The sequence below is a fragment of the Myxococcales bacterium genome, from assembly GCA_016706225.1.
Classification (GTDB): domain Bacteria; phylum Myxococcota_A; class Polyangia; order Polyangiales; family Polyangiaceae; genus JADJKB01.
This window is the reverse complement of the sequence record JADJKB010000014.1, coordinates 114409-172079: the sequence shown is the minus strand read 5'-3', so window position 1 is coordinate 172079 and position 57671 is coordinate 114409. Positions and strand designations below refer to the sequence as shown.

44 protein-coding genes (2 of these 44 only partly in view) are annotated in these 57671 nt (G+C 68.1%); 15 read left to right on the top strand and 29 right to left on the bottom strand.

Annotated elements, in window-relative coordinates; genetic code table 11:
- Positions 1-413 carry the beginning of a radical SAM protein gene (locus IPI67_23025; GenBank protein MBK7583057.1) on the bottom strand. It extends 487 nt beyond the left edge of the window, so only the first 413 of its 900 coding nucleotides appear in the window; its start codon is at positions 411-413; its stop codon lies beyond the left edge, outside the window.
- 31 nt (positions 414-444) lie between these two features.
- Between IPI67_23025 and hxsB the strand changes: the two genes are divergently transcribed.
- The gene (gene hxsB / locus IPI67_23020) at positions 445-2238 is read left to right on the top strand and encodes a His-Xaa-Ser system radical SAM maturase HxsB (protein MBK7583056.1); all 1794 of its coding nucleotides are present in this window, start codon (positions 445-447) and stop codon (positions 2236-2238) included.
- Between the two features lie 151 nt (positions 2239-2389).
- Here the strand turns inward: hxsB and IPI67_23015 are convergent, their stop codons facing one another.
- The 15 genes from IPI67_23015 to mraZ form a co-directional block, all read right to left on the bottom strand.
- The gene (locus IPI67_23015; GenBank protein ID MBK7583055.1) at positions 2390-3049 is read right to left on the bottom strand and encodes a transposase; all 660 of its coding nucleotides are present in this window, start codon (positions 3047-3049) and stop codon (positions 2390-2392) included.
- A 91-nt stretch (positions 3050-3140) separates the two neighbouring features.
- Positions 3141-4445, bottom strand: coding sequence for a cell division protein FtsZ (gene ftsZ, locus IPI67_23010; protein MBK7583054.1), 1305 nt, complete (start codon positions 4443-4445; stop codon positions 3141-3143).
- 139 nt (positions 4446-4584) lie between these two features.
- Positions 4585-5850 carry a cell division protein FtsA gene (gene ftsA / locus IPI67_23005; protein MBK7583053.1) on the bottom strand — a complete coding sequence of 422 codons (1266 nt, stop codon included), beginning with the start codon at positions 5848-5850 and terminating at the stop codon, positions 4585-4587.
- A gap of 139 nt (positions 5851-5989) precedes the next feature.
- Entirely contained in the window at positions 5990-6907 is a 918-nt protein-coding gene (locus tag IPI67_23000) for an FtsQ-type POTRA domain-containing protein (GenBank protein MBK7583052.1), read from the bottom strand.
- Positions 6904-8301, bottom strand: a complete 1398-nt coding sequence (locus tag IPI67_22995; GenBank protein ID MBK7583051.1) for a UDP-N-acetylmuramate--L-alanine ligase — start codon at positions 8299-8301, stop codon at positions 6904-6906. The genes IPI67_23000 and IPI67_22995 overlap by 4 nt, the downstream gene beginning before the upstream one ends.
- Positions 8294-9508 carry an undecaprenyldiphospho-muramoylpentapeptide beta-N-acetylglucosaminyltransferase gene (murG, locus tag IPI67_22990; GenBank protein ID MBK7583050.1) on the bottom strand — a complete coding sequence of 405 codons (1215 nt, stop codon included), beginning with the start codon at positions 9506-9508 and terminating at the stop codon, positions 8294-8296. Before murG ends, IPI67_22995 begins: the two co-directional genes overlap by 8 nt.
- Before the next feature lie 13 nt (positions 9509-9521).
- On the bottom strand, positions 9522-10781 hold the full coding sequence (gene ftsW / locus IPI67_22985) for a putative lipid II flippase FtsW (GenBank protein ID MBK7583049.1): 1260 nt from the start codon (positions 10779-10781) through the stop codon (positions 9522-9524).
- Positions 10778-12088, bottom strand: coding sequence for a UDP-N-acetylmuramoyl-L-alanine--D-glutamate ligase (murD, locus tag IPI67_22980; GenBank protein MBK7583048.1), 1311 nt, complete (start codon positions 12086-12088; stop codon positions 10778-10780). The genes ftsW and murD overlap by 4 nt, the downstream gene beginning before the upstream one ends.
- Positions 12089-12113: 25 nt before the next feature.
- Entirely contained in the window at positions 12114-13244 is a 1131-nt protein-coding gene (locus IPI67_22975) for a phospho-N-acetylmuramoyl-pentapeptide-transferase (GenBank protein MBK7583047.1), read from the bottom strand.
- The gene (murF, locus tag IPI67_22970) at positions 13241-14680 is read right to left on the bottom strand and encodes a UDP-N-acetylmuramoyl-tripeptide--D-alanyl-D-alanine ligase (GenBank protein ID MBK7583046.1); all 1440 of its coding nucleotides are present in this window, start codon (positions 14678-14680) and stop codon (positions 13241-13243) included. Before murF ends, IPI67_22975 begins: the two co-directional genes overlap by 4 nt.
- On the bottom strand, positions 14680-16200 hold the full coding sequence (locus tag IPI67_22965; GenBank protein MBK7583045.1) for a UDP-N-acetylmuramoyl-L-alanyl-D-glutamate--2,6-diaminopimelate ligase: 1521 nt from the start codon (positions 16198-16200) through the stop codon (positions 14680-14682). Before IPI67_22965 ends, murF begins: the two co-directional genes overlap by 1 nt.
- Positions 16197-18278, bottom strand: a complete 2082-nt coding sequence (locus IPI67_22960) for a PASTA domain-containing protein (GenBank protein MBK7583044.1) — start codon at positions 18276-18278, stop codon at positions 16197-16199. The genes IPI67_22965 and IPI67_22960 overlap by 4 nt, the downstream gene beginning before the upstream one ends.
- The gene (locus IPI67_22955; GenBank protein MBK7583043.1) at positions 18275-18727 is read right to left on the bottom strand and encodes a hypothetical protein; all 453 of its coding nucleotides are present in this window, start codon (positions 18725-18727) and stop codon (positions 18275-18277) included. The genes IPI67_22960 and IPI67_22955 overlap by 4 nt, the downstream gene beginning before the upstream one ends.
- Positions 18724-19641, bottom strand: a complete 918-nt coding sequence (gene rsmH / locus IPI67_22950; GenBank protein ID MBK7583042.1) for a 16S rRNA (cytosine(1402)-N(4))-methyltransferase RsmH — start codon at positions 19639-19641, stop codon at positions 18724-18726. The genes IPI67_22955 and rsmH overlap by 4 nt, the downstream gene beginning before the upstream one ends.
- 2 nt (positions 19642-19643) lie before the next feature.
- Complete coding sequence (mraZ, locus tag IPI67_22945) at positions 19644-20093, bottom strand: division/cell wall cluster transcriptional repressor MraZ (protein ID MBK7583041.1); 450 nt, start codon at positions 20091-20093, stop codon at positions 19644-19646.
- A gap of 352 nt (positions 20094-20445) precedes the next feature.
- Between mraZ and IPI67_22940 the strand changes: the two genes are divergently transcribed.
- The gene (locus IPI67_22940; protein MBK7583040.1) at positions 20446-20646 is read left to right on the top strand and encodes a hypothetical protein; all 201 of its coding nucleotides are present in this window, start codon (positions 20446-20448) and stop codon (positions 20644-20646) included.
- A gap of 11 nt (positions 20647-20657) precedes the next feature.
- Here IPI67_22940 and IPI67_22935 read toward each other — a convergent pair whose 3' ends face one another.
- From IPI67_22935 to IPI67_22915, 5 genes are all read right to left on the bottom strand, one after another.
- Positions 20658-21068, bottom strand: a complete 411-nt coding sequence (locus IPI67_22935; GenBank protein MBK7583039.1) for a cobalamin B12-binding domain-containing protein — start codon at positions 21066-21068, stop codon at positions 20658-20660.
- Positions 21065-23218, bottom strand: a complete 2154-nt coding sequence (locus IPI67_22930) for a hypothetical protein (GenBank protein ID MBK7583038.1) — start codon at positions 23216-23218, stop codon at positions 21065-21067. Before IPI67_22930 ends, IPI67_22935 begins: the two co-directional genes overlap by 4 nt.
- Positions 23219-23302: 84 nt before the next feature.
- Positions 23303-24031, bottom strand: coding sequence for a 16S rRNA (uracil(1498)-N(3))-methyltransferase (locus IPI67_22925; protein ID MBK7583037.1), 729 nt, complete (start codon positions 24029-24031; stop codon positions 23303-23305).
- Positions 24032-24064: 33 nt separating this feature from the next.
- Positions 24065-26614: a penicillin acylase family protein gene (locus IPI67_22920; protein ID MBK7583036.1), complete on the bottom strand. Its 2550-nt coding sequence runs from the start codon at positions 26612-26614 to the stop codon at positions 24065-24067.
- On the bottom strand, positions 26611-27666 hold the full coding sequence (locus IPI67_22915) for a hypothetical protein (protein ID MBK7583035.1): 1056 nt from the start codon (positions 27664-27666) through the stop codon (positions 26611-26613). Before IPI67_22915 ends, IPI67_22920 begins: the two co-directional genes overlap by 4 nt.
- 141 nt (positions 27667-27807) lie before the next feature.
- Between IPI67_22915 and IPI67_22910 the strand changes: the two genes are divergently transcribed.
- Positions 27808-29052, top strand: a complete 1245-nt coding sequence (locus IPI67_22910) for a hypothetical protein (GenBank protein MBK7583034.1) — start codon at positions 27808-27810, stop codon at positions 29050-29052.
- Between the two features lie 52 nt (positions 29053-29104).
- Here the strand turns inward: IPI67_22910 and IPI67_22905 are convergent, their stop codons facing one another.
- Complete coding sequence (locus IPI67_22905) at positions 29105-30319, bottom strand: hypothetical protein (protein ID MBK7583033.1); 1215 nt, start codon at positions 30317-30319, stop codon at positions 29105-29107.
- 84 nt (positions 30320-30403) lie between these two features.
- Positions 30404-31102 carry a metallophosphoesterase gene (locus IPI67_22900; GenBank protein MBK7583032.1) on the bottom strand — a complete coding sequence of 233 codons (699 nt, stop codon included), beginning with the start codon at positions 31100-31102 and terminating at the stop codon, positions 30404-30406.
- Positions 31103-31420: 318 nt separating this feature from the next.
- Between IPI67_22900 and IPI67_22895 the strand changes: the two genes are divergently transcribed.
- From IPI67_22895 to IPI67_22880, 4 genes are read left to right on the top strand one after another with little or no spacing between them, the layout of a single operon-like run.
- A complete protein-coding gene (locus IPI67_22895; protein ID MBK7583031.1) occupies positions 31421-32140 on the top strand; it encodes a hypothetical protein in 720 nt (239 codons plus the stop codon).
- A gap of 26 nt (positions 32141-32166) precedes the next feature.
- Positions 32167-34266: a BamA/TamA family outer membrane protein gene (locus IPI67_22890; protein MBK7583030.1), complete on the top strand. Its 2100-nt coding sequence runs from the start codon at positions 32167-32169 to the stop codon at positions 34264-34266.
- Positions 34266-38909 carry a translocation/assembly module TamB domain-containing protein gene (locus tag IPI67_22885; protein MBK7583029.1) on the top strand — a complete coding sequence of 1548 codons (4644 nt, stop codon included), beginning with the start codon at positions 34266-34268 and terminating at the stop codon, positions 38907-38909. The genes IPI67_22890 and IPI67_22885 overlap by 1 nt, the downstream gene beginning before the upstream one ends.
- A 23-nt stretch (positions 38910-38932) precedes the next feature.
- Positions 38933-42775: a protein kinase gene (locus IPI67_22880; GenBank protein MBK7583028.1), complete on the top strand. Its 3843-nt coding sequence runs from the start codon at positions 38933-38935 to the stop codon at positions 42773-42775.
- 51 nt (positions 42776-42826) lie between these two features.
- On the opposite strand, the gene IPI67_22875 is transcribed toward IPI67_22880, so the two are convergent.
- Positions 42827-43600 carry a class I SAM-dependent methyltransferase gene (locus tag IPI67_22875; GenBank protein ID MBK7583027.1) on the bottom strand — a complete coding sequence of 258 codons (774 nt, stop codon included), beginning with the start codon at positions 43598-43600 and terminating at the stop codon, positions 42827-42829.
- Positions 43601-43760: 160 nt separating this feature from the next.
- On the opposite strand from IPI67_22875, the gene IPI67_22870 reads away from it, so the two are divergent.
- Positions 43761-44603, top strand: coding sequence for a M23 family metallopeptidase (locus IPI67_22870; protein MBK7583026.1), 843 nt, complete (start codon positions 43761-43763; stop codon positions 44601-44603).
- A 57-nt stretch (positions 44604-44660) separates the two neighbouring features.
- On the opposite strand, the gene IPI67_22865 is transcribed toward IPI67_22870, so the two are convergent.
- The 5 genes from IPI67_22865 to uvrC form a co-directional block, all read right to left on the bottom strand.
- Positions 44661-45350, bottom strand: a complete 690-nt coding sequence (locus IPI67_22865; protein ID MBK7583025.1) for a response regulator transcription factor — start codon at positions 45348-45350, stop codon at positions 44661-44663.
- A gap of 121 nt (positions 45351-45471) precedes the next feature.
- Complete coding sequence (locus IPI67_22860; protein MBK7583024.1) at positions 45472-47898, bottom strand: hypothetical protein; 2427 nt, start codon at positions 47896-47898, stop codon at positions 45472-45474.
- A 467-nt stretch (positions 47899-48365) separates the two neighbouring features.
- Positions 48366-48791, bottom strand: coding sequence for a hypothetical protein (locus tag IPI67_22855; GenBank protein MBK7583023.1), 426 nt, complete (start codon positions 48789-48791; stop codon positions 48366-48368).
- 236 nt (positions 48792-49027) lie between these two features.
- Entirely contained in the window at positions 49028-49585 is a 558-nt protein-coding gene (locus IPI67_22850) for a dihydrofolate reductase family protein (protein MBK7583022.1), read from the bottom strand.
- A 133-nt stretch (positions 49586-49718) separates the two neighbouring features.
- Complete coding sequence (gene uvrC, locus IPI67_22845) at positions 49719-51644, bottom strand: excinuclease ABC subunit UvrC (GenBank protein ID MBK7583021.1); 1926 nt, start codon at positions 51642-51644, stop codon at positions 49719-49721.
- 38 nt (positions 51645-51682) lie between these two features.
- Here uvrC and IPI67_22840 point away from each other — a divergent pair, with 38 nt between their 5' ends.
- The 7 genes from IPI67_22840 to IPI67_22810 all read left to right on the top strand — a co-directional run.
- A complete protein-coding gene (locus tag IPI67_22840) occupies positions 51683-53398 on the top strand; it encodes a VanW family protein (GenBank protein MBK7583020.1) in 1716 nt (571 codons plus the stop codon).
- Between the two features lie 35 nt (positions 53399-53433).
- The gene (locus tag IPI67_22835) at positions 53434-53898 is read left to right on the top strand and encodes a hypothetical protein (protein MBK7583019.1); all 465 of its coding nucleotides are present in this window, start codon (positions 53434-53436) and stop codon (positions 53896-53898) included.
- A gap of 6 nt (positions 53899-53904) precedes the next feature.
- Positions 53905-54936: an alcohol dehydrogenase catalytic domain-containing protein gene (locus IPI67_22830; protein MBK7583018.1), complete on the top strand. Its 1032-nt coding sequence runs from the start codon at positions 53905-53907 to the stop codon at positions 54934-54936.
- 254 nt (positions 54937-55190) lie between these two features.
- Positions 55191-55754, top strand: coding sequence for a hypothetical protein (locus tag IPI67_22825; protein ID MBK7583017.1), 564 nt, complete (start codon positions 55191-55193; stop codon positions 55752-55754).
- Positions 55755-55834: 80 nt separating this feature from the next.
- Positions 55835-56344, top strand: coding sequence for a dual specificity protein phosphatase family protein (locus tag IPI67_22820; protein ID MBK7583016.1), 510 nt, complete (start codon positions 55835-55837; stop codon positions 56342-56344).
- A gap of 132 nt (positions 56345-56476) precedes the next feature.
- Entirely contained in the window at positions 56477-57160 is a 684-nt protein-coding gene (locus IPI67_22815; protein MBK7583015.1) for a TetR/AcrR family transcriptional regulator, read from the top strand.
- A 408-nt stretch (positions 57161-57568) separates the two neighbouring features.
- A protein-coding gene (locus tag IPI67_22810) for a DUF882 domain-containing protein (GenBank protein MBK7583014.1) crosses the window boundary here: on the top strand, positions 57569-57671 show its 5' end (the start). It continues 599 nt past the right edge of the window; 103 of the gene's 702 nt are visible here — the first part of the coding sequence; the start codon lies at positions 57569-57571; its stop codon lies off the right edge, out of view.

Sequence of the window (57671 nt, the reverse complement as noted above, 5' to 3'; positions counted from 1 at the left end):
GTAATTCCCGCGCAGGTCTCTTCGAAGCTACCGGGAGCGCGGGTCAGCTCGTCGTGGACCGCGGCGCTCGCGCCGTGTAGCGACGGGGCGATCTCCGTCACCCCCGCGTCGATCAGCGCATCGAGCACCCGGGTATAGGCGAGCATCCGGCCGTTGGTCTGGAGCTGAACGCTGGCAAAGCCGAGCTGCCGGGCCGCCTTCACCAGGGGAACGAGCTTCTTGTAGAGCGTCGGCTCGCCCCCGGTCAGCACGACCCCCGTGGCCTCGGGTCGCGCCGCCCGGAGCTCCGCCAGGAGCAGCTCCGCCGGCCTCGCCGCGCACTCCGTCCGCTTCTCGCCCTGGGCACAGAATAGACAACGGTTGTTGCAGGCGAAGCCGAGCTTCAGGTCCAGGCGTCGCTGGCTGGCTATCACGCACGGAGGTTAGCACGCTACGCTTCAGTCAATGCAGCTCCTCAAGCTGGGCGTGCGACCGAAGCGACCGGGCAAGCTGGTGCCCGTGCGACATCGCAAGATCGGTGACGCCGTCTTGCTTGCAACGCCGTTCGGTGACTGGGTGTTCGTGAGCGAGGCCGAGCGAGACCAGCTCTTTCGAGGCGAGCTCCAGGAAGGCTCCGAGCTGGAAGCGCGCCTGCGCGCGAAGAACTTCCTGGCCGACGACCTGGACACCGCGGCGCTCGCCGAGCGCATGAAGAGGAAGAAGTCGTTCCTGCGCTACGGTCCGAACCTGCACGTATTGGTGGTCACGCTGCGCTGCAACGAGACCTGCGTCTACTGCCACGCCAGCCGTGCACCGATGGACCGCGTGGACACCGACATGTCGCGCGAGACGGCTGAGAAGTGCATCGACCTGGCGCTCCGCTCGACCGCGCCCCGCATCACCCTCGAGTTCCAGGGGGGCGAGCCCCTGGCCAACTTCCCCATCGTGCAGCACGCCATCGAGTGCGCCCTGCAGAAGAACCGCGCCTACGGCAAGGAGCTCGAGTTCACCATGGTCTCGAACCTCTCGCTCATGACCGACGAGCGGCTCGACTATCTGGTCAAGCACAAGGTACAGATCTGCACCAGCATCGACGGCCCGCCCACGCTCCACGACAAGCAGCGTGTCCTGGCCGGCGGCAGCGCCTTCCTGCAAGCGTCGCACTGGATCCGCGCCATCAACCAGCGCTACGCCGACATGGGGCTCGATCCGACGCTCTACCACGTGGAGGCGCTGATCACGGTGACCCGCGCCGCCCTGGACTATCCCCGCGAGGTCGTGGACACGTACCTCGAGCTGGGTTGCCGCGCGCTGTTCCTGCGCCCGCTCGACCCGTTCGGCTTCGCCAGCGACACCGCCCACAAGATCGAATACGCGCGGCGGAGCTACCTCGACTTCTATCGCGAGGCGGTGGACTACATGATCGAGAAGAACGCGGGGGGCGCCGAGATCCTGGAGCGCTACGCGGCGATCTTCCTGACCAAGATCCTGACCGGGGACGACCCCAACTTCCTCGACATCCGCTCGCCCTGCGGGGCCGGCATCGGCCAGCTCGCGTACAACTACGATGGCAGCGTCTTCACCTGCGACGAAGGGCGCATGCTCCACGAGATGGGCGACGACCTCTTCCTGCTCGGGCACGTCGGCGAGTCTAAATACCGCGAGCTGATGACCCACGATACGGTGCGCGCGATCATGGCCGCGTCGAATCTCGACACGCAGCCCGACTGCGTGAGCTGCACCTACGCGGCGTACTGCGGCATCTGTCCCGTGCACAACTACGAGACCCAAGGGTCCTTGCAGCGCATAGGGCATTTGAACTGCCAAAACCCACCAAGCCGAGAGTACGCGCTCGACGGCTTCGGGTCGAGATCACCTCCCGCACCCCGACCCCCGGCGCCGATTGGGCTCGCCGCGTCCGCCCGCGAACTCGATCACCCTCGCCAAGCCCACGCGACACACACCTCCGCCCCCAGCGAAGTCGCCGGTCGCCTCACCCCTCCCCGAACCCCATCCCCAATTGCTCGGGCACGCGGACGGGGACTCTCGCCGTGGGCGGCGCTCGATCCGAGGCCGTCCTCGTGCTCCGCAATCAGCCGCGTGATGGCCGCGCGGCTCGTGGCGACCTCCGCCCACCTCATCGGGCCGGAGCAACGCGGGCACGTCTCGACATCGGCCGCGAACACGTGCGCCAGCAACCACGCCCACCGCTTCCGCCCGACCGGCGCATCGTCCTTCTCGCCGAGCAGCTCGAGCTGATCGCCTCGAGCCGGAGGTGGCTTGTGACAGGCCGCATCCACGGGCGGCTTGGGCACGACGAGGGCCCGGCGCGATGAGTGGCTCGAGAGCACCCCGAAATACCGGAGCATGTGAAAGCGTGGAGGCGGCACGGCCGCCACCAACCGCGCAATCAGGTCGTGGGCTCGAGCACCAGCGCGCGGGTGCCGTCCCGCCACACCTTCTTGAAGATGAGCTCGAGCCTGCCGTCCTGCCGGCGCTCGAGGCGGTCCTGCGCGATCGGAGGGCGCGTGATGTATTTAGCGAGCCGCTCCACTCGTCGCCGATCTCGGCCGTCGATGACCTGCGCCGCATGCAAGTTGATGCCGCGCACCTCCGCGATGGGCGCATCCGTCGCGTCCGCGGCACGCGAGCGCTCGGGCAACTCCGCCGGCACGACCAACCGCAAGAGCGGCTTGCCTGCACGCTCACCGCTCACGCCAATGCCCTGAGCTGCCGCCGCGTAACACGCAGCCAGCCCCGGCTCGTCAAAGCAGAGCTCCGGCAGCTCCTGCTCACCGAGTGCACCGCGGTGTCGGCCATCCGGCGGCCCAAACAGGATGGACTGCGCGGGCTCGGGGTGGCGAACCGGCGGCCGCCGGCGGCGATCGCCACCCGCCGCGACCCGCCGCGCCCGAGCTCCCTCCGCGATCACCCAAGCCCGCGCCAAGAAGTCCGAGACAATGTGTACCTTCAGGGCGCGACATCGCCACGAACTTCCTCGTCGCGAGATCGCCGCGAGCTCGGAGCCACGCGTCTCACCCACGCGCGCGGCGCGCGCCGACGGAGCCACGCGTCAGTGCCTTGGCACAACGTCACCCCGGCGCGCGCTGCCGCGTAAGGGGGAGACCGCGGCGCGAAGCGCCGCGAGTGGGGGCAACCTACTACCCACCGCGACGCTGGAACGCCGGCGTGTCCCAATCGGCATCCGCGTCCGCGTCGATCGATGACGGGAACGTGATGCGGGAGCGCACCTCCGGCATCGAGCCCTGGCTCGGCGCGCCGGCTTGCAGGCTCGCCGCGAGGGACGCGGGACGGCGGGTGCTCATGGCCGGGACCATGTCGCGATCCATGCCGGGACGCGACGTCGAGAGCGACGAGCGAGAAGGCGGCATCGTGCCGAAACCCTCGCGCAGAGCATCGCGCACCGAGTCACGACGGCTGCCCGCGGAGGCCGCGACGCGCGCCGGTTGCACGATCTCGACCGGAATTTCCGCCTCGGCGCGGTCGAAGCCGGTGGCGATGACCGTCACCTTGATGGCCTCGCCCATGCTCTCGTCGATGCTGGCACCGAAGATGATGTTCGCGTCCTCGTGGGCCTGCTCCTGGATCAAGCTGGCGGCCTCCTGGATCTCGCGCATCTTCATGTCGGAGCCGCCGACGATGTTGATCAGCACGCCCGTGGCGCCTTCGACGCTGATGTTGTCGAGCAGCGGCGACGTGATGGCGTGCTCCGCGGCGAGCCGTGCACGGCCCTCGCCCTTGGCGCAGCCGGTTCCCATGAGCGCACGACCCATGTTGTTCATGACCGTGCGCACGTCGGCGAAGTCCACGTTCACGATGCCGTCTTGCGTGATCAGATCGCTGATGCCCTTCACGGCCTGGTAGAGCACCTCGTCCGCCTTGCGGAAGGCGTCCACGAAGGTGAGCTCCTCGTCGGCGAGGGTCATCAGCTTCTCGTTCGGGATCGTGATCAGGGTGTCCACGTGATCGTTGAGCGCCGCGATGCCGGTCTCGGCCTGGCGCGCGCGCTTGCGACCCTCGAAGATGAAGGGTTTGGTCACGACGCCGACCGTCAGGGCGCCGAGCTCCCGGGCGATCTGCGCGATGATCGGCGCGGCTCCGGTGCCGGTGCCACCGCCCATGCCGGCGGTGATGAACACCATGTCGGCGCCCTCGAGCACCTCCTTGAGGCGGTTGACGTCCTCGAGCGCCGCCTTGCGACCGCGCTCCGGATCCGCGCCCGCGCCGAGACCTCGGGTGAGGTTGGTGCCGATGGGGATCTTCTGCGCCGCCGCGTTCGAACCCAGGGCCTGGGCGTCGGTGTTCACGGTGATGAACTCCACGCCCTCCAGGCCGAAGTGGATCATCGTGTTGACTGCGTTGCCGCCCGAACCTCCCACGCCGATCACTTTGATACGGGCCTGGTATGCTTGGGTCTCGTCGGCAAACTCGATCGAGAACGTCATTTTCGTGTTCCTCCCGGTGCGACCTTCGCCGCTTACCCTTTCGACTCGAAGCTCCGGGGCCTGCCTTCCCCTTCCGCTGGAGCTCTTTGTCGCTGTCGCCTTCTATCCGTTTCGCTGTTTGAGAAATCCTGGATACCGCTCAGAACGCCGCCCTGATCCAGCTCCAGAAGCCGTGCTTTTGTTTGTCGCTGGGCTCCATCGCCCCGACCTGTTGCTCCACCGGCGACTGCCCGCCGCGCGAGTAGGCCTCGGCCAGCTGCTGCGAGCCGTAGCGAACCAGGCCGACGCCGGTCGCGTACTGCGGACCCTGCACCAGCTGCACGATGCCGCGCACGCCCACCGGGAAACCGAGGCGCACCGGCATGCCAAGGATCTCCTCGGCGCACTCGACCATGCCCTCCATCAGGGCCGCGCCGCCGGTCAGCACACAGCCGCTCGACACCTGCTCGAGCAGGCCGGTCTCTTCGATGCGCCGGCGAGCCTCGCTGAAGATCTCCTCGACGCGGGGCTCGATGATGTCGCTGAGCAACCGGCGAGCCGCACGCCGCGGGCCGTGGCCACCGACACCCGGGACCTCGATCTCCTCGTCGTCGTTCACCATGCGACCGAGGGCGCAGCCGTAGTTGCGCTTGAGGCGCTCGGCCTCGGCCATCGGCGTCCGCAGCCCCGCGGCCACGTCGCTCGTGATGTTGTTGCCGCCGGCCGGGATGACCGAAACATGGGCCACGCCGCCATCGGCGAACAGGATGAGGTCGGTCGTGCCGCCACCGATGTCGATGACCGCGACGCCGATCTCCTTCTCGTCCTCGGACAGCACCGCGTCAGCGCTGGCCAGGGGCTCGAGCACCACGTCGGCGACCTGCAGGTTGCAGCGCTCGACGCAGCGGATGACGTTCTGGACGCAGCTCGTGGCCGCCGTCACCAGGTTGCAGCGGACCTGCAGGCGCACGCCGCTCATGCCGATGGGGTCGCGGATGCCGTCCTGGTTGTCGACCACGTACTCGCGCGGGAGGGCGTGGAGGATCATGCGGTCGGCGTCCACCGGAATGGCCCGGGCTCCCTCGAGCACACGCTCCAGATCCGAGCGGGTCACCTCGCGGCCGCTGATGGCGCACACACCATCGGACATGTGGCTGCGGATGTGGGAGCCGGCGATCCCGGCGTAGACGGTGCGGATCTCGACCCCCGCCATGGTCTGAGCGGCGTCGATGGCCTCCTTGATGGAGCGCACGGTCCACTCGATGTTGCTGACCACACCCTTGCGCAGGCCCCGGCACGGCACGTTGCCAACGCCCAGGATGGTGATCCCGTCGGCGTCGACCTCTCCGACGACGGCGCTGACCTTGGTCGAACCAAGATCGAGCCCGACCACGATCTCGGGGCTGGACAGGGCGGCGTAGCTCATCGTTTGGCGACTCCTCGTGCCCCCGACTGCGCGCTGGAAAGCTCGGTCGGAGCAGGGGCGACGCTGCCAGAGAGGTTCGCTTCGGGCCAAATTTTCACGAGGATTTCCCGCGCTATCCCGGATCCAGAAAGTTGCCCGGTCATCGCATCCTCACCACCACCCGCTCGGGGTGCGCGACGTTGTCCGCAAACACGATGCCGGGGACCCGGCCCTTCTTCTCCATCTGGCCGATGACCCGCTCGGCCATGAGCAGCTTCTTCCGCCACGGGCCCCGGCCGATGTGCACGGTGATGCCGGACTTGCCGAGGGTGAGGCTCACGTCGCCGCCGGGCGCGAGGTGAACCTCTTGCACCTGCTGTACCTTGCTCATCGGGATGCGCTCCCAGTGCCGCACGATCTCGAGGCCGAGGGCGAGGCGCTCGATGGCGCGCGGACGATCGCGAGCGAGATCTTCCGCGGTGACACCCGTGAGCACCGGCTGGTCCGATGGATCACCCTCTTCGAGCTGTTTGAAAGGCTCTCCGGTGCGAGTCACCAGGTAGAGCTGCTCGCCGATGGACGCTAGTGCGCCCACCTCGCGCTCCTCGAGCTCGATGCTGAGGGTGCTGGGGAGCGCACGCGCGACCTTGACCTCTTTGATCCACGGATCGGTCAGCAGGCGTTGTTCGACCTTGTTGGTGTCGATGGCAAACACGTTGTCGCCACGCTTCACGCCCGCGGCCTCTGCTATCTGATCTTCCGACTTGCGCTTGCTGCCCTTGACCTCGATGCTGCGCACTGCGAAGCGCGGCGACGAGAGCGCATAACGATGCGCACCCCAGGCCACGGCGCCGGACGCCGCGACCACGAGCGCCACACCGAGCGCGAGCTTCAGCAGCGACCAAGTCGTGCGGAAAAATCCAGCACCTTCGTCGGGCGGAGCGTCGCTCTCGCCGCGAGCGCGCCGGGAGCCTCGGCCGTTCTTCGCCGCCACGGGTCCGGGTTTCGGACTCTCACTGTCGACGAAGGCGCTCTCGTCCGGAGCGGACACCGTCGCACCGTGCTTCTTGGCCTTCACGCGCCCTCCCCTTGGCCAAATCGCACTCGCAGCTGGTCCGCAACGAGCGGCAGGATCTTGTTGATGTCGCCCGCGCCGAGCGCGATGACCACGTCGCCGGGGTTCGCCTCGGCGGCAAGGGCGGCCGCAATGCTGGCTTTGTCTCCGACGTGCCGCACGCCGCGGTGCCCGTGGTCGGCAATGGCTGCGGCGAGCGCCTCGGCGCTGATGCCGGGGATGGGGTTTTCTCCGGCGGCGTAGATGTCCGCGATGATCACCGAGTCGGCGACGTTGAAGGCGCGGGTGAACTCGTCGAACAAGAGCTGAGTGCGGCTGTAGCGGTGCGGCTGAAACGCGACCAGCACTCGCTGCTTGAACACCCGGCGCGCGGCGTCGAGCGTCGCCGTCACCTCGGAGGGGTGGTGCCCGTAGTCGTCGACCAACGTCACGCCGCCGATCTCGTGGGTGACGGTGAACCGCCGCGCGACTCCGTGGAACGAGGCGAGCGCCGTCTTCATCACGTCGAGCGGCACCTCGAGCTCATCGGCCACCGCGATGGTCGCCAGCGTGTTGAGCACGTTGTGGTCACCGGGCATTCGCACCGAAAAATCTCCGAGCGGCTCGCCCTTGCGGTACGCCATGAAGGTGGTCGTGAGCCCAGCCTGGCGCACGTTGCGGGCCGCATAGTCGGCCTGGGGTGACAGTCCGTAGGTGACGTGGCGGTGCCGGATGCGCGGCAAGATGTCCTGCACGTGGGGATGATCGAGGCAGAGCACACTCAGGCCGTAGAACGGCACCCGCTCCGCGAACTCCACGAAGGCCGTCTTCACCCGCTCGTGCGTGCCGTAGAAATCGAGGTGCTCGGCGTCGATGTTCGTGATGACGGCGATGGTCGGCGTGAGCCGCAGGAACGAGCCGTCGCTCTCGTCGGCCTCGGCCACCAGGAGATCTCCGGCGCCGAGGCGGGCGTTGGAGCCGAGGGCCGCCATGCGCCCGCCGACGACGACCGTTGGATCGAAGCCGGCCTCGCGCAGCACCGTCGCGACCAGCGAGGTCGTCGTGGTCTTGCCGTGGCTGCCGGCGATGGCCACGCCGTACTTGAGGCGCATCAGCTCGGCGAGCATCTCGGCGCGGGCAATGATCGGGATGCCGAGGGAGAGCGCCTCGCGCATCTCCACGTTCTCGACGTTGACCGCGCTCGAGTAGACGACCACGTCCGCGCCGCGCACGTTCTCGGCGCGGTGACCGACGTCGATGCGCACGCCGAGGCGCTTGAGGCGGCCGGTGTTCTCGCCCTCTTTCATGTCCGAGCCGGACACATCGAACTCGAGTGTGCGCAGGATCTCCGCCAGGCCGGACATGCCGATGCCGCCGACACCGATGAAGTGCACGTGGCGAACGCGCCCTCTAAACATGGCGACCTCCCGCAGGGGCGGAGCGATCGCCGGGGAAGATGGAGAGCCGTGCGCCGTTCATGCGGGCATCTCCAGGCAGCGGCTGGGACCGTCGTCGGGCAGCTTCGGAAGATTTTTCCGCGATCGATGCCGTTGATTCCGACCGGAGCGAGGCCCGCGAGCTCGAGCAGATCGAGGGCGATGGCCCGGGCCGCGGGGGGCGACCCCAGCTCGCGGCCGCCGCTGCCATGGCTTCGAGCACGCTGGGGGCCGAGGCCATGCGCTCGATCTCGTTCGCAAGGCGCTCGACGGTTGCGTCAGTCGCAGCGACCGAGACGGCGGCGCCGGCGCTGGCGAGGGTCTCGGCGTTGTACCGCTGATGATCTCCCGCAGCGAAGGGGTACGGAATGAACAGCGCCGCGCGCCCAACCGCGGCGATCTCGCTGACGGCGCTGGCGCCCGCGCGGCTGATGACGAGATCCGCACTGGCGAGCGTCGCCGGCATGTCGTCGATGAAGGGGGTGACGTTCCAGTCGAACGACGGCGTCGCCGCCTCGTAGCTGGCACGCACCTGCTCGACGTGGGCCGCGCCGCATTGGTGCGTTACCTGAAGTGAGCTCTTCACCCGAGCGAGCGCGGCTGGCACGGTCTCGTTCAGAGACTTCGCACCCTGGCTTCCGCCGATCACGAGCACCGACAGCGGTCCGTCGCCGCGACGGTACGCGCGCGGCTCGAAGCCAGCGCGGATCGGCACGCCGGTCGCGAGCGCCGTGCCGCGACCGAAATGGCGCTCGGCTCGCGGAAACGCAACGTAGGCCCGGCGCACGAGGGGAACCGTCAGGCGGTTGGCGAGGCCCATCACACTGTTGGGTTCGATCAACGCCAGCGGCACGCGCGACACTCGCGCCGCGACCGAGATCGGGCCGGCGGCGTAACCGCCGATGCTGAGCACCGCCCGCGGCGTGTGACGACGGAGCAACTGGTTGGCTTCCGGGATCGTTCTCAGAGCGCGCCACACTCCGCGGACCGCACCCAGCGCACCGGAGCCGCGAATGGGCAACACGGACAACAGCTCGAGCTCGTAACCGCGGGCGGGCACCAGCTTCACTTCCATGCCGCGCTCCGTACCCACGAACACGACCCGCACGTCCGGCGCCAGGCGGCGGAGCTCGTCCGCCACCGCGATCAGCGGAAACACGTGACCGCCCGTGCCACCGCCCGCAAGCATCAGGTCTCGCCGCTCACGACGCAGCCTCCACCGGTGCGGAGCGACGCGCGCGCTTCTTGGGCGGCTCGTCTTCTTCGGCGAACCCGGCTTCGGAGACGAGCATCGCACTGGCTTCGGGTTTGGGTCCGCCCTCGGCGACGCGTTGATTGGCGCGGCCCGCTCGCTGCCGCGTGATGTTGAGCAGGATCCCCATCGCCGCCGCGTTCACCAGGAGCGACGAGCCGCCGTAGCTGACGAAGGGCAAGGTCAGGCCCTTCGTCGGCAGGATGGCCATGGCAACCGCGAGGTTCGCGACGGCCTGGATCCCGAACAACATCGAGATGCCGAACGCGATGTAGGAGCCGTAGTCGTCGGGCGCGGACAAGGCGGCGCGGATCCCCCGCAAGACGATCACGAGGAACGCCGCGGCCAGGGCCAAGACACCGATGAACCCGAGCTCCTCGCCGATGATGGCGGCAATGAAGTCGGTGTGGGCCTCCGGCAGGTAGAGCACCTGCAGACCACGACCGAGACCAAGACCCGTGGTCTGACCGGAGCCGAAGCTCATCACGGCCTGGAACGGCTGGTACGCCAGATCCTGCCGGTGCTCGTTCATGTAGAACCAGGCCAGCATGCGCTCCCAGCGGTAGCTGGTGAAGCGCACGAGCCACGCCGCGGCGAGCGCGCCGAGCATGGCGACACCCAGCAGGTATCCGAGTCGGGCACCCGCGACGAAGAGCAGCGTGAACGTGAGGAACAACAAAACGACGGCGCCGCCGAAGTCCGGTTGTTTGAGGCAGAGCAGCATCAGCCCGCCCGCCATGAGCAGGTGAGGCAAGAGGCCGACCGAGAAGGACTTCACCTGCTCGCGCTTCTTTTCCAGCGAATAGGCCAGCCACAATACCAGCGCGAGTTTGGCCGCCTCCGACGGCTGCACGTGAATGGGGCCGAGGCGCAGCCAGCGCGTCGCGCCGCCGCCAGAGTGACCAAAACCGATCACGGAGAGCACCAGCAGACCGGCGACCCCAGCGAGGATCGGATACGTCAGCGGGCGCAGGCGGTGATAGTCGATGCGCGACAGCACCCCGATCAGGATCAACGCGGCACCGCCGAACATGGCCTGGCGCTTCAGGAAGTACTGCGCGTCACGAAACACCACTGTCGCTTCGATGACACTGGCGCTGTAGACCATGACCACACCAAAACCGATCAGACCGACCACGATGGCGCCGAGCACGACGTCGACCGGCCCGGTCCGTTCGGTGGGCGCGAGCCACTTCCTGAGCGCGTTCATGTGCCGGTCTCCTCTCGGCCTAGGGCGTGCACCGCGGCCGCAAATTGCCGGCCGCGGTCGACGTAGTTCTCGAACATGTCGTAGCTGGAGCAGGCGGGAGAGAGCAGCACCGCGTCTCCGGACCGAGCGAGCGCCTTCGCAGCGCGCACCGCGTCGAGCATGCTGCCGGCGCGAGCCACCGGCACGGCTGAGCCGACGGCCGCCGCGATGCGGTCCGCCGCCTCGCCGATGAGCACGACAGCGCGGCCTTTTTCCGAGAGCGCGGCGACCAGCTCGGTGTACCCCCCGAGTTTGTCGCGACCACCGGCGATCAGCACCGCACAGGGTTCTTCGAGCCCACGCAAGGCCGTCACACTCGCACCGACGTTCGTGCCCTTCGAGTCGTCATAGAAGCGCACCCCATCGAGCTCGGCGATCAAGGCCATGCGGTGGTGCAGCGGGTGAAAGGCCTCGAGGCCGGCGCGGATGGCCTTGCTCTCGACCCCGAGGCAGCGCACGGCTGCGATGGCCGCCGCGGCGTTCTCCAGGTTGTGTCGACCGTGCAGATCGATGCCGGTGAGCGAGTGCTGCTCTGCGGTCGCGCGCTCGACGACGGCGCGAGCGCTCAGCGCAAAGTCGCCGTCGGGGCCGAAGGTCACTCGTTTGCCTCGACCGCGCTGCGCTTGCTCGGCGCACGCCGCATCTCCCTCGGGAACGACGGCAAAGTCCGCGGGCGTCTGGTTCACGAAGGCGTTGCCCTTGGCCCGTGCGTACTCGACGAAGCTCGGATATCGATCGAGGTGGTCTTCGCTGATGTTGAGCAGCACGCTGACCTTCGGCCGGAACATCGGCGCGCGCTCGAGCTGGAAGCTGGAGACCTCGAACACCACCGTGTCGAAGTCACCACCGACCGCGTCACAGGCGGGCGCGCCCAGGTTGGCGCCGGCGAAGATGCGCTGCCCCGCGGCCTCGAGCATGCGCGCGATCAGCGTGGTCGTCGTGCTCTTGCCGTTGGTGCCACCCACCGCCACGATGGGCTGGGTGATGAAGCGCGCCGCGAGCTCCATCTCGCCGATCACGGCGACACCGGCCTGCTCCGCGCGGGAGAGCTCCTCGAGAGGCGGCACGCCGGGGGACACCACACACAGGTCCGCTTTGTCGAAGGCGACGCCTCGGTGACCGCCGAGCGTGAGCTCGATCCCGAGGTCCGGCAGCTCCTTCGGCAACCGCTCCGCCGTCGCCGAGTCCGTGCCGAGCACGTTCGCGCCGAGCCGCTGGCACAGACGTGCGGCCGAGACTCCGCTCTTGCCGAGGCCGACCACGATCACCCGCTTTTGGTTCAGGTCCACGCCATCACCTCAGCTTGAGTGAGCTCAGCGACACGAGCGCGAGCAAAATGGCGATGATCCAGAACCGCACGATGATGCGCGGCTCCGGCCAGCCCTTTTTTTCGAAGTGATGGTGGATGGGGGCCATCAAGAAGACGCGCTTCTTGAACAGCTTGAAGCTCACGACCTGGGTGATGACACTGGCGGCCTCCACCACGAAGATCCCGCCGAGCAACACACTCAGGAGCTCGTTCTTGGTGAGCACCGCGAGCATGCCGAGGCCGCCGCCGAGCGAGAGCGAACCCACGTCTCCCATGAACACTTGGGCGGGATAGGTGTTGTACCAAAGGAAACCGATTCCTGCGCCGATCACCGCCGCGCCGAACACCGCCAGCTCACTCATCTCCGGAATGCCCGCGATGTGCAGGTAGCCGGCGACCGGGCGCCCGAACAGCACCGCGCCGGCGATGTACGCCCACACCACGTAGGTGCCGGCGCTGATCATCACGGGGCCAATGGCCAGGCCGTCGAGGCCGTCAGTGAGGTTCACCGCGTTGCTAGTGCCCACGACGACCAGCAGCGCGAACACGAAGTAGGCCCAGAGCGGCAGCTCGATGGGGTGTTTGTCGAAGGCCAAGAACGGAATGGAGAGGCGAGCTCGAATCGCCAGCCAATCGACCGGAAGTTTGCCCTCACCGAGGAACAGGTAACCGAGGGCGCCGCCGCCGATCACGAACTGCCCCATGAGTTTGTAGCGGCCGGGCAGACCCTTCGAGCTCTTGCCCTCGATCTTGAGGCGGTCGTCCAGGTAACCGATGGCGCCGTACCCGGCGGTGACGACGGTGGTCGCGAGCACGAACACGTTCTTCACGTCGGCCCAGAGCGCCGTCGGCACCAGCACCGCGAGCAAGATCAGCGCGCCGCCCATGGTGGGCGTGCCGGCCTTGATCTTGTGTGACTCGGGGCCCTCGTCACGAATGACCTGGCCGATCTGTTTGGTCTGGAGCTTGCGGATGAACCAGGGCGCCAGCACGAAACACAGCACCATCGCCGTGATCGTCGACATGATCGCGCGGAAGGGTGTGTACCGGAGCACGTTGAGCGCGCCGGCCCAGCCGTACTTCGAGGACAGCGGGTAGAACAGCTCGTAGATCACGCCGCCCTGCCCTTCGCCCGGATGAGGCCTTCGACCACCCGCTCGGCCCGGACACCCCGCGACGCTTTGACCAGCACGACGTCGCCGGGGCGAAGCTCCGAGAGCACGAGGCGGAGAGCGGCGTCGGCGTCGGCGACGAAGGTCGCGTCGGCGCCGGCGGCCTCTGCCAGGTGGTTCGCGTCGCCGGCAACGGCGATCAGACGGGCCGCACCCAGCTCCGCCAGCGCACGACCGACCTCGCGGTGCTCACTCACACTGAGCGGGCCGAGCTCGCGCATCTCGCCGACCACGAGCAGCAGACGGGCCGAGCGGGAGCTGGCGATTTCCAGGGCTGTGCGCGCGGACGACAGCACACTGGCGGGGTTCGCGTTGTAGCTGTCGTCGATGACGATGCTGCCATCGCCGAGCTCGACGGGGACCAGTCGCCCCGACTCCCCCGCGCCGAGCGCATCGAGGGCGGACTGGAGCGCCGCCGGCGAGAGCGGGCCGCCGTTCACCGTTTCGGCGACGGCAACTCCGGCCGCGACGGCGAGCGCGCCCGGCTCTCCGAGGAGACCGGTCGTCAGACTGAGCGCGGGACCCTGCGGTCGCTCGATGACGAGCTCACTGCGATTGAGCGACGACAGCGCCCGCGAGACCACGCGGTAATCGGCAAGAGCGCGGGCGCCATACCTGCGCTTGGTCTTGGCATGCGTGGCCTCGAGCCGGCGCTCGACGCGCGCGTCGTCCGCGTTGCCGATGGCGACGGCGTCGACCTCGAGCGCGTCGAAGAGCGCCGCCTCCTCCGCCTCGATTGAGTCGAGATCACCGAGACCCTCGGAGTGTTCGATGGCAATCAGCGTGACGACGCCGACGTCCGCCTGGGCGATGTGAGCAAGTCGCGCGACCTCACCCAGCTGGTTGGTGCCGAGCTCGACCACCGCGCTCCGGTGTTGCTCCGTCATGCCCAGCAACACCATCGGCACACCGACCAGGTTGTTGAGGTTGCCGGGCTCGGAGTGGACCGCACCCGGGTGCACCGCTTCGAGCAGCGCACTGACCGCGCCTTTGGTCGTCGTCTTGCCGGCGGAGCCCGCGACGGCGACCAGGGTGCCATCCCAGCGCTGGCGGTGAAAACGAGCGATGCCCCCGAGAGCCGCGAGCGTGTCTCGCACCCGGATGACGGCGACGTCAGCCGGCACGTCGACATCGCGCTCGACGAGCACGGCGCGCGCGCCGCGGCGCGCGACATCCGCCACGAACGCGTGGCCGTCGAAGTGCTCACCCGAGAGCGCCACGAACAGCCTGCCGCTGACGTCGGCGCGGGAGTCGGTGGTCACGCCGCGCACGCCGTCGACTGCGCCGGCGACGGCACCGGCGACGAGCGCTCCACCCGTTGCCAGGCACAGCTCGTCCAAGCGCAGCTCGGCGAAGTTCTCGGGGATGGGGGTCGCCATCAGGATCTGCCCCCACCGCGCCTGAGCGCCAGCGCTCGGCGTGCTTCGTCACGATCATCGAAGGCGCGGCGCTCGGCGCCGATGAGCTGGTAGGGCTCGTGGCCCTTGCCCGCGATGAGCACCACGTCGCCGGGTTTCGCGGAGAGCACCGCGCGCTCGATGGCCTGCGAGCGATCGAGCTCGACCTCGAAGGGCGTGTCGTGCGGCGCGAGTCCCGCTACGATGGCCTCAGCGATGGCAGCGGGCTCCTCGGAGCGCGGGTTGTCGTTGGTGACGATGGCCCGCGTCGCGAGGCGGCCGACGGCATCCCCCATCTTCGGGCGCTTGGCTCGGTCGCGATCTCCCCCGCAGCCGAAGACACAGATCAGCTCTCCCGTCGTCAGACCGCGACAGGTCAGAAGCACCCGCTCCAGGGCGTCGGGGGTGTGGGCGTAGTCGACCAACACGAGCACGTCGTCATCGGGGGCGTCACAGCGCTCGAGGCGTCCCGGAACGGAGGGCGCCGAGCCGAGAGACGCGGCCGCGCGCGCCACATCCAGGCCCAGAGCCTCGACGATGGCCAGGGCCGCGAGCAGGTTGTCGACGTTGTGTGCGCCGACCAGGCGACTCTCGAAGGCAACCTCGCCGGAAGGCAGGTGCACTCGTCCGCGGATGCCGCGCGCATCTTCCACGAGCTCAGTTGGGTAAACGTCGGCGCCGCGCGCCGACTTCTTCACGCGAAGCACCCGCGCCTTCGTTGCCTCGACGACCCGTGCGCCAAAGGGATCGTCCAGGTTCACGACGGCGACGCGCGGCGCGAGCTCCGTGAAGAGCCGCAGCTTTGCGGCCGCGTACTCTGGCATGCTGCCGTGAAAATCCAGGTGGTCCTGCGTCAGGTTGGTGAACACACCGACCGCGAACTCGATGGCCTCGACGCGGTAGCTCGCGAGCGCGTGGCTCGAGGCCTCCATCACCAGCTGACTGCCGCCCCGATCGCGGACGCGGGCCACGAGCCGAGTGACCTCGTCGGCCTCGGGGGTGGTGAGGCCGGAGTCCGAGACGTCGGCGCCGAAAGCAAAACCAAGGGTGCCAAGCCTCCCGGCGCGCCCACCCGCCGCCGTCACGGCCTCGGTGGCCAGGTACGACGTGGTGGTCTTGCCGTTGGTCCCGGTGATCCCCACCACACTCACCGCGCGAGACGGGTGATGGTGAACGGCCTCGGCGGCAAATGCGATGGCGCGCTGCACGTTCGAGACCTCGACGATCGGCAGCGCGACGTCAGGCAGCGCGACGCCGCGTTCGATCATGATGGCTGCAGCGCCTCGCGCGACGGCGTCGCTCACGAACGTTGCGCCGTCGGCGCGTCCCCCCGAGCGCGCAGCGAACAGATCGCCGGCAGAGACGCGGCGCGAGTCCTGGCGCACGTCCACGACCCGCACGTCGTCCTTCCCGATGACCCGCGCGCCGTCGAGCTCGCGAGCGAGCTCACCGAGCTTCAGACCAGGGACGGGAGTGTCGGAGACCATGGCGGACTGCGTCATGAAGCGGGCTCGAACACGAGCGTGATGCTCGCGCCTTTGTCGACGATGCCCCCGGGCGGAGGCTCCTGCTTGGCGCACAGGCCGCTGCCCGACACCCGCGGCGAGACCCCGAGCTCGATGGCCTGACGAATGGCGGCGCGCGCCGGCCAGCCCGTCATGTCCGGTACTCGCACCTTGCCTGCCGGGACCGGCCCACCCATGGCCACGCCCTCCTGTACCGACGGCTTTTTGCCCCGAGCTTCCCTGAGCAATGCGTAGGCCAGGTTCGCGCGATCCGGCTTCACACCCAGCTCGGCGACGTCGACCCGGTCGCGGGTCGCGGCGGTGAGACCTTTGTACTTGAGCGCGGCCTGCGCGACTCGGCGGAAGATCGGCGCGGCGACCGCACCGCCCGCGTGCTCCACCATCGGCTCATCGACGATCACGCTGATGGCCACGACGGGCTTCTTCGCTGGCACGTAGCCCACGAAGCTCGCGATGTACTTGTCGAGGGAATAACGTCCGGTCGCGGGGTCCGTCTTCTGGGCGGTGGCAGTCTTGCCAGCGACCTCGTAGCCGTCGATGGCCGCAGCGAGACCCGTGCCCTCGCCCTCGGTGACGGCGATCATGAGCTCGGTGATGGTCTGTGCGACGCGCTTCTGGATCACCCGGCGGCGCACGCGCGGAGCCGACTCGCGCACCACTTCGCCGGTCGCCGTCGTCACGCGCTTGATCAAGATCGGCTCCATCAGCTCACCGCCGTTGGCGATGGCCGCGGCGGCCATTGCCAGCTGCAGGTTGTTGACGCTGATGCCTTGACCGAACGACGCCGCGGCGGTCTCCACCTGGACCCAGGGCCGCCCGCGCGGACGCAGGGTGCCGCTGGACTCACCCGGAAGGGACACCCCCGCAGGCAGGCCGAAGCCGAAGCGCAGCAGCGAGTCGTAGAGTTTGTCGCCGCCGAGCCCCAGCCCCACCTTGGCTGCACAGATGTTCGACGACACCGCCAGGACCTGGGCGATGGTCAGCCAACCCGCCGGGTGGGTGTCGCGGATGACGACGTTGTCCACGGGCATCATGCCCTTCTCGCAGTAGAGCTTCTGGTCCGCGGTGATCACACCAGCGGACAGGCCCGCCGCGATCGTGAACATCTTCATGGTCGAGCCGGGCTCGAACGAGTCGTTCACACCGCGATCGCGCCGTGAGGCAGGCTCACTGTCGCCGTAGTCGTTCGGGTTGTAGCCGGGCCAGCTCGCCATCGCGAGCACCTCACCGGTCCAGGGATCGACGACGATCACACTGCCGCCCGCGGCTTCGAAGGTGCGCGCCGCCGCCGCCAGCTCCCGCTCGGCAGTGAACTGAATGCCCTGATCCAGCGTCAGCTCGATGTTGTGACCCGCGAGGGCCTGCTCGTCTTGAATGCCGTCGGAGAACAGCAAGCGCCCCGAGCGATCGCGGAGTCCACGCAGTTGCTCCGCGTGCCCCTTGAGCTCCTGGTTCATGGTGTACTCGAAGCCGTCCTTGCCCTCGCCATCGGGCGCGACGAAGCCAAGCAGCGGACCCGCCAGCTCTCGCCGCGGGTAGTAGCGACGGCCTTCACCCTCGACGACCAGCCCGCGCACCGGTTTGCCACCGCCGCCCTCCTTGCTGCCCAGGGCGCGGATCTTCTCCGCCTCGTCCGCGGTGATCTGGCGCTTCAGCCAGGTGAAACGCCGCTTCTTCAGGATCTTGCGCTCGACCAGCGCCGGATCCAGACCGAGCGCCTGGCCGATGCGGTTCGCTGCATCGCGCGCGACGACCGGGAGCTGCTGCGCCGGCACGTTGCGCAGGAGCTCGACGGCGTCGAGGCTCACGCTGGGAACCTCGACGCTGACCGCGAGCGCGCTCTTGTTTCGGTCGTAGATCGTGCCGCGCTTTGGCGTGACGTGCAGGCGGCGCTGGCGTTGGCGCTCCGCGAGCTCGCGCCAGGCGGGGCCGTCGGTGACCATCAGGTCGAAGCCGGCCGAAACGACGACGCCCAGGCCGAGCGCGAGCATCCCGCACAGGAGGCCCATGCGAAGTCGGATGTAACGGCCGCGCGGTGTGTCGAGGCTGTTCACTCGGATGGCTCCTCCCAGCCGTCGTCGGGTGGCGGTGGGATCGGCGAGCCGGGTGGCGTCGGTGTCCCCGCGGGGTCGGTCGTGTCGCCGGCGGGTCGGATGTCCGCTGCGCTCGCCTCGTCGGTCGCAGCCGCGGGCTTGCTCTCGTCCGCATCCTCGTCGACCGGCTGCGCACCCGCGGGCAGGATGCGATCCCCCGTCGGCTCGCTCATGCCGAGCAGGGACCGTGCGACGAGATCGACTCGTTCGGGGGTCTTGTGGCTGGCCAGCTCGAGCTCGAGCACGCGCTTGACCTCGCGCAGCCGCGCGACCCGCGCGTGAGCGCGACCGAGCTCGTATCCGAGCTCGACGCTGCGCACCCGGAGCCCCAGGTAGAGAACGAAGGCCGCGGTGGCCGCGAGCACCGCCAGGGTCCACAGCGTCAAGAACGGGTTGCCGCGCCCCTTCACGCTGCCTCCTTCGGGAGCCGGCTCGCGGCGCGCAGCTTGGCGCTGCGGGAGCGGGGGTTCTCGGACCGCTCGGCGTCGGCGGCGATCAGCGGTTTCTTGTGCAGACGCTGCCAGGTCGTACGCTCGAGGAACGCACGCTTCACCAGGCGGTCTTCCAGCGAGTGAAAGCTGATGATGGCAGCCACACCGCCGGGGTCGAGCAGTGACGGCAGCGCGGCCAAGAGCGCGCGCAGCTCTTCGAGCTCGCGGTTCACTGCGATGCGCAACGCTTGGAAGGTGCGCGTTGCCGGATCGATACCACCAATGCGACGCGGACCGACCGCCCGTACCACGGCGCGCCGCAGGTCGAGTGTCGTCTCGAGCTCCCCGGCAGCGAGCGCTTGTTTGATGCACGCGGCCACACGCCGTGAGCGCCGCTCTTCCCCGAGCTGATAGATGATGTCTGCCAGCTCGTCCTGGCTGACGCTTTCGATCAACTCTCGCGCCGTCTCCCCCGCGCTCGGGTTCATGCGCATGTCGAGCGGGCCCTCGTTGCGGAAGCTCATGCCGCGCTCGCGATCACCGAGCTGCTCGGAGCTCACACCAAGATCCGCGATCACACCGCGCACATCCGAGAGCTTCGCCGCGCGGACCCACGCACCAACCTCACTCATGTCCGAGTGCACCACCATCGCGCGTTCACCGAACTCGGCCAGCCGGCGTTGGGCCGCGGCGACCGCAACGGGATCGCGATCGAAGGCAATTACCCGGGCGTTTTGCGCCTGGGACAGGATCGCCGCGGAGTGGCCGCCGCCGCCGGCGGTGACATCGAGGTAGACACCGCCACGCTCGGGAGCCAGCGCTTGCACGACCTCCGCCGCCATCACCGTGACGTGTTCGAAGCTGGGGGTTTCGTCGATGCTCGCTGCCACGATGGTCATACCCGGATCTGCTCCATCACGGCCTGCTTGAACGCCTGCTCTGCGTCGCCGGAGAGCGTCAGCACGGCGTCCCACTGTTCCTTGGCCCACAGCTCGACCGTGCGACCCATGCCGGCCCAGAGCGTGTCCTTCGTGAGCCGCGCACGCTCACGCAACGCCGGCGGCACGAGCACTCGTCCCGCCTTGTCGAGCTCGCACTCGATCGCCGCCGAGAGGTACAGGCGGCGGAAGCGAACGATGTTCGGGTCGAAGCTCGGCAGACCCGCGATCTTCTCTTCGAGCTCCTCCCAGCCGCGCATCGGGTAGAGGTGCAAACACGGCTCGAAGAGCGCCGGCGTCAGGATGAAACGCGGATCACCGGCCGCGACGAGGCCGTCGCGGAAGCGCGCCGGGAGGCTCACGCGTCCCTTGGCGTCGATCGTGTGGCTGAACTGTCCTCGAAACATGCCGACCCTGCGTTGCCACTCCACGGGCGAAGCCAACACTTCGCCCCACTTTTTCCCACTGACTTGGGGCGAACCTAGAGGGCGCGCCTCCGCGTGTCAACAAGTCGGCCAAGAAGAATCCCAAGGATTCCGCGCACCTAAGTGGCTCCAATTCCCTACATAGCCGCATGTTCAGTCCGTCGTATCCGCGCAGGCCGCTCGCCCGGGCGGCCTGCCCTGTGGACAAGCAACCACGCCCGCGCGGCTCGGGGACAACTTTGTGGTTCTCAAAACCCAGGGGCTTTCCTAGGGTTGCCGCCTCGATGGGGGCAGGCACGACCGCTGCAGATACCGGAGCTCGAGAGCAAAAAGAATGACCCTGCTGTTCGCCCTGATCCCCAGTCTGGTCGCCCTCGCGATCTTCGTCGGTACGTTCCGCTTGTCGCCGCCCCCGGCAGCAGCCCGAACCCGGCCGCACACCACGCTGGCGGCTCGCGCCATTACCGCGGTCCGGACCCCTCTGCCTGTCGGCGCAGTGCGTCGAAGCCCGCTGGGCGATCAACTGCGCGCCTGAGTAGGGCCTCGTCAGCCCGCGCGGGAGACGACGTTCCCCGCCACCCAATCGACGATCTCGGCCAGCGGCGTCCCAGGCTTGAAGACCCGCTTCACCCCGGCGGATTCGAGCCGCGGGAGGTCGTCGTCGGGCACGATGCCCCCGCCGAACACACACACGTCCGTGGCCCCGCGTTGTTTCAGCGCGTCGATGACCGCGGGGAACAGCGTGTTGTGGGCGCCGCTCATGATGGACAGGCCGACTGCGTCGACGTCCTCCTGTACGGCAGCGCTGGCGATCATCTCCGGGGTCTGATGGAGGCCCGTGTAGACGACCTCGAAACCCGCGTCGCGGAGCGCCCGAGCCACCACCTTGGCGCCTCGATCGTGCCCATCGAGCCCGGGTTTTGCGACCAGGATGCGGATCTTCTGGCGCTCAGTCATGGCTGCTTCTTCGGTGCTGGGGCGGCCTTGCCCGCGTCTTTCGTCGCGGCCTTGCCTTGGCCCTTGGGTTTGGGAGCCGGCTTGTCCTTCGGAGCCTTCTTCTTGGGCTTCGGCGCGCCGGGACCGAACCCGTCGACCTCGACCAGGCCGGCCGCCATGACCATCACGCCCGTGCGTCCCGTCCCAACTCCGCGCTCGAGGGTCGCTTCGAGCTTCTTGCCGTCGACGCTGGCGCTGACCTTCTTGCCCCTCACCGACAGGACCGCGAGGTAACCCTCGGGCCCAGCGGCGGGGAGCTCCACTCCCGGCGCAAGCTCGGTGGCTTTTGCGTTTCCGTCGACCAGGATCAACGTCGCCTTCGGGGTCGGCTCCGCGGAGATCAACAGCGCCACCGCGTCGTAGCTCTTCTGGCCCGACTGGCCGCGCACCAGGAGCCCGCCGCCCCGCTTCTTGATCACGATGTTCGCGTGCACCGTCTGATCACTCCGACTCTCACCGGTCGCGACCGCGTCGAAACCGTCGCTCGCAGCTGCGGCACCGAGCACGAAGCGTCCGTCATCGACCGCCAGACCCTGGGGCGCGCCACCCAGCTTCTCCCAGCGCTCCGAGCCGACGGACCAGGACTCACCCGTGGCAGGCACGAGCCGCACCCGGGCGAGCTTCGACAGCCGAGGGGCCGCGCCGTCAACCTGGACCTTCTCGAGCTGCCCGTCCGCGTCGACGCCGAGCTCCACCTTCCTGCCGTCGAGCTCGAACGCGGAAACGAGCCCGCGGTTCACCTTCACGTTCGTGAGTTTGTCAGCCACCACGTTGCCGTTGGCCTCGGTGCGACCCACGGCCACCTCGTCGGCGCTGCCACCCGTCGCCGCGAGGACACTGGCGGCCAGCACGAACGCCGCCATCGGCTCCGAACGTCCGGCGATCGTGCGCGCAAGAGCAAGCTCCATTGCCCGCGGCGCGTCGAGCATCAACAGGCGCAGTGCGTAGACTGCGTAGAGCTCGGGCGACAGACGCATCGCCCCGGCGCTTGCGCCCGGGAACGGCAGAAACGACGCCGGCAGATCGTTCGACAAGAGCGCGCTCGCACCGACGCGTGCAGACTGTTCCGCCAGCCGCTCGGCGACCTTCAAGAGCTCCGGGTGTTCCTTGAATGCGGCACGAGTGCTGAAATAGGCCGCGGAAAAGGCCACCTCGTCCAGCTCGCGATCCGGGCGGGAGGGTTCGACGTCGTCCGCCCACAGCACGCGTGTCGTGGGTGCGCCGGCGGTCTTGCCCAGGGTGACCCGCGCGCTGGCGTGCGCCTCGCGAGCCACGAGTCCGCGAGCCGGCGCCTTGTTCACCAACCACAAGCTGAGCCCCGAAGCCGCACGCGGTGCGATGTCCAGGAAACGTGCGACCTCCGCGAGTCGCTCGTCCGACGCGGTCCCACCATCTTCGATCAGCACACCATGCCGTTCGAAGGCGAGCTTGCGCGGGCCGGTCAGACCGAGCAGAGCCGACACCTCGTGCCGACCGAGCAGCCCGCGAGATAGATCGATCACCGCCAGCGACGCCTGCGCGCGCACGGCAACCAGCGACGGACCGCCGACGAGCCCACGAGCATGGCGCTCGAAGTAGACGCGGTAAGCCTCGATGCAGGCCTTGAGCGCGTCGTCGCGGATGCCCGCGGCAACGTCGTGGCCGTCGATCGCCGGACGACCGGCGTTGGCAATGACCTGGGTGACGAAGCGATGGATGCGCACTTGCTCCGCGGCGAGGCGGTCGGCCTTCTGAGCCTCGGGCCCGGTCTCCAGCGTGGGCATCGCTGCCATTGCGGCCGACGCGCGGGCCAGCAGCGCCGTCACGATCGGTGCAGTGAGCGCGTTGCGCGAGGCGACCGAGCCCGGGCCGAGCAAGATCTCGCGCGTGAGCTGCTCGCGTTTTTCGTCGAAGACGACGCTGCCAAATCCGGACGCGAGGGGCTCGGCGGCCTCACTGGCCGATAGATCCGGTCGAGCCACCAACGCGCGAATGCGCGCGGCGTTCTTCACCTCGCCGGCGCGGACGAAGCCCTGAATTTGTGCCTTCTCGGAGTCGGTCAACGCGGCGCTGGCCTGGCCCGCGACGCACAACGACCCCACGAGGAGCGTCCAACTGATGAATCTCCGCATGCTGGTCCAGAAAGCCTAGACGAAAGCCAAGCGGGCGGAAAAGCGCTTCGGCTACCGGGCGTCACGCCGATATTTCCGCCGGATCTAGCCGCCGTCCCGGCGTGCGATCAGCGCGCCCAGGAGCGCAACGACCGCCGTCTCGGTGCGCAGCACGAGGCTGCCGAGACGCACGCCTCGAAAGCCGGCCGCGCGGGCCGCGCCGAGCTCGTCCACCGAGAGCCCACCCTCGGGTCCGATCAAGACCCGGAGCGCAGTGTCCGCTTGCCAGCCGTCGAGCGCCGCGGCGAGCGAGGTCGGCGCGCTCGGGTCGAGCACGATGCCCCGTGCCGAGGGCGGGTGGGCGAGCGCCGCGGAGAGCTCGATGGGGCCCTCGATCTGCGGCAGGTCGCCGCGCCCACTCTGGCGCGCCGCTTCCCGCGCCACGCTCAGCCAGCGCTCGAGTCGTGCGGAAGCTCGGTCGTCGAGCCGCGGCACGCTGCGTTCGGTCACACACAGCACGATGCGCTCGACGCCCAGTGCGGTGGCGTCTCGCACGACGGCGTCGGGTTTGCTGCCTTTGCCGATGGCCCAGAGCAGCGTCACGGGCAGCGGCGACGTGACGCGTGCCGGCCGTGGCGCGCTCAACCGAACGCATGCGCGTTTGGGATCGGCGTCGATCAGGGTCGCGTCGGCCTCGAGCCGCGCGTCGACGTCGAACGCGACGAACGCCTCGCCCGCTCGCAGGCGGTGCACGCGGACCAGATAGCGCGAGGTCTCGGGCGACAGCACACACTCGCCTGCGACGAGCTTGGACACAGGCGCGCGGAGGGTCACGCTCTCCTCTTTAGCAGAGCGACAAAGGCAGCGTCACTCCGGGAGGTCGAGCTCGCTTCGCTGCTCCGCGCGGGCGTCGACTTCTGCGCGACGAAACGCCAGCTTCCGGTAACGGCCGTCGGCCCAGTCGGTGAGCATGTCGTCGAAGTGCGGACTCGCCCGGTCGGCCACGTTGCCCAGCGGGAAATTCACCCAGACCTCCGGCGTGCCGCTGTCGTCGATGCGACCGACCAGGCGCTCGACCGGACCGTAGTCGCTGACCCATTGGTCCGGGACCACGAAGTCTCGACGAAACACGCTGTGCGCGACGTTGATGGTGTTCTCCCCGCCGTCGCTGGGCACGTTCATCAAGGGCACACCCAGGCCGTAGGCGTTGTCGAAGCTGGTCACGTGCACCTCGCCCCAGCTGTAGAGCTTCGGGTCGACGCCACCGAAACGCGCCGTGAGGTGCGCCGCCGTGTCCTCGAGCCCGGTGAGCACGATCACGTCGCGCCCTTCCTGCAACAGCGCGCTGCCCTTTGGGAACTGTCCGTCGAGCGCGAGCGCTGCGACCTTGAGCAAATAGAACGGCGCCGCCTCGAGCACGCGCTCGTACAGGAGCGGGATCATGTCGTCCTCGATGGCACGACCGGTGGTGAAGTGTGCGAAGGCGTGAAACGCGACGGCGCCGGCCGAGTCTCGCGTCATCTTGCGGTCCCACTCTTTGGTCAACAGCTCGAACAGACGGTCGAGCTCAGGCCGCCCCTTGAACTTTGCCAGCGCCGGGTCGGTCTCACGCTTGGCCCAGGCTTCTTTCAAGAGCTCGAGGAAGGTATCCGACATCAGGCAGCGTGAGTCGATCTGGAGAGCCTGCATGTCCTCGAGCGTGATTCCGCCGGTCTGGGTCATCCGCTCGAGCTCACTCTCGATGCGCGTCGCGCGGTAGCCCGGGTCGAAGAACGCGCCGTAGTACCAGGGGTCGTTTCCCGGGTCGCCGTCGGCGGTGAATCCGAAAGGATCGTTGTTGGCCGTGGCGATGTAACCGCGCTGTTTGCCGCGGGCGTGGGGCAGCTGCTCGAGCGGCAGCTGCCCGCCGGGCCAGAACGCCTGCGGGTCGTCGCCGTTCATCAGACGCCAGGGCTCGCGACCGGCCGTGATGGGGTTGCGCTTCGGTACCTCGAGGCTGACGCGGTAGACGATGTCGTGGGCGTCGGCGCCGAGCCAGTTGTAGCTGAGCTCGGGCGCGCGCTGCACCGCCGAGTCCAGCTCGTCGACGTTCTGGGCGCGGTCGAGCTCGAGGAAATACAGCGAGCTTCTCGCGCGAAACCCGGTCCATCCGAGCAAGACCTCTCGACCATCGCCGGTGAGCGGGACCGGAACGCCAGCGAACGACGGGTCGAACAGGACCCCTTGACCTGGCACGTCCCGGATCACGATGCTCTCGCTCGTACCGCCGCGGATCGGGATGACCTCCTCGCGGGTGGTGATGGGTCGGATCTCGTCCCCGATCTTCGCTCCGGCGTCCGTGACCGCCACGGACCACATGTCCATGACGTCGCCGAACGCCGACGTCGGAGCCCACATCGCGCCTCGCGTCTGGCCGGCGAAGATCCCGGGTGCCGGCGCGAACGCGAACCCGGCCACGTCGAAGCTGCCCCCGCGGTCCTTGCTGTTCAGATGCAGCGCGTACATCGCGCCCATCAGGGTGAACACCAGGTGCGGATCGCCTGCCAGCATCGGGCGCCCGTTGTCGGTGAAACGCCCGTCGACTGCCCAGTTGTTGCTGCCCGGCTTGGGCGCGGCGATCAGCCGACGCCAGGCCGCGGCGTCCTGGGCAGACTGGGGCCACGGCCCGGGCAAGGCGCTGGATTTTGCCTGCTCGCCCACGCCGGGCCCGGTGTTGCCCGCCCCGGACGCGGCTGCGCTTGGCAGATCCTCCGGCGGCACGGCGAACGTGGGATACGCCGGCTGAAAGATGCGCGCGCTCTCCAGCGTGGCGGGAGCAATGTTCCCGAGCAGCGTGATCAAGATCTCGTAGAGCAACGTCTGGTCGAGCCCCAGCTGGATCATCTTTTGAACGATCAGCGGATCGTCCTCGGTCCAGGGCTGTGGCATGAAGTCGAGCTCGTCCTTGCCAAAACCAAAGGGCGGGGGCACCGCGCCGGAGCGCACCTCGTCGACCCGCCGATTGATGCCCTTCACCCAGGCTTGCAGCAGCGCAAAACGCTCCGGATTTTCGGCGCGCATCAGCTCCGCGTCGAGCTTGCCCCAGCGGGGGAGATCGAACAGCCGCACGAGTTTGTCGTCCTGGAGCGCGGTCGCGCCGAACGATCCCTTGAAGTCGGCGCCCAGGATCTCCGCACGCTGGCCCCGGGCGAAGCGCCGCCACATCTCGATCTGCAGCAGGCGATCACTCGCGAGCTGGTACCCGTACGCGTAGAACAGGTCCTCGTCCGTGCTGGCGTAGATGTGCGGCACTCCCATGTCGTCGACGACGATCTCGATGGGTTTTCCGTCCTCGCGCTGGACCTCGGGCTCAGCGCCGCAGGCGCACACGGCCAAGGCCAGCGCGAAGACGAACGTCGTTCTGGGTGACCGCCTCACATCGGCATCGCCGCGCGCACGTCGGCGCACGTCGCCCCTGGCGCGAGCTGAACCATCTGGTAGGCCGCGCTCTGGACTGTGAACTTTGGCTGATTCTGGTCGATGAAATCCGACTCGCCCGCGGAGCAGATCTTCCCGTCGTTCCTCTTGCAGCCGACGACGTGGTTGTCCAACAGTTGCACCGTCGCTCCGCCGGATGCGCTCGTGCAGCTGTCGCGCGCACCGGAGATCTGGAACGAGGTGCGGGTGACGATGTAGATCTCCGAGGCCCGTTTGCCGCTCGGGTTCAGCGCCTCGAACAAACTCGTGGGCGGCGCCGAGAACGGTGGATCGGTGCGTGGCAGCGCCAAGATCCCGGGCTGTCCGTCGGAGTCAGGGTCCACGCTCGTGATCTGTTTGGCGGACGACGGCCAGGGGCCGGTGGGATCGTTCATCGAGAGCCCGACCAGCGATACGATGGGATCCATCGTGATGGTCGCGCCGATGTCGAAACCGGAGAGCGAACCGGTGGCCTTGAACTTGGGCATGCCGGGTTTGTCCCAGACCGCATCCGGGATCACGGTTTGCACCTGACCGCCCCCCGCGATGGCCGTCTTGCTCAGCGGCGGAATGGAGCTGCCACAGGGTGTCACCTCACCCGTCGCTGGGATCTCGCCGGTCGCCGGGTTCACCTCACCAAAGTCTAGAGCGGTGCGCGTCCAGATGTACATCTTGCCGCTGCCGGCGGAGATCCCGGTCTTGGCGGCCCAGGTCACGTCCGCGACGATGCGGTTGCCGATGAGCGAGTGTTTCGTGTCGTTGTTGCAACCGTTGGACGAACCGCCCACACCCGGATCCCCACCGACTGCACCCCCACCGCCGGCGCCCTCGCCCGCAGCGCCGCCATTGCTCGTGCCGCCCACCGCAGAGCCACCGCCGACGGCGATACCACCGCCGCCGCCGCCGCCGGCGCTCTGGCCTCCGGTGCTCGCGCTCGAGCCGCCGCCATCGTCCCCACCACCACAGCCACCGAGCACGAGCATCAGAGCCGAGAGTCCAATCGTCCGCAGCATGAGGCCTCCAAGGGTTGAGGTAGCGCCAGGCGCGCCATCCTCTCCACTGACACGCCCCCACATCGGGCCTTGCACCGCGCTTCGGGTGTGACTGGAAAAAGGGCTGACGCACCGCGAAAGAATCCCCATACTCCGGCGGCCGTGTCGGAGCGCTCCCGGGGCTTTTTGGTGTTGTTCGTCGCTGCTGCTGCGGCCGGCGTGTATTTCGGCGTCACCCGGGAAGGCCCAAAGCGCCGACCCGAAAGCCTGCCGGCGAGCAGTGTCCCCGGACCGCCGATTGGTCCACAGCTCGCGCCACCCCGGGCGGCCACGAAGGCCGAGGTCGAAGCCACGATCAACAGCCTGACGCTCGCGGTGCAAAAGGGCGCGGCAGCTCCCAAGAGCCCATGGGCGCTCGCTCACGGTCTCGTGGCGTTCGGCCCCGAATTCGCGGCGGCGGACGGCCGGTCGGCGACGACGGTGATCGTCAGCTTCGCCGAGCCGAAGGAGATCGGCGGCGAGAAACTCTGGCTGTTCCCGGAGACGAAGGCCGACGAGCCGGTGGAACCGCATCGCTTCCTGCTCGTGAAGACCTTGCTCGAGCTCGGCGTTCCGTTCGACGCGAGCTTCGCCACGTCGACCGGGGAGAAGGTCACGCTGCGCCGCCTGGTCGCGGATCTGCGAATTCTTGCCCAGCCCCCCAAGACGGACGCCGACTTTCACCACGTGGCCTGGCAAATCTCGGCGCTCGCGTCGGGCGTCGAGCGCGAGCCGAAGGACACGACCGCGACGGCCCTGCTGTCGCCCCTGATCGAGCAGGGTCTCGCGCGACTGGAGGCGGATCAAAAGATCGTCGAGGGATACTCAGGCCCACCGGACAAAGCCTTCGACGAAGGCAGCCCGCTCAACGCCGCCAAACGCGAGAAGTCCGGCATCTACGGCCACAGCTGCGGCGGCCTGCACCTGGTGCAAGCGCTGCTGAGCGCGGTCGCCGTCCGCGGGAGCGAGGACGACAAACGCCGCATGCGCAGGCAACTCGGTGTGTTGCTGTATCGCTACGAGCTGGAGCGTCCGGCCTACGCCAGCTTGCTCGCGCGCCATCCCGAACAGGGGCTGTTGATCCGGCTGCAGCAGCAGAAGTTCTTTGGCCATCTGGTCGAGACGCTCACCCTCGCCCGAAGCCTGGGCCTCACCCTGCCGGAGACCGAGGGCGGGAAGAAGATTGACCAGACCGTGAGGATGGCGGCCGCGGACGAGGTCGATGCCGCCGGTCAGCTGATCGGCGGCGGGGTCTACGAGCGGCTCGACTCGATTCGGAAAGATCGCCAGCAGACCTATCTCGATTTGATCGGGGACGGATGCCACGCACTGCGCGGTCTCCGGCGTGCGCTGCCACTGCTGAAGTGAGCGTGCCGCAAGGGCGCCGCATGCCGATCCATGGGCTCGATCGGCGGGGCGTTCACAGCGGCTCCAGGTACACCTCGAGCAGATCGAAATCGGCGAACTCCGACGGAGTCTGCAGAGCCAGCCTCACGCGCAGGGTCTTGGTGTTCGGCGGCGAGGTGGCTACCAACACGGGATCGTCGTTGTACTGCCAGGCGTCCGACGACCACGCGACCTGCCCTGCCCCGACCTGCTGATCTGCGGAGTCGAAGAACAACACGCCGGTCGCACCGATGCTGGCCGCGTTGCGACTCGTACCGAGCACACGATAAGTGCGCCCCGGAAGAGCCGCGATGGCGGGGCTCTGGGCGTAGAGACCCGGATACTGGCAGCTCGAAACGAAGCCGGTCGTGTGGAAGCGTAGGTTCGAGCCGCCACCGTTCGGCGCCGGATAGACGTCGCGAACCGCGGACCAGGTGGTGTCGGTGGGGCAGTTCTGCCAGACCACCCAACCGGTCGGGAAGTCGGCCGGTGCCTCGAAGCTGTTCGCATAGATCGGCGGGCAGTTGGCCGGGCTGCACGCACACACGTTCGCCACCCCGAGCCCGCCGCAGGTCTTGGGTGCCGCGCAGCTGCCGCAGCTGAGTGTCCCACCGCACCCATCCGGGATGCTTCCGCAGTTCTTCGCTTCCGCGGCGCATGTCGTGGGTTCACAACCACACACGTTTGACTGCTGGTTCGCTCCGCACTTCTTGCCCGCCGAACAGCTCCCGCAATCGAGCGTGCCGCCGCAGCCGTCGGACAGCGTCCCGCAGTCCTTGCCTTCGGCGGCGCAGGTCGTGGGTGTGCAACCGCAGTGGTTGGCCTGGCCGGCGCCACTGCAGGTCTTCGGCGCCGAGCAGCTCCCGCAGCTGAGCGAGCTGCCGCAGCCGTCGCCGATCAAACCACACTCGGCCCCCGTCGCTGCGCACGTGGTCGGTGTGCAGCTGCCCACTCCGCAATGATTGGGGCCACCGGCGCCACACGTCTCGCCGCTCGGGCAGCTGCCACAAGCCACGATGGTTCCGCAGCCGTCGCTCGTGTCACCGCAGTCGGCGCCGAGCTGCTGACAAGACTTGGGGGAGCAGGCCCAGGCGCCGTCAGCGAGCCCCGCGGCGTCGACCCCCGTTCCCGCGTCCTTCTTGGTGACGGGTTCGGACGAGGAGGCGCCGATCCCGAGGCAGCTGCCGAGCAGCAGCGCCCCGCCACCGCTGAGCGCGATCACTCCGACCCGGGGGCGCAGCCACGTCACGACCCCGCAGCTTAGCGCAAGTACGCTCACTCCGGGGCGCGCCCAGCGCGCTCGGACCCGGCGCTGGCAGCGGTTCGCGCCCCTTCAGCGCAGGTCCACGTATTGTCGCCGCGCGCGCACCGACACCATCACGTCGGGGCGTTCGCCCTCGGGCGGCACGCGGGCGCCGGCAGCGAGCACCAGCGCGGTCAGGCGGTTGCCATAGACGCAGCCCGTGTCGAGGCCGGTTGCTCGGGCGTGCAGCTGAAGTCCATCCACGGCGTTGTGCCCAAACACGACGTGAGGCCCCTCGAGGTATCGTTCACCCCACAGCGTCGCGCCGCGCTTGTCGCTCGGTGCTCCGTCGGCGTCGAGGGTACGAATGTGCGTGAGCACCCAGGGGTCCTGAAGCTCCATGGCCATGCCGGGGACAAGGCCGGCGTGAACGATGCGGAGCTCGTGCTCCGACAAGTCGAGCCAGAGTGGCAGCGCCTCGAGCATCTGCCAGTGATGTGGGGCGAGCGTCTCGAGCAGGTGCGTGTGGGACGCTCCCAGCCGTCGACCGGGCTCCCCGCCGTCGCGCGCGGCTCGCGCCTCGAGCAGCCGGCGCTCGTGGTTGCCTTGCACCGCGCGTCCGCCGACGCTGGCAACGAGCTCCAGAACCCCGGCTCCATCCGGGCCGCGCGCGACCAGATCACCAACGGAGAACAAGGCATCACCGCTGCCGAAGCTCATCTTTGCGAGCAGCTCCGAAAGCTCGTCGCGACAACCGTGGACGTCCCCCACGATGATCGATCGAGGCACGAGTGCAGCTTAGCAGCGGGCCGGCGCACGACCGGTAGCCCCACGCGCCCCGCCGCTCCCCGCCTCTGCCCGGCGCTTCGAGGGCCAGGATTTCGGCCCGTAGGCCCAGCATCTGCGGGGCCCACGACGCTCGAGGCCAGACGCGAAGTGGGCGGCTCGCGTCCCAAAGGAGAGGCGGAAAAAACCGCCGAGTCCGGCCGCTTGCGGGGTTCGGCAGCCAAAAAGCGGTCCCGCTTCGACCCAGACCCCCGCAGCGGCCTTGTGGCGGCGCCCGGCCGCATGATAGCCATGCGAAATCATTCCGTTCAGGGAGGCCCCATGTTGACCGCTCGCCGAATCTCCGCCTCGCTCGCCCTCGCAGTGCTCTCCGCCGGAGTGGTGAGCTGTGGCCCGAGCAAGGATGAAGAAGCTTACCAGCCGCGCGGAGCGTCGAGCGGAGGGAAAGCCAGCCTGCCCGCCGTCCCGAACGTGCCGGGGAAGCCGGTCAAGGCGGGCGACGCCTACACCGTGTGGGGCGTCAGCTACTACATGCGTAGCCGCACCCACCACAAGGAAGTCGCCGGCAAGAAGCTCAGCGTAACCGGCTACATCAGCAAGACGAACTTGCCCGACGCGCCCGCCTGCGCGGTACACAAAGGTGGCAAGGCAGATCCCGAGGGTTGCAACGCGCCGGTGCCAGCGTTCTGGCTGTGTGAGACGAAGGATGCGCCCGAGAGCGAGTGCATCAAGGTGATGGGCTGGGCCTCGAACTTCGCGCAGCTCTACGACGCCGTGAAGGAGTTCGAAAAGAAGGAAGACGCCGAGAAGAGCGACACCTTCTGGGGCATCAAGATCCCGAACCCGATCCCGAACAAGGGCGCGAAGGTCACCGTGAAGGGCGACTACTCGACGACCTTCACCCGAGCCACGACGGGCACGGAAGCCGACCCGATCATGGGCATCCTGACCTTTGAAGAGATCAAGTACCTGGAGAAGCCGGCGGAGCTCGCCTTCCTGCCCGGCATGGACCCGCCCAAAGAGCCCACGAAGAAGAAGTGACGGGGCTTCCCACGTGGAGTGAGTAGATGACACGCTGGCGCGTAGGCGCGCTGGCTTGTTTGCTCGCGCTTTCGACGACGCTGGTCGGCTGTATCAAGAAGGGCATCCCGCCCGGCCGCGACCTGGTCGCCGACGTCGAGATCGTGGGGACGAGTGCCCTCGATGCTCCAGCGGTGGAGGAGCGCCTCGCGACACGACCGCCACCGTTCCCCAAGTCGTTCGAGGGGCTGCTCTACGACTACGAAATCTTCGACGACACGGTGCTCGCCCGGGATCTGGAGCGCGTCGAGCGGTACTACCGCCGCAAGGGCTTCTACGAAGCCAAGGTCCGGGCGGCGCGCATCGTGCGCGTCGACGCCCGGCACGTCCGGGTCGAGATCGCGGTGGACGAGGGGCCGCTCGTCCGCGTGCGCCGCTCCGACCTGAGCGGCCTCGCAACGCTGCCCCACGAGGTCGCGGCGCGCGCGCTCCGCGCCATCACCCTCGACCCGGGCGAGCCGTTCGACGAAGACGAATTCGAGGCGAACGGCAAGGCCATCGCCGGAGTGCTCGGGGATGCCGGCTACGCTTTTGCGAAGGTCAAACATGCGGCGAAGGTCGATCTCGCCACGCACCTCGCGGACGTCGCCTTCGAGGTGGTCCAGGGACCCGTCGCTCGTTACGGAAGCGTGCGCATCATCGGATTGGTGTCCATCCCCGAGGACAAGGTCCGGGCAGTCCTCGGCATCGAAGAGGGCGCGCGCTACTCGCGCAAGGATCTGCTCGACGCACAGGAGGCGCTGCAAGCGTTGGGTGTCTTCGCCAGCGTCGAGGTCGGACAGGACAAGACGAAGTCCGCGGGCGGAGTGGTCCCCGTCAATGTCGTCGTGCAAGAGTCGTCGCTCAGGACTCTGCGCATGGGCGGCGGCGCGCGCTTCGACGTGCTGCGTCTCTCCAACCATTTTCGGGTCGGCTGGGAGCATCGCAACTTCATCGGCGGCATGCGCCGCTTCAACATCGAAGCTCGTCCGGGTGTGACCTACTTCCCCACCCGCATCGGCCGCTTCGACTCACCGACGCGCCTTTTGCCGGAAAACCGCCTGCACGCGGAGCTCCGACAGCCGTCGTTCGTCGAAGGTCGAACCACCGGCTTCGTGTCGAGCGACTACAGCATCTACCCGCTCCTGTATCCGCTGCCCGACGGTGCCGACCCGGAGCGCGAGCGGGTAATCGGTTATCACGAGGTCAAGGCCACCACAGGCGTCGAGCGCGCTTTCTTCGGTCACCACCTGTTCGTGACACCCTCGTACAACTGGCAGGCGAACTTCCCGTTCACCTATCAGGGCAACGTGCCCGACGGGCTCCAGGCCGTGCGGGTGTCGTTCCCGGAGCTGTACGCCATCCTCGACTTCAGAGACGACCGCATCGAGCCCCACGAGGGCTTCTATCTGTCGAACTCGTTCCAGGTCGCAGGCTACGTGTTCAGCGGCACGGTCAGCGACCTGCGCCTGCGCCCCGACCTCAGAGGTTTCTTGCCGTTGTCGCGCCATGTCACGTTGGCAACCCGACTCTCGACGGGTTTTTTGTTTCCGAGCAACTACGGCGAGACCCTCACGAACGCTCAAGCCCAGCTCGACCCGACGAACCCGGCGGTGATTCGTGATCAGCACAAACTCTTGTTCCGCGCGTTCTACTCCGGGGGACCGAACTCGAACCGCGGATATCCGTACCGCGGGGTCGGACCTCACGGTCCGGTCGGGTTCCTGGTTCCAACGGGCGAAGACTGCGGCAAGCCCATCGACCAGCTGCCGGCAGCTTGCATTCGCCCCCTCGGTGGCCTCACGCTTTGGGAAGCGTCCATGGAAGTCCGCTTTCCCATCATCGGCCCGCTGTTCGGTTCGACTTTCATCGATGCCAGCGACGTCACACGCTCCGTGGGTGAAATCCGCTTCAACGTTCCGCACGTTTCGCCGGGTTTCGGGCTCAGATACCGCACGCCCGTGGGGCCACTCCGGGTGGATGCCGGATACCGCACACCCTGGCTGCAGAAGATCGGTGAGCAAGATCTCGAGCGCCGGGAGGGCAATCCGGGCACGCTGTTCGGGCTGCCCATCGCGATTCACATCGCCCTGGGTGAATCCTTCTGATGCACAAGACCGAGCCCCCTCCCCCCACGGTCCCGGATACCGTCGAGGCGGTCCCGCGGCGTCGAGTCCGGGTGCTCGGTTTCCTCGGCCGCTCCTTCGGCTTGCTGGCTCTCTTGGCGGTGTTTGCAACGAGCCTGGGCGCGGGCGCCATCTTGCACGTCAACCTGCCCGCATCTCGGCGCGTGGCTTCGACGCTCTTGTCGCGCTCCCTGAGCGGTGTGTTCTACGGCGAGGTCAAGACAGGGCAAATCGAGGACCTCGGCCTGCGCGGCGCGACGCTGAGCGACGTCATCGTCAAAGACGAGGCGGGCAGCGTCGTTTTGACATTGAACGACGTGCGAGTGCGCGCCGACGTCATCCCCATCGTTCGCGAGGTCCTGACGGCGAAGGAGCGCGTGACGCTCATCATCCGGAACATTCGCGCCGATCGGGCGGACGTGCAGGTCGTGCCGGACGAACAAGGCATCCCCACTCTGGCGCGCGCGCTCACGCCGATCGAATCGGCACCCAAGACCCCCACCGCGCCGAAGTCAGCGTCACGCCCGCTGCGGGTGTGGCTGCCCCAGATCGAGCTCGGGAAGGTCTACGCGCGCGGCACCGTCGCGGGACTCCCGATCCTCGAAGTGGGGCTCGGCGGTGTGCGCGGCTCGGTGCTTGCCACGCCGAAGGGCGCGGCCATCGATGTGCATCGCTACGGCATGACGGTGCGCGGGCTCGCGGGAACCGACGCCACAGGCACCGGGGAGCTTCACATCCGCGCGCCAGGTGCGGTGTGGAGCTCGTTCAATGGTTACTTCGGCAACTTGCCCCTCGCGGGTTCGGTGTACGTGAAAGGGCCTCGGGTGGCGGCGACCGTCGACATTCCGCGTGCCTTGCCGGAGGACGTGCGGGCGCTGCTGAGTGATTGGCCGCTCACGCAGACCGTCTCGGCTCACGTCGAAGCCACGGGCACGCTGCCCGAGCTGCAGACGAACGCCCGCTTCGAAATCGAAGACACCCGCCTCACCGCCAGCGGTCCGATCCGATTCGCGCCGGCCTTTCGCGTCGACCTCGATGTGGAGGGTCGCGGCGTCGACATACGCGCCATCTGGCCCCAGGCGCCAAAATCCAAGGTCGACGTCGATACCTCGGTCGCGGTCTGGGATCGCCTCGGCCAGATCGTCGTCGACGTGAACGGCACCACCGGCGCCAGCACGTTCTCGGGACAATTGGTCCCGCCGATGGACGTGAACGGGACCTGGAACGAGAAGGGTTTCGAGGGCAAGGCGACTCTGCACGAGACCGGCATGCCGCTGAAGGTGGCGTTCACGGTGCACCCGAGCGGCGCGCTGGACCTGGAGGCGCGCGCGCGCTCCTTCCAGATCGAGCGCGCGCCGCGCGTCCGTCAGCTGACCCCGGCAAAGGGGCGCGTCGAGGCTGTGGTGAAGGCCCACATCGAGAAGAACCAGCTCGACTCGACCTTGATCGGCGACGTCGCGGCGTTCTCACTGGGCGATGTGCAGCTGGCGCACGGTCACCTGACGGGTCGAGCCAGAGGCCCGCTCACCGACCTCGACAAGATCAACATCAGCGCCAAGGTCGTGGGTAAGGAGCTCGTGGCCAGCGGGCAGAGCTTCGCCCGCGTCGACGTCGAGGCCAAGGGCCCGGTGCGGCGCCCGGCGCTGACCGCGCACTTGCGGGACGACTACGGGCCCGAGGTGACGGCCAGCGCCACGCTCGACGCCAGGGGCAAACCCAGCATCAAGAACCTCGACCTGCAGGTGAAGCGGGATGGGGCCACGCTCGGGGGCCGCATCTCCACCCTCAATCTCGACACCCGGGACGTGGTCGTGAACGACCTCAAGCTCTCCGGCGCCGGCGGAGAGCTGACCGGTCGAGCGCGGATCTCGAAGGAGCGAGTCGAGCTGAAGGCCAAGGGCGAAGGCCTCGATCTCGACGTGGTCTCGCGGGCGCTGGGCTTGCCACGAGGCCTCCTGGGCGGGCGCCTGAACGTGGACACCGACATCATCGCGAGCAAGGGAGAGTCCCACGGTCACGTGCGCATCGCGCTGGGCAAGGGCTCGATCGCGTCGGTCGGCGGCGTGTCGCTGTCGGTCAACGCAACGCTCGACGGCGAGCACATCGAGGGCAACGCTTCCGGCGTGGTCGAGGACGTCGGCGGGTTTGGCGCCACTTGGCAGAGTGAGCTCGACGGGAATCCGGCCGACCCGAAGTCGTGGCTCGGCATGACCGGTGACGGGGAAATTCAGCTGAGTGAGCTGCAGCTCTCGCTCCTTCAGCGGGTCTTGCCGGAGTCGGCTCACATCGAGAAGATCGCAGGCACCGCCTTCGCTCGACTGCGGGTCGAGCGCCTGGGGCCCCAACAGCTGCCCAACGTGCGCGTCGAGATCGCCGGCACCCGCAAGCTCGCCATCGTGCGCGCCCCGGAGAAGAAGGGGGACAAACCCACCGAGCTCACCGGCGTCGAGCTGCAGATGGCGGGCGGAGTGAACGGCGACAAAGGCGACGCCAGTGGAACGACGCAGCTGTATGACGCGGCAGGCGCGCTGATCACCACCAGCGGCACGGCGCGGATCGACTGGAAGAAGATCCTGGAAGACCCCAGCGATTGGCTGAGCCAGCTGCTCGAGGCGCCCGTGATGGCCATGTTCACTCTGCACGAGCGTCCGTTCGCGCTCTTGCCCGAGCCGGTGCGTCCAACCGCCATCACCGGCTCGGCCGGCGCCCGGGTGATCGTGTCTGGCTCCGTCAGCGATCCGAAGCTGAGCGCGAACTTCGAGGCCCACAGCGTGCAAGCCACGGGCAGTGCTCGCGCGCTGCCCGTCGACCTGCGCGCGGCCGGACTGTACGAGCTCGCCAGCGGTCGTTTCGCGGCGAGTGTGGACGCGTTCGTCGAGAAGCACCGCGTCGCCCAGTTCATGGCCAGCGGCAACGCCAGCATCGTCGATGGCAGCTGGACCGGTGGCGCCCATTGGGCACTCGAGGGCGTACCGCTCGGCGTGGTCCCGGCTCTCGCCGAGGCGAAGGTCAACGGCAACCTCCGGGGCAGTATCGCGGTCCAGCGCCAGACCCGCGAGGAACCGCCGCAGCTCTCGGCCAAGGTCGATGTCTCCAGCGCGAGCGTCGACGGGGTGAGTGTTGGACGCGGCACCATCCTCGTGCGCTCCGATGGGCGCCAGCTGCGCGCCCAGGCCGAGTTCGATGACGGTCAGGGGCAGCTGAGCGCGGAGGCGCGCTTTGGCCTGGACTGGAGCGGGGCGCTACCGGATCTCGACCGAGAACGTCGGGTGCTCTTGTCAGCCGAGTCTCGCGGCTACGACGCCGTGGTGGTGTCGCCGTTCGTGCGCGACGTGTTCTCGCGTCTCACCGGCAAGGTCGATGGCAAGCTGAGCCTCGTGCTCGAGGCTCAGCGCGACGCCAAGGGCAAACCCACCAAGGAGTTCGACGTCACCGTCGATGGCAAGGCCAAGCTCAAGTCCGGGGTGCTCAACATCGCGCCGCTCGGCATCGAGTTCCGAGACCTGACCTGCGACGCAACGGCCCGTACTTCCGGGCGCTACTCAATCGTCGAGATCCGTGACGTGCTGGCCCGGTCCCGCTCCGAGACGCCCAACGTGCGGGCGCTGGCCAACCTCTATTTCGAACGCCTGCGCCTGGCGCGCGGCAACGCCTCGTTGAGCATGACGGAGGTCCCGCTGTTATTCAACGGCGTGTCCCAGGCCACAGCCACCGGCTTCTCTACCATCGGCATCGAGCGCGAAGATGAGCGCATGGTCGTGACCGTGAACATCCCCAGCCTGACGGCCAAGCTGCCCCAGGCTTCCGGACGCGAGGTCGTCGAGCTGGCGGACAACCCGGCGATCGAGGTGGTGCAGGCCCTGCGGGAACCCCGCACTCCCTCCACGGAGCCCCTGCTCCCCTGGCGCTTCGTGGTGAACTTGCAGCGCGGCGTGCGCATCACTCGAGCCGATCTGAACCTGCCGCTCATCGGGCAGCCGGTGATCGACCTGGGCAAGGACACGACGGTCGGTGGGTTCATCGAGCTCGAGCCCGGGGGGCGTTTTCAGTCCTGGGGCAAGACCTGGGTGATCGACGCGGGCCGCGTGGTGTTCGACACCCCGGAGCCGAGCGATCCCCACCTGTTTGCCACCGCCAGCTGGCGCGCGCCGGATGGAACGGTCGTGTTCGTGGATGTGCGCGGCACGCTCCGAGACGCGAAACTCAAGCTCACCAGCGATCCGGCGCGCTCGGAGCCGGAAATCATGGCGCTGCTGTTCGGAGGCTCATCGAGTGGAGCCAGCGACGAGTCCTCCGGAGCGCGCACGCGGGAGACCGCCGCAGCGGGCGGGATCGCCACGGCGTTCAACACACTGTTCGCCGACGCGCTCGTCGGCAGCGTGGAGCTTCGCACCGGGACCGACGAGAACAAGGCGAGCTACACCGCCGCCGTGCGACTGAGCGAGAGCGTCTGGTTCGAGGGCACCTACCGCAACCGTCTGGAGCAACAGCAGGACGCCACCAACACCGAACCGGTCGACGTGAGCGGCACCGTGGATTGGCGCTTCCAGCGCAACTGGTCACTGCGCACCGAGGTCGGCACGGTGGGCACTGGCCTCGACCTGTTGTGGCAGTATCGGTACTAGAGCCGTAGTATCCTCGCCTTCGCGTGCGCCTCGGTGACCTCGTTGCTGACCGATTTCGCATCCTGGACCGAGCCGGTGCGGGTGGCATGGGGGTGGTGTACCGCGCGGAAGACCGGGAGCGCGGCCATACCGTCGCCTTCAAGGTGTTGCACGACGACCAGCGACCCGACCGCTTCCTGCGCGAAGCAGCCATGCTCGCGGATCTATCCCACCCCGCCGTGGTGCGCTACGTCGCCCACGGCGTCACGGATCGAGGTGAGCTATACCTCGCGATGGAGTGGCTGGACTCGTCCAGCCTGTCGAGCGTGCTCGCCGCGCGGCGCCTCGGCCTCGGCGAGTGTGTGCTCGTGCTCCGACGCATCTGCGAGGGGCTCGCCGTCGCACACGAGCTGGGCATGGTTCATCGCGACCTCAAGCCCGGCAACATCCTGCTGCCAGATGGCGAGCTGGCCCACGCGAAGCTGATCGACTTCGGCATCGCGCGCCGACGTTTCGATCCGCGCATCACCGAGCGCGGACTCTTGCTCGGAACCCTCGCGTACATGTCGCCGGAACAAGCTCGAGGCGCACAACTCATCGAGACCAGCTCGGACGTCTTTTCGCTCGGCAGCCTGGTGTACAAATGCATGACGGGCGACACACCGTTCGGCGGCGGCGCGTCCACCGCGGTCCTCGCGAAGATCCTGCTCGACGAACCCGAACCGCTCTCGGAGCTCGCCGCCGGTATTCCAGCCGCGTTCGCCGAACTGGTGGCGCGCATGCTGGCCAAGGCCCCCGAACACAGGCCCCGAGACGCCAGGGCGGTGCTCAATGCGCTGGTCGAAATCGGTGCGGATGCACCGGCCGCAGGCGCACCGGCCGGCATCACCAGCCGCGAGCGGCGCATGGTGTGGACCGCCTTGCTCGGCGGAGGCGCCTCTCCCGAAGACACGGACACCGTCGCCGTCGCTCCGCTTCAGGCGGAGAGCGCCGCGGAGCGCCGACTGGACGAGCACGTGAATTCCTCCGGCGGCCGCGCAGATACCCTGGCCGACGGGACACGTGTCGCCAGCTTCGTCAGCGGCGGAACCCCGAAAGATGAGGCGGAGAAGGCCGTCCGGATCGCAGCGCGGATGTGCGATCTATTTCCCGAGCGGCCGGTGGCCCTGGGTTCGGGGCTCGGGCTCGTGGGCGGCAGGGCACCGGTCGGTGAGGCCATCGATGCGTGCGTGCGACTGATCGCGCTGACCAAGCCCGGCTGTGTGACGCTGGACGACGCGACGGCCGAGCTCGTCGGCGACAGTTACGAGATCGCCCGGGACCCGCGCGGCCACGCGATGTTGGGAGCGCGCCGTGACGCCGACGGCACCCGCAAGCTCTTGGGACGCGCGACGACCTGCGTGGGGCGAGACCGCGAGCTGTCCACCCTCGATGCCCTGTTCCAAGAGTGTGTGGAGGAACCAGTGGCGCGGGTCGCGCTGGTGGTCGCGCCGGCGGGGGTTGGCAAGTCTCGCCTGCGCTACGAGATCGTGCGCCGCGCCCGGGAGCTTCGACCCGACGTCGAGGTGCTGGTGGGTCGCGCGGAGAGCGTGAGCGCCGGCTCCCCGTTCGGGCTGCTTCGAAGCGCGCTGGGGCAGACCCTCGGCGTGCGCGACACGGAGAGCCTGACCTCGAACCAGGCGCGGCTCGAAGAACGCGTGCGCCGACACGCGCGAGCGGCGACCGACGTGAGACAGACCGCGGTCTTTCTTGGAGAGCTCACGGAGATCCCGTTCCCGGTGGACGCCCACGATCGACTGCTGGCGGCGCGTCAAAATCCGACGCTCTTGGGCGACGCGATGCGCGGCGCTTGGTTGGATTTTCTGGCGGACGAGTGCCGCGCTCATCCGGTCCTTCTGGTGCTCGAGGATCTGCACTGGGGCGATTTGCCGACGGTCAATTTCGTCGATGCAGCACTCGCCGAGTTGCATGACCTGCCGCTGTTCGTGCTCGCCCTCGCACGACCGGAGGTTCACGATCTGATGCCCAAGCTGTGGGAGCGGCGCGAACCGATTGAGCTTCGCCTGGGTCCACTCCGGAAGTCCGCCTCGCTGGCGCTGGCCCGCGAGGTACTGGGAGAGTCCGCCGTCGCCGCGGTGGTCGAGCGCGCGGTCGAGCTCGCCGACGGCAACGCTTTTTTTCTCGAAGAGCTGATCCGCGCCGTCGCCGACGGACGCGAACATCTCCCGGCGACGGTGCTCGACATGCTCCAGGCCCGACTCGAGGCGCTGGGTCCAGAGCCGCGACGCTTGCTCCGCGCGGCCGCGGTGTTCGGCGAGCAGTTTCGCCACGGCGGGGTGATCGCGGTGCTGGGCCAGAGCGCCGACGAGGCCCTGGTGAGCTCGACCTTGGAAGATCTGACGGCGCGCGAGCTGATCTCGAAGCGACGAGAGGGGGGCGCGCTCAGCGAGATCGAATACGTGTTTCGGCACGCCACGCTGCGTGACGCGGTCTACGCGACGCTGACTCCGGACGACCGCGCCCTCGGGCACCGCCTGGCCGCGGACTGGCTGTCGGCGTCCGGCTCCGGCGACGCGCTCGGCCTGGCCGAACACTACCGACAAGGTCTGTGTCCGGGCCCGGCCGCTCGATTCTACTTGAGCGCAGCGGAGCAAGCCCTCGAGGGGGCGGATCTCGCCGCCGTCCTCGCCCGCGTGCAGCGGGCGCTCGAGCTGAACCCCGACGACTCGACCCGCGGCGAGCTGCACTACCTCGCCGCGGACGCCCACTTCTGGCGAGGCGAATACCTGGACGCCGAGCATCACGCCCGAGCAGCGGTCGACCTCCTGCCCGCAGGCTCCGGCCGCTGGTACGTCGCCATCGGCGCGCTGTGCAGCGCGGCGGGCACCCTCGGCAAAGACCAGGAGCTGATCGCCTGGGCGGGGCGCGCCATGGCCCGAGCCCCCCTGGACGAAGAGGCGCGAGCCAACCAGATCGTCGCGATGATCCGCGCCTCACATGGCCACCTGAAGCTCGGACTTCACGCGGCTGCCGACGAGCTCATCACCCGCGCCGACGAGCTCTCGGCCGACCTCTCCAAGCTGACGCTACTCGGCCGCGCCTGGGTGCATCACGGCAGAAGCGCACGCGCGTACTACGACGGTGACGTCGGAAAGTTCGTCGCCGAGGTCGAGCTCGCGCTTCTGGACTTCGACGCGATCGGCGACTGGCGTACGGGCGGGAACGCTCGTGCGAACCTGGGGTACGCCGCGCTCTCCATCGGCGACTTCGACCGGGCTGAGCGGCTGCTCGAAGAGGCCCTCGGCCACACCGAGCGGCTCGGACTCGCGGGGATCGGTCATTACGTGCTGCACAACCTCGGTCTCGTACGGGCGCACCGTGGGCGGTTTGAAGAGGCAATCGAGCTCGAGCGCCGCGCCATCCACGAAGCCGAGACACGCAACGAGACGTTGCTCATTGGCGCGTCACACCTGTACATGGCCCTGATCCTGCTCATGGCAGGTCGCCCGGCGGAGGCCGAGCTCGAGGCTCAGAAGGCCCAGACCGCGGCGCCGAACGTCCCGGTGCTGATCGCGCAGGGCCTTGCCGCCGAAGCGACCGCGCTGCTCGCACGAGCGCAGCCGGAGCGCGCCCTCGAAAAGGCGCGCGCGGCCTTCGCGCTGCTCGATGAACGAGGCACCACCGACGAGGCGGAGGGGCGGGTGCGCTGCGCAATGGCCGAGGCGCTGGCGGAAACCGGCAGCGTCGAAGAAGCACGCGAGAGCGCAAGGCTCGCCGTGACACGCCTGCGAGAGCGCGCCGAGAAGCTCGGGGACTCGGGCCTGGCCCGGGGGTTCATGGAGAATGTGCCCGAGCACGCTCGCCTGGTCGCGCTGGCGGAAGGTTGAGCCTCGAAGTCCGGCGGCCCCAGTGCTCTCCCCCGAACGGACGCCAACGACCTAGCGCCGCGCGCTTGCGCAACCGATGTTGAGCGTCAGCTCGAATTTTCCCTCGGACCAGTACTTGTCGATGGCGTCCCGGGCATAGGCCAGCGGGGTCGTGAGATCGATGCCCCCGAGCATGATGGCGAGCTCCGGCAAGATGAGCAGCCGGCTGACCGGATCTTCGACGAACGCCCGCCCGCTGTCGAACGTGAGTGTGGTGGACCGGATCTCGACGTCCACGTCGTCCAAGCCGCTCGCCTCGATCTCTTCCGAGAGCGTCTCGATGCTGTGGCGACTCGCCATCGCTTCCTCGACGACCTTGCCGAGATCCCCGTCGTCGTGTTTCAGCGCATACTCGCGAAACAGATCGCCGACCTCCTGGAACGATCCGCGGAGCGGCAGCGCGATCAACGCCTGCCCTTCGTCGCAGAGCAGGCGGTACATCTCCCGATACAACGCGTCACGGTCCTCATGCGTCCCCATCGGGTGAAGGCAGAGCGCGTGGGTGAACGCGCCGGCCTCGAGTCCCGTCGGGAGCTCCGTGGAGAGCAGGTACTCGATGCTCGTGGCTGCGTCCGGGTTGAGCTTCGATCTGGCGAGGTCGATCGCCGCGCTCGAGGCGTCGAGCCCGATGACCCCGGCGCCGCTCGCGAGATCACAGAGTTGCCGGTCCGGGTAACCCGTACGACACCCGAGATGGACGATCCGAGCGCCCTCTCCGGCGAGCAGGAGCTCCAGCGCGAGCTCCCCAAAAAACGAGAGGTAGCGGGGGACGACGAAGGTCTCCATCACCGCCGCGTCGGCCGGGCTGAGCGGGCCGGTTGGGAAGGTCACGCCCTTCCCGCTATCAAACCCGGGCCTCCGAACGCAAACGATCCCGCCAGCTGCCTCTGCTTTTCCCAGCAATGGGCGGAAATCTCCCGGGCCGTACTCGCGTTATGGTTGGGGCGTGCAACCCCTCACCCAGGCCAGCCTGCTCCTGGCCGCGCTGACTGCGCTGGGGCAGGCCGCGGAGCACGGGCGTCCCTTGGTGAGCACGAGCACGCGGCGGCACGCCTCGCTCGAACCGAACGCCGCACCGGAGCGGGCCTTCCGAAGCGCCTGCCCGGAGGGCACCCTGCCGGATCAGGGAGTGTGCATCCCCGTTCCACGCGCGGCCGAAGGTGCGGCCGAGCTGATCGCAGAGCAGAACGCACATCGGGACAAGAGCGGCGCCTTGCGCGTCTACGATCAGATCCCGCGCCGCCCGGAGCGCCCGAGCGACTACCGCAAGTACCGCTGGCCGGTGGCACCACTGCCCGGCCAGAACCTCGTCGTGAGTGGCTACGATCTGGATCGCCCCGACGTGCAGCAACGGCGCGGCACGCACATCAAGGCAGTCGGTCACGGCGGCATCGATCTCGGTCAGCGACGCGGCACCGAGGTTCGACTCGTCGCGCTGGAACATCAGTCCGGCGACGCCGAGGTTCTGTTCGTCGGCGAGGTCTTCGGCAACTCCGTCGTCACTCGGCACCCGGTGCGCGAGAACGACCGCCTGCGCGAGTACATCATCGTCTACGGACACCTCGAGGGCCCGGCTCCCGGGCTGGCGCGGGGCATGAATCTGCGTGAGGGTTCCCTGGTCGGCTTTGTGGGCGACAGCGGCAGTCCCGGCGACGTGCACCTTCACTTCGAGGTGCGTCGGGTGCGCGAGGGGCTCAACGTGGCCTCGCTGGCTCCGGGTGAGCTGACCCGAAACGCGCGCACGGTGGTGTGTGACCCGCGCAACGTCCTCCCGCTAGCGGCAGACTGACGGAAAGAACGGAGATTTCTTCCTGCCTGTCCTTCCCCCTGCCTGTGATTTTCTGCTTCAGGGCACCAGCTTGTAGCCGTAGCCGTAGACCGTGAGAATGTGCTCGGGTTTGTCCGGGCGTTTCTCCACCTTGCGCCGAAGCTTCACGATGAAGTTGTCGATGGTGCGGTTGGTGGGGTTGGCGTCGACGCCCCAGATCTTGTTCAAGATTTCTTCCCGGCTCACCGGAGTGCCGGCCCGCTCGTGCAACAGGCGCAACAGCTCGACCTCGTAGAAGCTTAGCTGTTCGGGGTCGTGTTTGCCCTTCTGCACGGTGTGCGCCGTGACGTTGACCGTGACCTCGCCGATCTCGAAGCTGCTGGCGTCGACAGGGCGCCCGGTCCGACGAAACAGCGCCCGGATGCGAGCGATGAGCTCACCGACGCTGAAGGGCTTGGTCACGTAGTCGTCCGCGCCGGCATCCAGCCCGCGGATCTTGTCGGCCTCCTGGCTGCGGGCGGTCAGCATGATGATGGGCACGAACGCGTCCTGACGACGCAGCTCCTCGCAGATCTGATAACCGTTCATGTCCGGCAGCATCAGATCGAGGAGCACGACGTTGGGCCGCTCGGCGCGAGCCTGCGTCAGACCTTCTTTCCCGTTCGAGGCGGTCACGACGCGATAGCCCTCGAACGAGAGGGCATCCTTGAGCCTGAGCAAGATGTGGGGCTCGTCCTCGATCACGAGGATGGTCTTCCTGGGGTCCATCCGGGTGCTGGCATCGTACCCCGGTGGGCTCGGGACTCAACCGCGGGCACTCGCCCCAAAATGCGCCACGGGGCGGCGACCTCTCGGTAGCCGCCCCGCAGAGCTCACTTCCGGCAGGCCGTCAGGGAGTCGGCGCCGCGTTTGCGATCGGTGCGCCGAGGCAGGCAATGAACACCGTCGAGCCGGAGGTCGGGGTGTTCGAGCCCACGAAGCGCAGCTGCCGCGGTGGCGAACAACCGGCAACCAGGGCCGGGTTACCAATGCCCTGCGCCGGATCGATGTAACACCAGCCAATGGTTCCGGCCTGGGTGTTCTCGTTCTGCTCGCAGTCGTTCTTGTCCTGAACGAAGTTGATCGTGCACATGCAGTAGCTCGCCGGGGTGCAGGCGTTACCCGTGCACTGGCCGGTCTGCTTCAGGCGGTTGATCACCGGCTTCACCAGCGCGGCGTCGACGTCGGTTCGGTTCAGGCCACCGTCGCAGGGCGGACAGGCCGCGCCTCCGCTCGGCTGCACCTCGACCACGGCGCACTGGGGAATCGCGCTCGGATCGGGCTTGCCATCGGCTCCCGGCGGGAAGGCGATGGGCCGGTTGACGCACTGACCGCTCAGCACCTCTTTGAGGCGCTCGATGATGGCTTCGACGGCGGGGTTGTACCCGAAGCTAGAGTCCGTCGGCGACCCGCTGGTCACCTTCGGGCAGATGCTCGCCACAATGCTGTTCGCGCCGTAGTCCTTCAGCACCTGTAGCTCGCGGGTGCCCGGGAAGGCCTTGGCGTATTGCTGGCTCTTCGAGTACGTGCCGCCACCCTGACACAGGGGGTTGTTGGCGGTGTAGCCGGTCCCGACGTCGTCGCAGTCGCAGCCACCGCCCGAGGAAGCGCCGCAGTTCTTCGGAGCTCCGAGCTTGAAGATACAAGCGTACTGAAGATCGCCGTCGGCGGTGTTCCACTCGTGGCCGTTGATGGCGTTCGCCAGCTCTCCACCGGCCGGATCCACCAGCGGGATGTTGAGCGCGAGGGCGGTGCCGGTACGCGGCAAGCTCGACTCGATCATGAGGGCGTCGTCGGGCGGATCCTTGAGGTCCCACTTGTCACACGCCGCAATCGGGCGCGGCAGCTTGTTGCCGGGATTCTTGCCCTTGTTCTGGTCGACGGTCTCTTTGCACTGCGGCAGGAGCCAGTCCCAGCGCCCCTTCTCCGCGATCTCCGTCGCGGTCAGGTACTTGAGCTTGGCTGGGTCGTTCAGCGTGTCGTCCGTCGCGATGTCGTGCCATGGCACCCCCACGATGCCCGCGATGTAGACGAGGGCCGGGTCTCGAGTTCCGGTCTCGCAGCTGGCCGGATCGTTGAGGTCCTTCACGTACAGCGGGTTGCACGCGCGGTAACCACCCTGATTCGGGTCGTCGAACTGGCAGCCCACCGGACCGTTGGCGTCCCAGGTCGGGCAGATGCGCGACTGGCTGAGGGCCTCGACGTAGCGGCGGCTCGGGTACAAGAACTCGAGACCAAAGCGCTTCTTCTGCTCCCAGCAGCGCAAGTTCGGGTGATCCCCCTGATCGTCCCAGGGGCCCTTCTGGCACTCCGGGTCGCTCCCGAGATCTCCGCAGCCCGACGGCGGCGAGCCTTCCGCAGCGTTGCACGAACGGCAGCACGCGCTGTCCGGATCCGTGGCGCAGGCCGAGGTACCGCGCGGCAAGTGGAACGCCGTGTTGTTCGGGTTCGAGGTCTGCGACGCGATCCAGTTGAAGCCACCATCGATGATGGAGCAGTCGTTCTCGTCGCTCAGCATGATGATGGCGACGAGGGAGTCGGGCCGCAGGAAGTCTCGCCGTTGCTGGAGGACGACGTCGTCGACCCCCTGAATTTGCGCGATGTTGTCCACCGTCACGACCTTGGACGGCGGCGCTGGATCGACCAGGAAGCGGTACCAGGACTCGAGCTGGGCCTCGTAGCCACAGCCGTTCTCGCCGGTCGCCTTCACGTGGGCCTTGAAGTTGGCTTCCAGGTTGCCAGCGTTGCCCTCACCGGGGCCGGCGTTGCCCTTGGTCCCCGTCGGATCCCACCACAGGAAGCCGAGGTTGTTGTAGCTCTGCAGGCTCCCGGACGGGCGGATGGTGCCGATCAGGTGGGCGTTGTCGTACTGGGTCGGGTTCGAGGCCGGTCCCGTCTCGGAGCACTGATCACCACCGTGACCGCCGAGGCTCGACGACACGACGCCGATGTGGATGTCCACGACCGGCTTGAACTCCTCTTTGCCGGTCGCCGGGTCCTTGGCCGGCGTGATGAGCCGGTTCAGCAGCTGCGGCACTGCTTCCGAGAGAATGGCCTGTTTGTCAGCCATCGAGATCGAGTTGTCGATCATGAAGAGCAAGTCGATCTTGTCGACGGTGCTCTGGCGGATGTCCTGAACGAACACGTTGGTCGTGTTCGGCGACGCCGGTGACACCGGCCGGTCGAGGCAGGCCACCGAAATCAGGCCAAGACCTACCAGGCCCGCGCGCACGCAGCGCTTGAGCAGCGAGCCAGTTTTTTTACCGTTCAGACTCATCAGATTGCTCCTTCACGACCGAGCTCCCCGTCTCCGAGATAACCCGGTGCTCGCTGACCCCGAGACGGGGCGCGACCGCCAACCGACTTTTCCAAGTATCGCCCGAGAGCGTAAGTGTGCGGGACGATTGCTGTCAATCGTGGTTTCCGGGGGCGAATCGTCGCCGTTGCGGAAGCCGCTTCGAGATGCCCGCGCCTGGATCATCGCGAGGTCCATGGAGCAAGGCCCGTACCGCGTAACTCACCGCGGTTTTCGGCGCTGGCCGGGCCGGTGGGGGCCAACCGCGTTGGCAGGAGCGCCAACCCGCCGCCCGATTCCTGCGGCCGTCAGGGCCGGAGCTACGGGGGAGCTGTGGCTGTCTGTACCCGTTTCGAGCCCGCCCGGCCCGCCGGTTCCGAGCCTCCAGCTCACGGCGCATGGCGCGACTGGGGGCCGGGGAACACCTGACGGTGCGACTGAGCAGCTGCTCACGAGCGGCGGAACTTGCAGCGCGGGCAGCGCGCCCCGTGCGCCTCTACGATCAACGACATGCATGTACACGTCGGGCAGCGCTCGATGCTCGAGAGCTCGGCGGTGAAGCCGCACTTGGTGCAGTCACCCTTTCGCAAGCCGCCCGGCTCGACCGGCGGTGCTAGGCGCCACGCCGTCCCGCACTTCGGACAGGTCCCGAGCACCGCAGCGTCGCTCCGGGCCTGCGCCTCCGCCGCGGTGGCCCTCGTTGCCGCCTCGCGCGCCCGGCGCTCTGCCTCGGCCTGGCGCTCCACCGCGTGCTGGGAGTTGACGGCGATGTCGCGTCGTCCCGCGTCGCGGCACTCGTACGAACAGTAGATCTCGTCGATGGCCGACTTGAACAGGCCGATCTTCTTGTCGCACTGCACGCAGACCTTGGCCATGTCCGATAGCCGTAGCAGAGGGTGAGAGCGTCCGAAAGGAGCCACAGACTCACGGGTAGCGTCGCGGCGCCTTCGGCAATGCTTTCCCCTGCCCACCAGGCGGACGGACTGCCCACGGTGGTCTTGGAAGCGATAGCGGCATGGGCTCGCCGGCTCGCGCAGCAAAGCAACGCGACCCGAGCCCGAGCGGGGCACACGGTGCGCGATGGGACCGCTCTTGCGGGGATTGCTTTGGGTCAGCGGGCGCGCCGGTAGTGCATGGCGACGGCGCCGTTCTGGAGCGGCTTTGTCGAGACCAGCTCGAGCCGTCGCGTGCTGGGCAGGCCGCTCTGGTACAGGGTCGGGCCGTGACCGGCGAGCCTGGGGTGGACGAGGAACTTGTACTCGTCGATCAGCTCCAGCCGGTCCAGCTCGGCCGCGAGCTTGCCGCTACCCAGGAGCACGCCGGCTGGCGTCGCGTCCTTGAGCTTCTGCACGCCCGAGCGCAGGTCGCCCGCGATGTGGTGGCTATTGGTCCAAGGGAAGTCCTTTCGTGTCGACGACACCACGTATTTCGGCTTGGCCTCCAGCTTGACCGCCCACTCGCGCACCGCTGGCGGCGCGTCCTCGTCGCCGCGGGCGACCGCCGGCCAGTAGCTCTCCATCATCTCGTAGGTGACGCGGCCCCACAGCATCACCCCGCCCTCGTCCATGAGGCGGGTGAAGAAGGCGTGTGTCTCGTCATCGGCGATCCCCTCTTGGTGGTCAACGCAGCCGTCCAAGGTGACGTTGATGCTGAAGGTCAAGAGTCCCATGCGCCAGGCCTAACACTCCTGGCGATGGAACGGCAGGCCCCGAGGATGCCGGTCATGCACAGCACACCACCGGGGCGGACGCACTTCAGCGAGTCGAGCAGGGCGCTCGTGCCGACCAGCGCACGGCTGCCCGTCAGGGCCCCGGCTTCGGGGCGGTCGGCGTGGTCTTGGCGAAGTGGGCCCGGAGCGCCGCGAGCCTCTGCCGGTTCAGGCCGGGCACCGCGAGGATCGCCGCATCGTCCGCCTCGCGCACGGCCTGGACACTGCCGAGCTCACGCAACAGAGCACGCCGAGTCTTTTCGCCGATGCCCTTCACGCGATCGAGCTCACTCGTGAAGGTGCGGCGTTTGCCCGCCTGCTTGCGGCCGCGGTTGGAGAAGCGATGGGCTTCGTCCCGGGCCCGCGCGAGCAAGAACAGCTCGGGGCTCTGGGGTCGAAGCGCGATCGGGTTCTTCTGCCCGGGCAGGTAGATGCGATCGACGAGCTTGTCGCCGAGCGGTGACTCCCGTTCCTTGGCCAGCCCCACCACCGGCAGCTCGCACAGACCGAGATCACTCGCGGCCGCCAGCGCGACGCCGAGCTGGCCGCGTCCGCCATCGACGACCAACAGATCCGGCAGCTCCCACTCGGTCTTGTCGTCGCCCTCCTCGGCAGCACGACCGCGGCGGAAGCGGCGCGCGAGCACCTCGTACATGGCCCCGTAGTCGTCGCCGTCGGCGACGCCCTTCACGTGATAGGTGCGGTAGCCCTTCTTGTCGGGCAGGCCGCCGGAGAACCGCACCACCGCGCCGACCGTGTCTTTGCCGGCGGAGTGTGAGATGTCGACGCACTCGATCCGCACCGGCAGACGCGGCAAGCGCAGTCGCTCTTGCAAGAGCCCCAGGCGCGCGTCCATGTCCTCGGCCGAACGTCGTTTTTCTTCGAAGGCGTGGCGTGCGTTCTCGACGGCCAGCTCGAGCAGCTGCCGCTTGGCGCCCCGGGCCGGCGCCACGATCTCCACCTTGCGCGCGCGCTCCCCGTCTTCGCGCGCGATGCCCTGACGGCGATCGCTGAGCCACTCGGCGACGCCCGCCGCGCCCTCCGGCAGGACGGGCACGACGACCTCGTCCGGGATCAGGCCCGCGCTGAGCCCGTCGACCGCGTAGTGCTCGCGCAAGAAGGCCCCGACCAGCTCGTCGAGGGGCAGCTCGAGCTTGCGGTGGCTGAAGCTCGACGCATCGACCACCCGCCCGCTCCGCACGCTGAGCAGCGAGAGCTCGACCAGATCCCCCTCACGGTACACACCGAGCACGTCCTGGTCGCGATCACTCACCGCGACCACGCGCTGGGCCTCGCGCACCAGTGACACCGCACGCACCTGATCGCGATACAGCGCCGCCAGCTCGTATTCCATGGCCCCGGCCGCCTCGGACATGCGCTGTTCGAGCTCGCGCGTGAGCTCGTCGTGGCGCCCGTCGAGGAACAACGTGACCGCGCGCAGCTGCTGCGCGTACACGTCCCGATCGACCTCGTACACACAGGGCGCGGGACAGCGCTTGATCTGATACTGCAAACACGGACGCGAGCGACTCGTGAGCTCGCGATCGGAGCAGGTGCGCAGCTGGAAGTGTTTCTCGATCAAGTTCAGCGTGCGCCGCGCGGCGGTCGCCGAGTGGTACGGACCAAAATAACGCGCCTTGTCGGACTCCGGCTTACGGACCAGGTCGAGGCGCGGCCAGGCGTGCTCGAGAGAGAGTTTCAGGGTCAGGAACTCTTTGTCGTCGCGCAGCTTGACGTTGTAGCGAGGGCGGCTCTCCTTGATCAGGCTGTTCTCGAGGATGGCCGCCTCCTTCTCGGTCGAGGTGACGATGGTCTCGAAGTCGGCGACCTGTTTCTGCAAGAGCGGGATGAAGCCGCGCGTGTCACTCTGCCCAGCCTGGAAGTAACTGCGCACCCGCGCGCGCAGGCTCTTGGCCTTGCCGATGTAGAGCGCGTTGCCCTGCGAGTCGCGGAACACGTAGCAGCCCGGCCGCGCCGGCAGCGCGCCCAGTTTTTCTTCAATCTCAGCGGACTGGGTCATGGCGTGCCGAGGCAGTGCGGCCGTGATATTAGCGCCGCGTGAAGCCGTTCGGGTCTTTCTCGACGCTCGACCGTCGGCGCGGAGCGCTGATGCTCAGCGTGGCGGTCATCGCCGGCCTTGGGATCGGGTTTCTCCTGGTTCCGCGGGCACCGACCCCGGGAGACAAGAAGGAGCCGCCGCCCGAGGTGAAGCTCTTGGGGGAGCCGCTTCGGCTGGATGACGACGGCCCCAAACTCGCCCTCGATCGCGTGCGGCGATTTGCGGCTGGCAAGCTCATGCTGGACCTGGGCGAGGGTCAGAAGCGAGAGCTCGGCCTCGGGCGGCTGGGCGCCGAAATCGACAAGGTGCGCCTGGCTCAGCTGGTGCGCGACTGCCGCGACGCCACGAGCCCGCTGCGCATGGCGCGGCGCGGGGCAAATCGAAGCGACGCCATCGTGTTGCCGCTGCCGATCGTGCTCGATACCGACATCACCGTCGGTGTGCTGTTGCGCTTGAAGGACGAGGTCGATCGCCTGCCGGTGGACGCGCGGCTCGACCTGGAAAAACGCTCGCTGGTGCCCGAGATTTCGGGGCGGTTGCTGGACGTCGACGCCACGCTCGGCGCGCTGCGTGATGCGGTGACGAACGGCGAGAGCACGGCGACCGCGGTCTTCGAGGACAAGAAGCCGCGGCGGAGCTCGGCGGAGCTCGGCGACGTGAAGTTCGACGCGGTGATGGGCTGGTTCGAGACGCGCTACAACCGCGGCGATCGTTACCAGGCACGCACGTTCAACCTGCGCCTCGCGGCCAGCAAGCTGGACGGTACCGTGCTCTTGCCTGGCGAGACCTTCGACTTCAACGAGGTGGTCGGGGCCCGCGACGAAGCCAACGGCTACAAGGTCGCGCCGGTGATCGCGGAGGGCGAGGTGGTCGACGGCATCGGCGGCGGGACCTGCCAGATCTCCGGTACCCTGCACGGCGCCGCCTTCTTTTCAGGGCTGGAAGTGGTCGAGCGGTATCCCCACACCCGCCCGAGCTCGTACATCAAGATGGGGCTCGACGCGACGGTGGTGTACCCGACCATCAACTTCCGAGTGAAGAACGGCTTCGACTTTCCGGTGGTGCTCCATCAGACGGTCAAGAACGGCATCGTGCGCGCCGAGGTGCTCGGTCCGCGACGTGAGCGCACCGTGACCTTGATCCGTCGGGTGGACGCGGCAATTCCCTACGAAGAGGTCGAGCGGGACGACCCGAATCTGCGGGATGGGGTGCGCGTGCTCTCGCAGCGCGGGGTCGCCGGCTTCAAGCTGCACCGGTATCGCATCGTGCGGGACGGCGAGCACGCGGTGCGCGAGCGCTGGAACGACGTGTACCCGCCGACGACGCAGATCGTGAAGGTGGGGCGAGGCACGATGGCCAGGGACAGCGTCACGCTCAAGCACGACGAACACCCGGAGTACCTGGCGGACGAGCTCTTGGTGATGACCCAGGGTGTGGACGTGGGAGCCAACGACGGCGAGGCCACCGGCGGCGACATGAGTGAGAGCCGTGAGCGCGGAAAGTACGGCGAGGCACACTGGACCGAGAAGGCCGGCATGCCGTACTTCGACCAGCAGGCGAGCCAACGCACCGACGAGGGGGACGACCCGCCCAAGACCTCCGCCAAGCGGCCCGACGACGCTGCGAAGAAGGGGGACGGCGCAAAAAAACAGGCGGACCCCGGCGGCGCAAAGCCAGAGAAGAAAAAGAAAAAAAAGCAGAAGAAGACGCCGTGAGTCGCGCTCGCCCGCAAGGTGTTACCCTGCCGCGCATGCGATACGTGGTCCGCTTCGTTTTACCGCTCTCGTCGCTCCTCTTGGTCGCCTGTGGAGGCGGAAAGGAAGCGAGCATTCCGCCGATCGCCGCGGTGTACAAACCCATTCCCGAAGAGGGCTTGCAGCCGCAAGAGGCGGACGACACCAAGCCCGAGGGCGCAGCCGGCGAAAAGACCGACGGCGACGACGCGACCGACGCCGACGACGCGAAGCCGGCTGAGCCGGAGACCAAGCCGGGCGCAACCCCCGCCGTAGCGACGCCTCCGACCCCCGGCAAACCGGGTGCGCCAGCCAAACCCGCAGCGCCAGCCACACCCGGTGCGGCAGCGCCAGCCAAACCCGGTGCGGCAGCGCCAGCCAAACCCGGCGCAGCCGCGCCAGTCAAGCCGCCTGCCAAGCCTGCCGCGGCAGCGCCCGCGACACCGAAGACACCGGCGCCGCCCGCTGCGCCCAAGAAGTGATCGACGATGCGCGCGGTCGTGCTCGAGCGCATCGGCAGCGCGAGCGAGCTTCAGCTCCGCGACTGGCCTGAGCCCGAGCTACGCCCGGACGACGCATTGATCCGCGTGCACGCCAGCGGCGTGTGCGGGCGAGACCTGATCGATCGTCGCGGCGGCTTCCCGATGATGAAGCTGCCGACCATCCTGGGTCACGAGCTCGCGGGGGAGGTCGTGGGCGTGGGGAGCGAGGTGCGCAGCCTGGCGATCGGAGATCGCGTCGCAAATCTGCATCGCCCGCACTGCGGTGACTGCGCTGCGTGTGTGCGGGGCCACGAGCTGCATTGTGAGCGCGCCTGGCAGAGCTTCGGGCACACCATCGACGGCGCGTACGCGGAGTTGTGCGCGGCGCCCGAGCGCGCGCTGGTGAAAATCCCGGACGAGGTGAGCTTCGAGGACGCGGCCTCGCTCGGGTGCACGTTTGGGGTCGTGCTGCGGGCGCTGCGCGAGGCGCGCGCCTCGGGGGTCGGTGAGACGCTGCTCGTGACCGGAGCGAGCGGCGGCGTGGGTGTAGCCGCCATCCAGCTGGGCAAACTCTCCGGCTCGCGAGTCATCGCGACGACCAGCAACCCTGACAAGGCGGAGGCACTCTCGGAGCTCGGCGCGGACGACGTCGTTGTCATCAACGACGAGAGTTTCTCGGGAGTCGTTCGCGGCCTGACTCACGGTGGGGTGGACATCGCCCTGGAGTTGACCGGTGCGGCGACCTTTCGCGAGGCGATGAAGAGCCTGCGCCCGCGCGGGCAGCTGGTGGTGATCGGCAACATCGACGTCGGCAAGGTGAGCCTGGCGCTCGGTCCGCTGATCTTGCACGGCCACACGGTCTCGGGAGCGCGAAGCTACTCGCGCAGGGATCTGGAGGACTGCCTCGAGCTCGTGCGCCGACGCAAGCTTCGTCCCGTGATCGCGGACCGACTGTCACTCGGCGACGCTGCAGTCGCACACGAACGACTCGAAGCGCGGGGCGTCATTGGCAGGCTGATGCTCCTACCGGGCACGTAGCTGCTCTCGCTCCCCGCCTTGCGTCCACGACCCCCTCAGCGTCGGATCCGCGACCCGACCCGCCTGCGAAACGAATGCACGACTCGGCGCTCGGTACGCGGAGCTTGCGCAGGGAGCACGCATCGCTTCCTCCAAACAACAGATCGAAACGAGCTCCCACTCGTTGTGGTGAGCTCCACCCTGCGCCGCGCGGCGCGGCTTTTCGTCTCGATCCGCTTCCGACTCGGTCCCCTGCTCGGCCCTGGGCACGCTGAATGCCTCACCTGTCGGCCGAGGCCAGCATGCCGGGCAGGAATACGCACGTTCTGCATGATGTCGAGGCCGCCGCGTTCGCCGGAAACGACGTCATCCGCTGTCGAACCGTCGAGCTGGGTACGGACACCATCTTGTTGAGAGCGCCCGTCGCGCGCCTCGCGGGCAGCTTCGTGCGCTTGCAGTGCCATCTGGACCCCGAGCACTGGTTGGATGCGGACGCCGTGCTCTCGGAATGCAACAAGTTCGGCAACGAATGGCACTGGCGCCTCGCGTTCGTGAGCGTGAGAGAGCCTCCGCCCTTGCGCTTCGCAGGCTTCATTCACCGCCGCGCCAGGCGTTCGTCTCCGACACACCCCCCGCCGGCGCCACCTTCTTCACCCGCGCCTGCTTCGAGACCAACCAATTCGCCGCCAGGGGAAAGCGCCCCACCTCTGTCGAGCCGGCCTCCGCCAAAAGAAACGCACGTGCGCTTCCGCGGGCGCCAACCCGACGACGCATCACCAGGCGAAAACATGAACGAGCTGTTCCGCGAAGCGCTGAAGGAAGTCGACGGCAAACGCTGAGCCCGGGCGGCGCTCTCATTTCGCCCCTCCGCGCCGACGCCTGCTGACATCGGCCTGCCATTCGTGTCACTCTGCTCTGCGTGTGGCGCATCGACCACCGCCTCTACCTGGGTGACTACGAGTCCGGCTACGCCGCTCTCCGCGGTGACGAGGTCGGCACCGAGCCCGAGGGCAGCCCCGCGCCCTTTGCCGGCGTCGTCTCGCTCTGCCGGATGCCGCTCTTCGCCGATCTCCCGACCACCGGCCCTCTGCGCGATGAGACGGAGTGGCTGCAAGTCCCGATCGTCGACGGTGGCAACGGCGAGCACGAGTTCGAGTCCGCGCTTGGTGTGGCGCTGCCGTTCATCCGGCGCAGAATCCCCCACGGCAACGTGCTCGTGCACTGCGCCGCGGGCATGAGCCGAAGTGTCAGCGTCATTGCCGCATTGCTCTGCGCCGACCAGAAGCACGACGTGGACGCGGCGTTCGACCACATTGCAGCCGCCAAGACCGCGGCCCTCGCGGGCACGGGGCTGGACGCGAGCTTGATGATTTCGCCCGCCTGGGAGTTCCGGGCCTGCCTACATCGCCTCTACGGCGCGGCGCGCTGAGCCAAATCCCCGAACTTTCGGGGTTCGGCCCGCGGGCCTTGACTCCGCTCGGTCCTTTGGCCAAAAGGCCAACCGGAGGGCAACGTCGGATCTGCCGCTCGTCAGAGCCTGCTCCGGAACGCCAAACCAAACATGAATTCCGCAGAAACACTGACACACCCCGAGACCTCGAACGGCAATGGCGCCGCGACCCGCGCCGTGGATTGGGAGAACCCCCGCGTCGCCGCGATCCTCAGCGCCGCGGCCAATTGTTTCTCCCGCAAGGGCTTCAGCGCCACCACGCTCGCCGAGATCGGCAAGGAGCTGGGCCTGCGAAAGAGCATCGTTCACTACTATTTCGCCAGCAAGAACGCGCTCATCCACGAGGTCCAGAGCTACACGCAGAATCGCTACCTCGACCGCGTGAGGCACTCGTTGAGTGCGTCGGAGGACGGGCAGAAGCAGCGCATGGTGAGCGCGCTCACCTCACTCTGGGAGGCCATCCAGCAGAACCGCACGATGATCGGGCTGAACATGGAGGTCTGGGCCGCGGCGCGCCGAGACCCCGAGCTCAAACATCGCGCGGCCACCCTGCAGCACGACGCGCGCGAGCTGATCAGCCACGGTGTGGCCGACGTGCTCAAGATCGACGCCAAGGAATTTCCGGCGATGGAGCCGCTGTCGGTGCTGATTTTGGCCGTCCTGAACGGCCTCGTCGTCGCCGAAGAGCTCGAGGGCCCGGACAAAGCCAAGGCCGACGAGGCCTTTCAGACCTTCCTGTATCTGCTGCGCCTCGGGATGAAGGCGATGGACGCCCCGGCGAGCCGTCCCTCCTGAACGTCACGACAATTTGTAAACCCGGGCCCACCGAGGCATGTTTCGGGCGTGAAGCCTCTGGTCCTCGGCAGCCTGTGCGCCGCAGCGCTCGCGCTGGGGGCAAGTGCCGCCGCGTATCCGCTGCGTGCGCCGGCCAAAGCGCGACCCCCGGCGACCGGGCTGACCGCAAGCCCCTGGGCCGATCTGGTCGAGGTGCGATTGCCCGCCCAGCGCGACCTCGATCTGCTGCGGCGCTACGTCGAGCCGTGGCTCGAACGCCAGGGTGAGTGGGGCAGATTCTATTCTGGACGCTTCGGCCCTGCCACCTGGACCGAACCACCGCGCCTGGCGTGGAGCCTGAGCTCCTGGGAACCATCGGATGAGCTCGAGCGCGTTCCGGCGACGGGCTTCGATCTGGCGTTGGCACCCATGGCAGAGCTGTTGCTCCCCCACGTGAGCGGCAGAGAGCTGTCGCCGGTGTGGCAACTGGAAGCACCGCTGCCGGCCGACGCGGTGTTCGTGCAAGCCACAC

Coding starts and splice junctions, on each gene's coding strand:
- IPI67_22815 (MBK7583015.1), top strand. CDS start 56,477: ATGAATTCCGCAGAAACACTGACACACCCCGAGACCTCGAACGGCAAT.
- IPI67_22850 (MBK7583022.1), bottom strand. CDS start 49,585: ATGGGACTCTTGACCTTCAGCATCAACGTCACCTTGGACGGCTGCGTT.
- IPI67_22830 (MBK7583018.1), top strand. CDS start 53,905: ATGCGCGCGGTCGTGCTCGAGCGCATCGGCAGCGCGAGCGAGCTTCAG.
- IPI67_22860 (MBK7583024.1), bottom strand. CDS start 47,898: ATGAGTCTGAACGGTAAAAAAACTGGCTCGCTGCTCAAGCGCTGCGTG.
- ftsA (MBK7583053.1), bottom strand. CDS start 5,850: ATGAGCTACGCCGCCCTGTCCAGCCCCGAGATCGTGGTCGGGCTCGAT.
- mraZ (MBK7583041.1), bottom strand. CDS start 20,093: ATGTTTCGAGGACAGTTCAGCCACACGATCGACGCCAAGGGACGCGTG.
- IPI67_22890 (MBK7583030.1), top strand. CDS start 32,167: ATGACACGCTGGCGCGTAGGCGCGCTGGCTTGTTTGCTCGCGCTTTCG.
- hxsB (MBK7583056.1), top strand. CDS start 445: ATGCAGCTCCTCAAGCTGGGCGTGCGACCGAAGCGACCGGGCAAGCTG.
- IPI67_22995 (MBK7583051.1), bottom strand. CDS start 8,301: ATGTTTAGAGGGCGCGTTCGCCACGTGCACTTCATCGGTGTCGGCGGC.
- murG (MBK7583050.1), bottom strand. CDS start 9,508: ATGCTTGCGGGCGGTGGCACGGGCGGTCACGTGTTTCCGCTGATCGCG.
- murF (MBK7583046.1), bottom strand. CDS start 14,680: ATGGCGACCCCCATCCCCGAGAACTTCGCCGAGCTGCGCTTGGACGAG.
- IPI67_22940 (MBK7583040.1), top strand. CDS start 20,446: ATGACCCTGCTGTTCGCCCTGATCCCCAGTCTGGTCGCCCTCGCGATC.
- uvrC (MBK7583021.1), bottom strand. CDS start 51,644: ATGACCCAGTCCGCTGAGATTGAAGAAAAACTGGGCGCGCTGCCGGCG.
- IPI67_22895 (MBK7583031.1), top strand. CDS start 31,421: ATGTTGACCGCTCGCCGAATCTCCGCCTCGCTCGCCCTCGCAGTGCTC.
- ftsZ (MBK7583054.1), bottom strand. CDS start 4,445: ATGACGTTCTCGATCGAGTTTGCCGACGAGACCCAAGCATACCAGGCC.
- IPI67_22865 (MBK7583025.1), bottom strand. CDS start 45,350: ATGGACCCCAGGAAGACCATCCTCGTGATCGAGGACGAGCCCCACATC.
- IPI67_22885 (MBK7583029.1), top strand. CDS start 34,266: ATGCACAAGACCGAGCCCCCTCCCCCCACGGTCCCGGATACCGTCGAG.
- IPI67_22965 (MBK7583045.1), bottom strand. CDS start 16,200: ATGACGCAGTCCGCCATGGTCTCCGACACTCCCGTCCCTGGTCTGAAG.
- IPI67_22930 (MBK7583038.1), bottom strand. CDS start 23,218: ATGCGGAGATTCATCAGTTGGACGCTCCTCGTGGGGTCGTTGTGCGTC.
- IPI67_22835 (MBK7583019.1), top strand. CDS start 53,434: ATGCGATACGTGGTCCGCTTCGTTTTACCGCTCTCGTCGCTCCTCTTG.
- IPI67_22825 (MBK7583017.1), top strand. CDS start 55,191: ATGCCTCACCTGTCGGCCGAGGCCAGCATGCCGGGCAGGAATACGCAC.
- IPI67_22855 (MBK7583023.1), bottom strand. CDS start 48,791: ATGGCCAAGGTCTGCGTGCAGTGCGACAAGAAGATCGGCCTGTTCAAG.
- IPI67_22935 (MBK7583039.1), bottom strand. CDS start 21,068: ATGACTGAGCGCCAGAAGATCCGCATCCTGGTCGCAAAACCCGGGCTC.
- IPI67_22915 (MBK7583035.1), bottom strand. CDS start 27,666: ATGCTGCGGACGATTGGACTCTCGGCTCTGATGCTCGTGCTCGGTGGC.
- ftsW (MBK7583049.1), bottom strand. CDS start 10,781: ATGAACGCGCTCAGGAAGTGGCTCGCGCCCACCGAACGGACCGGGCCG.
- IPI67_22875 (MBK7583027.1), bottom strand. CDS start 43,600: ATGGAGACCTTCGTCGTCCCCCGCTACCTCTCGTTTTTTGGGGAGCTC.